The 57,671-nt window shown below is 47.2% G+C and carries 53 protein-coding genes (2 of these 53 cut by a window edge); 27 read left to right on the top strand and 26 right to left on the bottom strand.

Annotated features, from left to right (window positions below):
* Positions 1-256, top strand: partial view of a hypothetical protein gene (locus AC1DE7_RS23290; RefSeq protein ID WP_133120453.1) — the final stretch only. Its footprint begins 377 nt before the window's first position; the window shows 256 of its 633 coding nt (coding positions 378-633); its start codon lies off the left edge, out of view; it ends in the stop codon at positions 254-256.
* Between the two features lie 78 nt (positions 257-334).
* Here AC1DE7_RS23290 and AC1DE7_RS23295 read toward each other — a convergent pair whose 3' ends face one another.
* Positions 335-613 carry a hypothetical protein gene (locus tag AC1DE7_RS23295; RefSeq protein WP_036612914.1) on the bottom strand — a complete coding sequence of 93 codons (279 nt, stop codon included), beginning with the start codon at positions 611-613 and terminating at the stop codon, positions 335-337.
* Between the two features lie 65 nt (positions 614-678).
* The gene (locus tag AC1DE7_RS23300; RefSeq protein WP_477535279.1) at positions 679-1,422 is read right to left on the bottom strand and encodes an MBL fold metallo-hydrolase; all 744 of its coding nucleotides are present in this window, start codon (positions 1,420-1,422) and stop codon (positions 679-681) included.
* Between the two features lie 203 nt (positions 1,423-1,625).
* On the opposite strand from AC1DE7_RS23300, the gene uxaC reads away from it, so the two are divergent.
* The 4 genes from uxaC (at position 1,626) to AC1DE7_RS23320 (ending at position 7,609) form a co-directional block, all read left to right on the top strand.
* Entirely contained in the window at positions 1,626-3,068 is a 1,443-nt protein-coding gene (gene uxaC, locus AC1DE7_RS23305; protein WP_477535280.1) for a glucuronate isomerase, read from the top strand.
* Positions 3,069-3,468: 400 nt separating this feature from the next.
* Positions 3,469-4,011 (top strand): MarR family winged helix-turn-helix transcriptional regulator, encoded by a 543-nt coding sequence (locus AC1DE7_RS23310; protein ID WP_253503941.1) that lies wholly within the window; start codon positions 3,469-3,471, stop codon positions 4,009-4,011.
* Entirely contained in the window at positions 4,008-5,735 is a 1,728-nt protein-coding gene (locus AC1DE7_RS23315) for an ABC transporter ATP-binding protein (protein ID WP_477535281.1), read from the top strand. Before AC1DE7_RS23310 ends, AC1DE7_RS23315 begins: the two co-directional genes overlap by 4 nt.
* Complete coding sequence (locus tag AC1DE7_RS23320) at positions 5,732-7,609, top strand: ABC transporter ATP-binding protein (RefSeq protein ID WP_036612899.1); 1,878 nt, start codon at positions 5,732-5,734, stop codon at positions 7,607-7,609. Before AC1DE7_RS23315 ends, AC1DE7_RS23320 begins: the two co-directional genes overlap by 4 nt.
* Positions 7,610-8,265: 656 nt before the next feature.
* Here AC1DE7_RS23320 and AC1DE7_RS23325 read toward each other — a convergent pair.
* Positions 8,266-8,859 carry a hypothetical protein gene (locus AC1DE7_RS23325; protein WP_036612896.1) on the bottom strand — a complete coding sequence of 198 codons (594 nt, stop codon included), beginning with the start codon at positions 8,857-8,859 and terminating at the stop codon, positions 8,266-8,268.
* Positions 8,860-9,174: 315 nt separating this feature from the next.
* On the opposite strand from AC1DE7_RS23325, the gene AC1DE7_RS23330 reads away from it, so the two are divergent.
* Positions 9,175-10,071, top strand: coding sequence for a diacylglycerol/lipid kinase family protein (locus tag AC1DE7_RS23330; protein WP_339190841.1), 897 nt, complete (start codon positions 9,175-9,177; stop codon positions 10,069-10,071).
* Between the two features lie 40 nt (positions 10,072-10,111).
* Here AC1DE7_RS23330 and AC1DE7_RS23335 read toward each other — a convergent pair whose 3' ends face one another.
* Complete coding sequence (locus AC1DE7_RS23335; protein WP_036612892.1) at positions 10,112-10,702, bottom strand: GNAT family N-acetyltransferase; 591 nt, start codon at positions 10,700-10,702, stop codon at positions 10,112-10,114.
* A gap of 157 nt (positions 10,703-10,859) precedes the next feature.
* Here AC1DE7_RS23335 and pdxR point away from each other — a divergent pair, with 157 nt between their 5' ends.
* On the top strand, positions 10,860-12,326 hold the full coding sequence (gene pdxR / locus AC1DE7_RS23340; protein WP_477535282.1) for a MocR-like pyridoxine biosynthesis transcription factor PdxR: 1,467 nt from the start codon (positions 10,860-10,862) through the stop codon (positions 12,324-12,326).
* Positions 12,327-12,328: 2 nt separating this feature from the next.
* On the opposite strand, the gene AC1DE7_RS23345 is transcribed toward pdxR, so the two are convergent.
* Entirely contained in the window at positions 12,329-12,955 is a 627-nt protein-coding gene (locus tag AC1DE7_RS23345) for a TetR/AcrR family transcriptional regulator (protein WP_477535283.1), read from the bottom strand.
* 178 nt (positions 12,956-13,133) lie between these two features.
* Here AC1DE7_RS23345 and AC1DE7_RS23350 point away from each other — a divergent pair, with 178 nt between their 5' ends.
* Together AC1DE7_RS23350 and AC1DE7_RS23355 are read left to right on the top strand one after the other, a co-directional pair.
* Positions 13,134-15,365, top strand: a complete 2,232-nt coding sequence (locus tag AC1DE7_RS23350) for an MMPL family transporter (RefSeq protein WP_477535284.1) — start codon at positions 13,134-13,136, stop codon at positions 15,363-15,365.
* A 269-nt stretch (positions 15,366-15,634) separates the two neighbouring features.
* Complete coding sequence (locus AC1DE7_RS23355; protein ID WP_017691781.1) at positions 15,635-16,588, top strand: nucleoside hydrolase; 954 nt, start codon at positions 15,635-15,637, stop codon at positions 16,586-16,588.
* Positions 16,589-16,738: 150 nt separating this feature from the next.
* On the opposite strand, the gene AC1DE7_RS23360 is transcribed toward AC1DE7_RS23355, so the two are convergent.
* The 3 genes from AC1DE7_RS23360 to AC1DE7_RS23370 all read right to left on the bottom strand — a co-directional run bounded on the left by AC1DE7_RS23360 (position 16,739) and on the right by AC1DE7_RS23370 (position 20,847).
* Positions 16,739-18,457 (bottom strand): methyl-accepting chemotaxis protein, encoded by a 1,719-nt coding sequence (locus tag AC1DE7_RS23360; protein WP_477535285.1) that lies wholly within the window; start codon positions 18,455-18,457, stop codon positions 16,739-16,741.
* Positions 18,458-18,730: 273 nt separating this feature from the next.
* On the bottom strand, positions 18,731-19,462 hold the full coding sequence (locus tag AC1DE7_RS23365) for a DUF3105 domain-containing protein (protein ID WP_477535286.1): 732 nt from the start codon (positions 19,460-19,462) through the stop codon (positions 18,731-18,733).
* Between the two features lie 470 nt (positions 19,463-19,932).
* Positions 19,933-20,847 carry a hypothetical protein gene (locus AC1DE7_RS23370; protein ID WP_477535287.1) on the bottom strand — a complete coding sequence of 305 codons (915 nt, stop codon included), beginning with the start codon at positions 20,845-20,847 and terminating at the stop codon, positions 19,933-19,935.
* Positions 20,848-21,221: 374 nt separating this feature from the next.
* Between AC1DE7_RS23370 and AC1DE7_RS23375 the strand changes: the two genes are divergently transcribed.
* The 7 genes from AC1DE7_RS23375 (at position 21,222) to AC1DE7_RS23405 (ending at position 29,015) form a co-directional block, all read left to right on the top strand.
* Positions 21,222-21,566, top strand: coding sequence for a Na-translocating system protein MpsC family protein (locus AC1DE7_RS23375; protein WP_315371442.1), 345 nt, complete (start codon positions 21,222-21,224; stop codon positions 21,564-21,566).
* A gap of 449 nt (positions 21,567-22,015) precedes the next feature.
* Positions 22,016-23,086, top strand: a complete 1,071-nt coding sequence (locus AC1DE7_RS23380; protein WP_127549099.1) for an ABC transporter substrate-binding protein — start codon at positions 22,016-22,018, stop codon at positions 23,084-23,086.
* A 99-nt stretch (positions 23,087-23,185) separates the two neighbouring features.
* Entirely contained in the window at positions 23,186-24,124 is a 939-nt protein-coding gene (locus tag AC1DE7_RS23385) for a nucleoside hydrolase (protein ID WP_477535288.1), read from the top strand.
* A 279-nt stretch (positions 24,125-24,403) separates the two neighbouring features.
* Entirely contained in the window at positions 24,404-25,225 is an 822-nt protein-coding gene (locus tag AC1DE7_RS23390; RefSeq protein WP_036612869.1) for an ABC transporter permease, read from the top strand.
* A gap of 4 nt (positions 25,226-25,229) precedes the next feature.
* Positions 25,230-26,021 (top strand): ABC transporter permease, encoded by a 792-nt coding sequence (locus AC1DE7_RS23395; RefSeq protein WP_017691790.1) that lies wholly within the window; start codon positions 25,230-25,232, stop codon positions 26,019-26,021.
* A gap of 18 nt (positions 26,022-26,039) precedes the next feature.
* The gene (locus AC1DE7_RS23400; RefSeq protein ID WP_477535289.1) at positions 26,040-27,098 is read left to right on the top strand and encodes an ABC transporter ATP-binding protein; all 1,059 of its coding nucleotides are present in this window, start codon (positions 26,040-26,042) and stop codon (positions 27,096-27,098) included.
* A gap of 177 nt (positions 27,099-27,275) precedes the next feature.
* A complete protein-coding gene (locus AC1DE7_RS23405) occupies positions 27,276-29,015 on the top strand; it encodes an adenine deaminase (RefSeq protein WP_477535290.1) in 1,740 nt (579 codons plus the stop codon).
* An 82-nt stretch (positions 29,016-29,097) separates the two neighbouring features.
* Here the strand turns inward: AC1DE7_RS23405 and AC1DE7_RS23410 are convergent, their stop codons facing one another.
* From AC1DE7_RS23410 to AC1DE7_RS23420, 3 genes are all read right to left on the bottom strand, one after another.
* Positions 29,098-29,286, bottom strand: coding sequence for a hypothetical protein (locus AC1DE7_RS23410; protein ID WP_036612861.1), 189 nt, complete (start codon positions 29,284-29,286; stop codon positions 29,098-29,100).
* Positions 29,287-29,403: 117 nt separating this feature from the next.
* Positions 29,404-29,835 (bottom strand): SMI1/KNR4 family protein, encoded by a 432-nt coding sequence (locus tag AC1DE7_RS23415; protein ID WP_036612858.1) that lies wholly within the window; start codon positions 29,833-29,835, stop codon positions 29,404-29,406.
* A 151-nt stretch (positions 29,836-29,986) separates the two neighbouring features.
* A complete protein-coding gene (locus AC1DE7_RS23420) occupies positions 29,987-30,250 on the bottom strand; it encodes a hypothetical protein (protein ID WP_051447285.1) in 264 nt (87 codons plus the stop codon).
* A gap of 288 nt (positions 30,251-30,538) precedes the next feature.
* Between AC1DE7_RS23420 and AC1DE7_RS23425 the strand changes: the two genes are divergently transcribed.
* Positions 30,539-31,276, top strand: a complete 738-nt coding sequence (locus AC1DE7_RS23425; protein WP_477535291.1) for an HAD family hydrolase — start codon at positions 30,539-30,541, stop codon at positions 31,274-31,276.
* A 72-nt stretch (positions 31,277-31,348) separates the two neighbouring features.
* On the opposite strand, the gene AC1DE7_RS23430 is transcribed toward AC1DE7_RS23425, so the two are convergent.
* Positions 31,349-31,699 carry a cupin gene (locus AC1DE7_RS23430; protein ID WP_477535292.1) on the bottom strand — a complete coding sequence of 117 codons (351 nt, stop codon included), beginning with the start codon at positions 31,697-31,699 and terminating at the stop codon, positions 31,349-31,351.
* A 359-nt stretch (positions 31,700-32,058) separates the two neighbouring features.
* Between AC1DE7_RS23430 and AC1DE7_RS23435 the strand changes: the two genes are divergently transcribed.
* Together AC1DE7_RS23435 and AC1DE7_RS23440 are read left to right on the top strand one after the other, a co-directional pair.
* Positions 32,059-32,538, top strand: a complete 480-nt coding sequence (locus tag AC1DE7_RS23435; protein WP_477535293.1) for a Dps family protein — start codon at positions 32,059-32,061, stop codon at positions 32,536-32,538.
* A gap of 127 nt (positions 32,539-32,665) precedes the next feature.
* Complete coding sequence (locus AC1DE7_RS23440; RefSeq protein WP_477535294.1) at positions 32,666-33,877, top strand: nitric oxide synthase oxygenase; 1,212 nt, start codon at positions 32,666-32,668, stop codon at positions 33,875-33,877.
* Positions 33,878-33,926: 49 nt separating this feature from the next.
* Here the strand turns inward: AC1DE7_RS23440 and AC1DE7_RS23445 are convergent, their stop codons facing one another.
* On the bottom strand, positions 33,927-35,288 hold the full coding sequence (locus AC1DE7_RS23445) for an MFS transporter (RefSeq protein ID WP_477535295.1): 1,362 nt from the start codon (positions 35,286-35,288) through the stop codon (positions 33,927-33,929).
* A 255-nt stretch (positions 35,289-35,543) separates the two neighbouring features.
* Between AC1DE7_RS23445 and AC1DE7_RS23450 the strand changes: the two genes are divergently transcribed.
* The 4 genes from AC1DE7_RS23450 to AC1DE7_RS23465 are packed head-to-tail and all read left to right on the top strand — an operon-like array spanning position 35,544 to position 39,330.
* Positions 35,544-36,653, top strand: a complete 1,110-nt coding sequence (locus tag AC1DE7_RS23450) for an ABC transporter ATP-binding protein (RefSeq protein WP_036612848.1) — start codon at positions 35,544-35,546, stop codon at positions 36,651-36,653.
* Positions 36,643-37,476, top strand: a complete 834-nt coding sequence (locus AC1DE7_RS23455) for an ABC transporter permease (RefSeq protein WP_017691799.1) — start codon at positions 36,643-36,645, stop codon at positions 37,474-37,476. The genes AC1DE7_RS23450 and AC1DE7_RS23455 overlap by 11 nt, the downstream gene beginning before the upstream one ends.
* The gene (locus tag AC1DE7_RS23460; RefSeq protein WP_036612847.1) at positions 37,451-38,260 is read left to right on the top strand and encodes an ABC transporter permease; all 810 of its coding nucleotides are present in this window, start codon (positions 37,451-37,453) and stop codon (positions 38,258-38,260) included. The genes AC1DE7_RS23455 and AC1DE7_RS23460 overlap by 26 nt, the downstream gene beginning before the upstream one ends.
* A complete protein-coding gene (locus AC1DE7_RS23465; RefSeq protein ID WP_477535296.1) occupies positions 38,257-39,330 on the top strand; it encodes an ABC transporter substrate-binding protein in 1,074 nt (357 codons plus the stop codon). Before AC1DE7_RS23460 ends, AC1DE7_RS23465 begins: the two co-directional genes overlap by 4 nt.
* Before the next feature lie 330 nt (positions 39,331-39,660).
* Here the strand turns inward: AC1DE7_RS23465 and AC1DE7_RS23470 are convergent, their stop codons facing one another.
* The 5 genes from AC1DE7_RS23470 to AC1DE7_RS23490 form a co-directional block, all read right to left on the bottom strand.
* Positions 39,661-40,161 (bottom strand): hypothetical protein, encoded by a 501-nt coding sequence (locus tag AC1DE7_RS23470; protein WP_036667859.1) that lies wholly within the window; start codon positions 40,159-40,161, stop codon positions 39,661-39,663.
* A gap of 254 nt (positions 40,162-40,415) precedes the next feature.
* The gene (locus AC1DE7_RS23475) at positions 40,416-41,417 is read right to left on the bottom strand and encodes a cation diffusion facilitator family transporter (protein ID WP_127548877.1); all 1,002 of its coding nucleotides are present in this window, start codon (positions 41,415-41,417) and stop codon (positions 40,416-40,418) included.
* Positions 41,418-41,561: 144 nt separating this feature from the next.
* A complete protein-coding gene (locus tag AC1DE7_RS23480) occupies positions 41,562-42,158 on the bottom strand; it encodes an SMI1/KNR4 family protein (protein WP_477535297.1) in 597 nt (198 codons plus the stop codon).
* A gap of 257 nt (positions 42,159-42,415) precedes the next feature.
* A complete protein-coding gene (locus AC1DE7_RS23485) occupies positions 42,416-43,186 on the bottom strand; it encodes a DODA-type extradiol aromatic ring-opening family dioxygenase (protein WP_127548879.1) in 771 nt (256 codons plus the stop codon).
* Positions 43,186-43,860, bottom strand: coding sequence for an alpha/beta hydrolase (locus AC1DE7_RS23490; protein WP_076253695.1), 675 nt, complete (start codon positions 43,858-43,860; stop codon positions 43,186-43,188). Before AC1DE7_RS23490 ends, AC1DE7_RS23485 begins: the two co-directional genes overlap by 1 nt.
* Before the next feature lie 228 nt (positions 43,861-44,088).
* Here AC1DE7_RS23490 and AC1DE7_RS23495 point away from each other — a divergent pair, with 228 nt between their 5' ends.
* On the top strand, positions 44,089-44,454 hold the full coding sequence (locus AC1DE7_RS23495) for a glyoxalase superfamily protein (RefSeq protein ID WP_127548881.1): 366 nt from the start codon (positions 44,089-44,091) through the stop codon (positions 44,452-44,454).
* Between the two features lie 67 nt (positions 44,455-44,521).
* Positions 44,522-45,061 carry a helix-turn-helix domain-containing protein gene (locus AC1DE7_RS23500; protein WP_127548883.1) on the top strand — a complete coding sequence of 180 codons (540 nt, stop codon included), beginning with the start codon at positions 44,522-44,524 and terminating at the stop codon, positions 45,059-45,061.
* Positions 45,062-45,353: 292 nt separating this feature from the next.
* Here the strand turns inward: AC1DE7_RS23500 and AC1DE7_RS23505 are convergent, their stop codons facing one another.
* The 5 genes from AC1DE7_RS23505 to AC1DE7_RS23525 form a co-directional block, all read right to left on the bottom strand.
* Complete coding sequence (locus AC1DE7_RS23505; RefSeq protein WP_036612827.1) at positions 45,354-46,073, bottom strand: 3-ketoacyl-ACP reductase; 720 nt, start codon at positions 46,071-46,073, stop codon at positions 45,354-45,356.
* Between the two features lie 78 nt (positions 46,074-46,151).
* Positions 46,152-47,051: a DUF4097 family beta strand repeat-containing protein gene (locus AC1DE7_RS23510; protein ID WP_127548885.1), complete on the bottom strand. Its 900-nt coding sequence runs from the start codon at positions 47,049-47,051 to the stop codon at positions 46,152-46,154.
* Positions 47,048-47,641 (bottom strand): HAAS signaling domain-containing protein, encoded by a 594-nt coding sequence (locus AC1DE7_RS23515; RefSeq protein WP_127548887.1) that lies wholly within the window; start codon positions 47,639-47,641, stop codon positions 47,048-47,050. Before AC1DE7_RS23515 ends, AC1DE7_RS23510 begins: the two co-directional genes overlap by 4 nt.
* Entirely contained in the window at positions 47,634-47,963 is a 330-nt protein-coding gene (locus AC1DE7_RS23520) for a PadR family transcriptional regulator (RefSeq protein ID WP_076253692.1), read from the bottom strand. The genes AC1DE7_RS23515 and AC1DE7_RS23520 overlap by 8 nt, the downstream gene beginning before the upstream one ends.
* 295 nt (positions 47,964-48,258) lie before the next feature.
* Entirely contained in the window at positions 48,259-49,803 is a 1,545-nt protein-coding gene (locus tag AC1DE7_RS23525) for an FAD-dependent oxidoreductase (protein WP_339190891.1), read from the bottom strand.
* Between the two features lie 368 nt (positions 49,804-50,171).
* On the opposite strand from AC1DE7_RS23525, the gene AC1DE7_RS23530 reads away from it, so the two are divergent.
* The gene (locus AC1DE7_RS23530) at positions 50,172-52,994 is read left to right on the top strand and encodes a glycoside hydrolase family 3 C-terminal domain-containing protein (protein WP_477535298.1); all 2,823 of its coding nucleotides are present in this window, start codon (positions 50,172-50,174) and stop codon (positions 52,992-52,994) included.
* Positions 52,995-53,146: 152 nt separating this feature from the next.
* On the opposite strand, the gene AC1DE7_RS23535 is transcribed toward AC1DE7_RS23530, so the two are convergent.
* The 3 genes from AC1DE7_RS23535 to AC1DE7_RS23545 form a co-directional block, all read right to left on the bottom strand.
* The gene (locus AC1DE7_RS23535; protein WP_036612816.1) at positions 53,147-53,986 is read right to left on the bottom strand and encodes a methyl-accepting chemotaxis protein; all 840 of its coding nucleotides are present in this window, start codon (positions 53,984-53,986) and stop codon (positions 53,147-53,149) included.
* 216 nt (positions 53,987-54,202) lie between these two features.
* On the bottom strand, positions 54,203-54,712 hold the full coding sequence (nrdG, locus tag AC1DE7_RS23540; RefSeq protein ID WP_477535299.1) for an anaerobic ribonucleoside-triphosphate reductase activating protein: 510 nt from the start codon (positions 54,710-54,712) through the stop codon (positions 54,203-54,205).
* Positions 54,709-56,670, bottom strand: coding sequence for an anaerobic ribonucleoside triphosphate reductase (locus AC1DE7_RS23545; RefSeq protein WP_477535300.1), 1,962 nt, complete (start codon positions 56,668-56,670; stop codon positions 54,709-54,711). The genes nrdG and AC1DE7_RS23545 overlap by 4 nt, the downstream gene beginning before the upstream one ends.
* A gap of 481 nt (positions 56,671-57,151) precedes the next feature.
* Here AC1DE7_RS23545 and AC1DE7_RS23550 point away from each other — a divergent pair, with 481 nt between their 5' ends.
* A protein-coding gene (locus AC1DE7_RS23550; protein ID WP_477535301.1) for a hybrid sensor histidine kinase/response regulator crosses the window boundary here: on the top strand, positions 57,152-57,671 show its 5' end (the start). It continues 1,118 nt past the right edge of the window; only the first 520 of its 1,638 coding nucleotides appear in the window; its start codon is at positions 57,152-57,154; its stop codon lies off the right edge, out of view.

Raw genomic sequence — 57,671 nt, forward strand, 5'->3', positions numbered from 1 at the left:
TCATTCCAATGTGAGCAATACACACGAGATTAGTTTAGAGTCTGACAAGGAACCGCTTGGATTGAGTTTGAGCAGAAGTTACGTCTTGAAGCCCAAGGCGGAGATCGACAGCAATATCCTCCAGCGTTATGCAGATATGTATATCAAAATTTCCTATGGCCCAAATGATCAGCGAACGGAAGATTATTTTCACATCCATGCCGAGCCCTCTCCGAGGACAATTGAGCATATGAAGTCATGGGAGAAAGAAAAATAGGAAAAAGCAACGCCCACCAGTTCCGTATGAGGAATCTGAGTAGACGCTGCCGGTTATCTATTTGAGATAGTAAGGTTATTACTTTTCAAAATACTGATTCATCGTATCCCACATTCGATTGAACTCACTTCGTTCCATTGAAAATGCTCCAGGCTTCTCAGGTTTATGATGAGAAGTTGGCTCAAAGTTTAAGTATTCATGGTGTGTAGTACACTCATAGTTTTTGCTGTTAATGAGGAATTCAATTCTGTCCTTAAAGGGTCTTTCCAGTAATTTAACCACCATGATGTCTCCACTACTGGTGCTTCTTGCAGGAGAATATATCAGAAAGTAACCTTGTTCAATTCGATATTCCATAGCAATGACCTCCATTAGAATATAGGTCCAAATACGATAATATCCGATGCCCTCTCTCCGTTTACCTACTCCAGTTCAAATGATTCCAACGTGCCAACCATCCGCAGATCATACTCGCGGTTGAACTGATCCCGTCTGTCCGCATCCGCGTACTCATCATGATAATGCATCAGTACGGTTTTCTGTCTCACTTCCGCGGGTAACTGCTCCAGATCTTTCAATGAAGTATGGGATTTGATGACCAGATCGTGCATATGGCATTCATGGAAAATCAGCTGCACATCAGCGGCAACTTGCTCCACACGTTCCTGGTCGAGTGTACTGTCAGCACTGTAATAGAAGTAAGGCTTGGCGAGTAGCCCATTGCTGACCATACCGGGAACATGCTGTGTCCGAAACGTCTCAAACGTCACGCCGCCCAGTTCGAATGTGCCTCCATCTGGCAGGGGAACGACATCGTAGTAATCGCTCATGGTACGTTCACCATCCGTTGTGTAGCGCATGCCGGGGGATAGAATGTTCCAGAGCGGATCTACCAATTGTTCGTGTATGAACAGACGGGGTTTGCGGTCGCCTACGATCTGTGCGTAATAACCCAGCATCTGTACACCATTAATATGATCTTCATGTAGATGCGTAATGAACACGTTGTGGATATCGGTCATGGCGAATTCATATTCCTTGAGTGCTTTAGCATTTGATTCTGGAAAATCAATGACAAGATGCGTGTCTCCGAATTCAGCCAACATACTATTGTGGTGCTGCTCCACGCTGAACATATCTCCAGTGCCGAGAAAAGTGATTTTCAATTCATTTCATCTCCTTGTGTGATCTTCAGATCAGCATCCTTGCGTTAAATCCAGTATACCTTGTTCCCGAATATATGCCTAAATCAACCTTTTTTGATAACGCTATCATTTTATATTGAACTTTGATGATAAACAGTGTAGCGTAAAGATGGGAAGTGAACCCATATGAACGTAAACTCACCTAAAGGGAGCGTGCGAGGCGAATGAAATCTTTTCTGGATGAACAATTTTTGCTACACAATGAAACGGCGATCAAGTTATATGAGGATTATGCCAAAGACATGCCCATTATTGATTATCATTGCCACCTCAGTCCTCAGGAGATCTACGAGAACAAAACCTTTGGCAATCTTACAGAGGCTTGGTTATACGGTGATCACTATAAGTGGCGGCTCATGCGCGCAAACGGAATTGAAGAGCAATATGTGACCGGCGGCGAGGGAGTAATCGATTACGATCGTTTCATGGCTTATGCCAAAACGGTACCGATGATGATTGGTAATCCGCTGTACGCCTGGTCTCATCTGGAATTACAGCGATATTTCGGCGTCTACGAAGTATTGAATGAGACAAGCGCACCGGCCATCTGGGAAAAAGTAAATGCCAAACTGAACAGTGACGGATTCGGTGCACGCGATCTGATTACCAAATCCAATGTCACTGTTGTGTGCACAACCGATGATCCAACGGATTCTCTGGAGTATCATCTGAAAATTCAGGAAATCGAAGGCTTTGATACGGCGGTATTACCTTCTTTCCGCCCGGATAAAGGCTTGGAATTGAACCGGGATACCTTCGTGGAATGGGTGGGCAAGCTGTCGCAGGCATCTGGCACTGCCATTTCAGATTATGAATCCTTCCTTGCTGCGCTGGAGTCACGTGTGGAATTTTTCCATTCCGTCGGCGGCAGAGTCTCTGACCATGCACTTGATTATGTTCCTTACGGCGTGGCTACACGCGAAGAAGCAGCTGCCATCTTTGCAAAGGTACTTGCGGGTCAGAAGGTAACTCGTGAGGAAGAGGACAAGTACAAGACGGTAACGCTGACGTTCCTTGGCAAACTGTATGCAGATCGGGGCTGGGTGATGCAGTTCCACATTAATGCAGCCCGTAACAACAACACACGGATGTTTGCCAAACTTGGGCCGGATACTGGTTACGATGCCGTGAATGATACGCCGCTTTCCGCAGCGATGATTGGATTGCTCGACGCTTTGGAGCAACAACAAGCACTGCCCAAAACGATTCTGTATTCTCTGAATCCAAGGGACAACGAAGTGCTCGCGGCGATCATCGGCAGCTTCCAGGGCGGGGGTATTCCGGGCAAAATCCAGCTTGGTGCAGCCTGGTGGTTTAACGATACGAAGGATGGCATGTTAGCCCAGATGAAAGCCCTGGCGAATGTAGGTCTGCTCAGCCGATTTGTCGGCATGCTAACCGATTCACGCAGCTTCCTGTCCTACACCCGGCATGAGTATTTCCGTCGTCTCGTCTGCAACCTCATCGGTGAATGGGCCGAACAAGGGGAGGCACCGCAGGATATGGAGTTGCTCGGTCAGATCGTACAGGGTATTGCCTACAACAATGCAAAAGAGTATTTCCCGTTTGCCTCAGTGCCTAAAACAGTCTCTGCTTCACAGTCCTGATGAGTAACAAACGCACCTAATCATGCAATTTATGCAATAAGAAGATTCTTTTGTGTCTACTTTTCAATCGTAATAAAATGCTCCCCTTCCTTACCTCCGGGCCATCATCCACCGGAGTAATGAACGGGAGTTTCTTTATAAGTTGAATTCATGGAATTGTACATAATAACTATAGTGGGCTCCAATGGAGGCCATATGACAAAACCCATAATCAAGCGCGTGTATGCTCTTGGTTATGGGTTTATGTTGGTTATTTTTAGATGTTTGACAATGGCTTCTTGCGATAATATACTTAGTACACCTAATTAATTGTGCATCTATTTAATTGTATTACTATTTAATAGATGTCCTATGATGTTGGATGTCTATGGAATGATAAAGAAAGAAGGAGGGACCCATTATGACTGGTATAGATCCGGTCGCTCAGAAGCTTTTGTACTCCATTATGCAGTTTAATAAAGGCAAATGGAGGCAACATAAACCTCATGGGCGCAATCACAATGAAATTATGGTGCTGGGTTGTTTACTCCACGGGATGCATCCGGGAGAACAATTGAACTGGCAGGACAATCCGCCTGATTTCAATGACACGATCGAATCCAACCATCCCGGGATGAAAGTCTCGGAAATCAGCGCATTGCTACGAGTGAAGTCACCGACCATTACACCTGTTATTCGTGGCCTTGAAGATGAGGGGCTGGTCAAACGGACGATGGACCCGGAGGATCGCCGTGCTGTCCGCATCACGATTACTGAAGCAGGTCGTGAAATTATTCGGGCTGCTCACCAAGAACGCATGGAAATATTCAATAAGTTAGTTGAGCATTTGGGTGAGCAAGACAGTACTCAGCTAGCTGAGTTGTTGACAAAGGTATACACCTTTTTTGATACATTAACTTCCTTGCACAAGGATGATTCGACAAGAGGAGATGATAAGCCATGATGAAACTGTTTCGCATGCTGAAGCCATACCAAATTCCGATTATTTTTATTCTGGTGTTGGTACTGTTTCAGTCGCTTGCTGAATTGTACCTGCCTACGTTAATGGCAGATATTGTGAATGACGGCATCATTAAAGGGGATATCCCGTATATCTGGCAGATTGGTGGATGGATGTTGGTCATCGCGATTGGCGGAACAGCGTGTTCGGTGATTGCCAGTTATCTCTCATCTCGAACAGCGGGTGGATTTGCCAAACAACTGCGTAGCAGAGTATTCCGCCATGTGGAGAACTTCTCTCTCCAAGAGTTCGATAAGATGGGTACTGCTTCGCTGATTACGCGTACGACGAATGACATCACACAGGTACAGAATGTACTTACAATGATGCTGCGCATGATGATTATGGCTCCGCTCATGTGTATCGGGGGTATCTTCATGGCGGTATCTCAGGACGCCAAATTATCTACGATTTTCCTGGTCGTGCTTCCGGTACTCGGTGGAGCTATTGCGCTGATTGGTGCCAAGGGTTTACCTTTGTTCAAAACCATTCAGAAAAAGCTGGACCGACTCAACCTGGTGCTGCGTGAGCAGTTAACAGGGATTCGGGTTGTTCGTTCCTTTAACCGTGGGGAGCATGAGAAAGTGCGCTTTAACGGGGCCAATACAGAACTGAGAGATTCATCGATCAAAGTTAATGTACTCATGGCGACCATCATGCCTGTGATGATGCTGGTTATGAACTTTTCGATGATTGCCATCCTTTATTTTGGTGGAATGCGGATCGACACTGGTAATATGAACATCGGTGCATTGATTGCCTTCATCCAGTATGCAATGCAAATCATGTTCTCACTGATTATGGTTTCCATGATCTTTGTCATGATTCCAAGAGCTTCAGCATCGGCAGAACGGATTAACGAAGTGCTTGATATGCAGCCGGATCTTAGCAATCCCGAGCAGCCTAGTGGTATGAAATCCATGCAGGGTATGATTGAGTTTGACAATGTAACTTTCCGTTATCCGGGCGCAGAGAATCCAGCTTTGTCCGATATCTCCTTCACAGCTCGCTCAGGTGAGACAACAGCCATTATCGGTGGTACGGGTTCTGGGAAATCGACATTGCTCAGTCTTATTCCACGATTTTATGATGTGACCGAAGGCAGTGTTCGGGTAAATGGTACGGATGTGCGTGAAATTCGGCAGGAAGATCTGCGTGCCAAAATTGGATTTGTACCACAAAAGGCAGTCCTCTTTACGGGTACGATTACGGAGAATATTCGTCACGGGAAAGACGATGCCACAATGGATGAAATTGTTCATGCGGCCCGTACAGCTCAGGCGGAGAACTTCATTACCGAGATGAAAGAGGGATATGACAGCCTTATCGCTCAAGGTGGTAACAACGTATCTGGTGGACAAAAGCAACGTCTGTCCATCGCTCGCGCACTTGTTCGCCGTCCGGAAGTTTATATCTTTGATGACAGTTTCTCTGCTCTCGATTTCAAAACGGATGCTAAACTTCGTGCTGCGCTGAAGTCCGAAACGACAGAAGCGGCTGTGCTGATTGTTGCGCAACGCGTAAGTACAGTAATGGATGCCGATCGCATTTTAGTTATGGATGAGGGCCGAATTGTCGGTTCAGGAACACATAAAGAGCTGCTGGAGCACAATGAAGTGTATCGCGAGATTGTATCCTCCCAGCTGACAGAGGAGGAGATCGCATGAGTGAACGTACAGAACGTAAGTCGCCTCGTCCCCATGGTGGGCCGGGTCCAGGTCCCGGAATGGGCATGCGACCTCCCGCTGAGAAAGCAAAAGATTTCAAAGGCACACTGCGTCGCTTGATTCGTTATCTCCAGCCCCATAGTTCTCGTCTGCTAGGTGTGCTGGTTGCAGCCATTTTGAGTACCGTATTCAGCATCATCAGTCCAAAAGTTATGGCCGAAGGAACGGATATTCTCAGTAAAGGCGCCATTGCCATCCTTCAGGGTGTACAGGGAGCCGGGATTGATTTTCCTGCATTGATGAAAGTGTTATACCTGCTTGGCGGACTCTATCTGTTCAGTGCTGCATTTATGTATGTTCAGCAATACCTGATGGCCGGTGTGGCCCAACGTGTTGTGTATGACATGCGTGAGCAGATCAGTGCGAAGGTTGGACGTCTTCCTTTGAAATATTTTGACTCCCGCACAACTGGGGAGACACTTAGCCGTGCCACGAATGACGTGGACAATATCAGTAATACACTTCAGCAAAGTTTGGCACAGTTCATTACGTCCATCGTCACAATTGTCGGCGTAATTATCATGATGCTGACGATTAGTCCATGGATGACGCTGATCACGATTTTGACGTTGCCACTCAGTGTAGTTGTTGTCATGCTGGTTGCATCTCGTTCGCAAAAACACTTTGCGGGTCAACAGAAATCCCTTGGGGAACTGAATGGTCATGTCGAAGAGATGTACACCGGACACAAGGTTGTCAAAGCATTTGGACGTGAAGAACAATCCGTACAGCAATTTGAGAAGGTCAATGAAGAACTGTATGAATCTGGCTGGAAAGCCCAGTTTATCTCGGGTATTATTATGCCGCTCATGAGTTTTGTGGGTAACTTGGGTTATGTACTGATCTGTGTGGTCGGTGGGATCTTCGTTACACGTGGTTCTATCTCCATCGGGGATATTCTGGCCTTTACACAATATTCCCGTCAATTTACACAACCGATTAACCAGATTGCAAATATCTCCAATATTATTCAATCAACGATTGCTTCGGCAGAACGGGTATTCGAGTTGCTGGATGAAGAGGAAGAAGTTCCAGAGTCCAAACAACCCGTGCAACTACAGCAGCCTAAAGGTGCGGTTGCATTCCAAGGTGTTAATTTTGGATATAAAGAAAATGAACTGCTCATTCATAACATGAATATTGATGTAAAACCGGGACAGACGGTAGCCATTGTTGGACCAACGGGAGCCGGTAAAACCACTCTGATCAACCTGTTAATGCGTTTCTACGAAATTCAGGATGGTCGGATTACGATTGACGGTGCAGACATTAAGGACATGGAGCGTGGTAAGCTGCGCAGTCTGTTCGGCATGGTGCTTCAGGATACCTGGTTGTTCAACGGAACGATTCGGGACAACATCGCCTATGGTCGAGAAGGTTCTACGGAAGAGGATGTAATCAAGGCAGCCGTTGCGGCACATGCGGATCACTTTATCCGTACACTGCCTGATGGTTATGATACGGTGCTGAATGAAGAGGCGTCGAACATCTCTCAAGGGCAGAAACAGTTGCTGACCATTGCAAGAGCGATTCTGGCGAACCCGGCCATCCTCATTCTGGATGAAGCGACGAGTAGCGTGGATACACGGACCGAAGTATTTATCCAGAAAGCAATGAATGATCTGATGAAGGATCGCACAAGCTTTGTCATTGCACACCGTTTGTCTACCATTCGCGGCGCCGATCTGATCCTGGTTATGGATCATGGTAACGTGATTGAACAGGGTAATCATGATGAATTGATGGCAAGTCAGGGCTTCTACGCCGATCTGTACAATAGTCAGTTTGCGGAGCAACAACCGCAGGCGATCTGATTACACTGTAACTAACTAGAATAGCCGGGAGCACTCTTAGCGGTGCTCCCGGCTATTTGTCGTGTATCCAGAGGAGTCGATTCTAATGTGGAGCAGATTGGATTCGTTTGGATACGATGGATCTATAAGATATGAAGGAACGTTGGAATGGTAACTGGGTTGAGGTGCTCGTCAGCCTTTCAGTTGTTTGCGTGAGGTGCAGACAGGATGAGGGTTCATCCTTCGTCCATGCTAACGAATCGTAGACACCTTATATGGAGGATTATCAAGCACTCCCAATTCTAACGAACTTGAGACATGTTATTTCTCGGATAAGTAACACAAAGCGGTAAAAGAAACTGCAGAATGAGGAAATAAAGTGTCTACGATTCGTTAGAACGCCGGAATTGTGGAATTGGGCCTATTAGAGTGTGCTGAGTTCGTTAAAATATTCTAATAAACCGTAGTCATAATTGTCATACATATGCCATGCGTGCAAAAATAAAAACGGGACGAAGCGGTGTAACTACACTGCTTTGTCCCGTTTATTTATATTTTGAATTCATTGTACATCAATCTAGATACAAGCATACGAGCATAAGCTCACCGAGTGGGACATCCAGATTAGTCATGAGATACTTTGTATGCCTCTGTTTGAACAGGGCATGACCCGCATTTTACTGATCCTTAGAATCGTTCGCAGGTTCATCAGTGTCATTGCTAGAGACCGACCTTACTTCTGCCTTCACGTCGTCGCTGTTGGCTTCCTCCAGCGCAGACGGAGCGGGTTCACCCGGGATTAATTCGCGCTGCTCAATCATGCGTTTCACAACCTCATAACAGTCATCCACATGTTTGTTACCCACATAGCGCATGGCTGTGAAGCTGAGTGCGGCAGCCAATCCCTGTCCTGCAAAGGGGACAAATTTGGCGACGGATTTGGTGGCTACGCGTACGCCGACTCTTTTCAGAACCTGGACAACCAATTCCTTGGTGATCATACGACCGATGACTTTGCTTCCGATGGACATCACGAATCCATAGATCATGGATTTGGTCTCAGGGTCCATGCCGTCCAACTGTTTTTGTGATAATCCGAATTTATTGTTAATGGCAGGCAACAGCTGCATCAGCATCCCCACATCAGCCAGTACGTCTGTACCGGGCAGCGGAACGAGTGTTGTACCGGCAGAAGCGGTAGCTCTTTTGCGAACCATGGTACGGCATTCCTTGCGAACTTGCTCCAATTGTTCCAACGTTGCCGGAATCATAGGGAATCCCTCCATTCGTATATGGTATAGATATAACCGTTTTGACTCAATTTGAATGGGTTCTCACCAGCAAAATTTGCAGCCTTATGACATTAAGGTGCGGAGAAACCCTTTTTCTCATGCATACATCTGGTTAAAAAAGGTAATGGTTTATGGATAAACGGGCCATCTAGCTATTACGAATGAATGAGGATTAGGATGCATACCTGATTGGGAAACCTATTTGGAATCATGATGTGTACTTAGCGAAGGGCTTGTTTACGGCTTCAACCTTTGTGGGTAAAGGTTTACAAGCATTGGAATGGAGGAAGAGGGATGGAGTTTAACAAAGCGTTGTTAATTCATCATCATCATTCGGGCAAGGCCAATCGTGAGAATACAGTGGGCCTTGTGGCTGGTGTGCTGGCTCCTGCTGTTCATGAACTCGTCATTGTACGCACGGATGAACCGGGTGAGGGAGAGATGCTGTGTCGTGAACGCGGGGAGCAATTCGATGTGGTCTTCATCCTGGGTGGGGATGGCACGGTGCATGAATGCGTGAATGGACTGGCCGATCTGAAACATCCTCCGTTGATTGGTATATTGCCTGGAGGCACCTGTAATGACTTTGCCCGTTCGCTCGGTATTTCACCGGATGCAGAGATTGCGGCACAAGAAATGCTGGCAGGTCGGGTGGTATCTATTGATGTTGGACGAGCTAATGATCGGGTGTTCACGAACTTTTTTGGCATTGGCTTGATCAGTGATGCATCGCAGAATATTAACGAGAATCTGAAAGGCGCGCTGGGGAAGCTCAGTTATTTTATCAGCACTTTACAGACAATTAGTCATACAGAGCCGTTTCGTTACCAACTGGAGGCGGATGGGAAAGAGATGGAAGGCGAAGCGGTGATGATCTATGCAGCCAATGGCCGTTTTCTGGGAACAAATGCATTGCCCTTTGCACCGGATGCGTTGCAGGATGGCGAATTGGACGTGCTCATTATTCATGAGACAGGCATTCCGCTGCTGCGAGAGATTCTGTCGCACAAGCCAGAGGGAGAATGGCAACCTCAGAGTGAGAGTATTTCATACTTCAAGGCATCTACGTTAAAAGTGAAGACGGATGCGCCGATGTCAGCTGACACGGACGGCGAATTGTATATGGAGACACCCGCCGAGCTGTCGGTGCTGACGGGTCATCTGAAGTTTCTAACCGGGGAGGTTTATTAGATCCCCCGGTTTTTTAGTTTGATTTTAGTTGATCGAAAACTTAAACATTCCCTGGCTGATCTCTCATATCACGTTGCCTGAACTCATCCTCAAGCATGCTCATCTGAATGGCATCATGGTATTGATGATTGTAGAACAAGACATCCCGCTTCACACCCTCGCGCTGGAATCCAAGCTTCTCATACGTGCGAATGGCTCGCTCGTTGAAGGCGTACACCTCAAGCTCGATTCGATGCAGGTTACAGATTCCGAAGCCGTAGTCCAGCATAAGTAGCAACGCCTCGCTACCGTAACCTTTTCCTTGATGTTCCGACTGATCGATGGCAACCCGGATATGTGCACTGCGATTCTTGGCATGCATGTCCATCAGGACGACATCTCCGATGATCTGGTCATTTTCCTGTAAAGCAATAAGTAGCATTAGTCTGGTGTCATCTTGTGCAGCGCTCTCAACATAACGTTCGACCTGAGCGCGTGTGAAACTGTTCTGTGTTCCCGTCAGCCTACGCATCTCGGCGTCAAACAGACCGGGGAAGTATGCATCCACATCTGTAATCTCGAAGGGACGCAGATATATGCGCGACGTTTCTAGCAGACGTGGGATACGTGGGGAAGGTTTTGAATGTGACATTAGTTGTTCCTCCTATAGGTTCAAGGCGGGACTGATCGAGATGGCCCTGCCTCTTAAAGTTGGCGTTACACATTGATGATGACATGAGTATATCCCAATACTGTATACTTCCAAATATACAGTTTTAATTAATTTTGCAGGACAGATGAGGTGCATCATGATGATTACATTACCGAAGCTAGACGAGAACGATAGTGCGCCAATCTATGTACAGCTCTCGGATCATATCAAAAGGGAAATCATTCACGGGGATTGGGCTGAACATAGCCGATTGCCTTCGGTGCGAAAACTTGCCGAGATGCTTGGAATAAGCACTACCCCGGTGGAATGGGCCTATCAGCAATTGATCGCCGAAGGATATATATACAGTCAGCCACGTCGTGGCTATCATGTTCGTGCCATGGTGGACAGCGATCATGCCATGCAGATTGGGCAAACAGATAAACAGACAGCCGGACAAGCTCCCGTGGCCCAAAAGACGTGGTCAGACCATCAGGCAATACGCCCTGCCCGAGCAGTTCAATATGATTTTCATATGTCACGCAATGATTTCAGCCTGTTTCCAATTGCCAAGTGGCACCAATATGTTAATCGAATCTGGCGGGAAGAAGCGAAGGAGTTGTTGTTCTATGGAGACCCTCAGGGAGAATGGGGACTACGATGTGAGATTGCTGTCTATCTTGCGCAGTTCAGGGGAGTCAGCTGTTCTCCAGAGCAGATTGTTGTGGGTGCTGAACAGCATCTGCTAATGTCTCTATTAGCACAGACCCTTCTTCACAAAGGAGAATCAACGCATTCCATCGGTGTAGAGAATCCTGGATACCGACTGTTACCTGGTACATTCCACAATTATGGTTATCGGGTTGTCCCGATCTCTCTGGATCCTGATGGCATAAACTTAACGGAGCTGGAACAGTCCGGGGTAAAATTGGCGGGTGTGTCACCCTCTCACCAATTTCCACTAGGTATGACCATGCCGATCACTCGCAGATTGGCGTTGCTCGAATGGGCGGAACGAACAAAGGCATACATTATCGAGGATGATTACGATGGAGAGTTCCGGTATCATGGAAGACCAATCCCATCAATGCAGGGGCTACGCGAGAGAAGTCGCGTAATCTATATGGGTGGTTTCTCGCAGGTGCTCGCACCTGCTCTTTGTATCCATTACATGGTGCTTCCGAGAGAATTAATGGATGATTTTCGCGAAATGTATAAGAATGTTCTATTCGAGCAATCAGCCTCCCGACTCCATCAGCGAACATTGGAGATGTTCATGCGTGAAGGAGAACTGGGCAAGCATATCCGTAAAATGCGTAATGTCTACAAACGAAAGCATGACCTGATCGGTCAGGCCATTCAGATGCATTTTGGAGATCGGGTTGAAATAAGGGGTCAACATTCCGGATTCCATCTGGTATTGCGAATGGTAACCAAACAGTCAGCCACAGAATTGGTAATCGCAGCGATAGAGGCAGGGATACAGATCAGTTCAACGGAATATTTGTGGGCGAACGGGAGCAGACCAGCAGACGGCAAAAGAGAGTTCATTATCGGTTTTGCCGGAATAGAGCTGGAACGCATTGACCCGGGTATTGCCGCATTGGCTAGAATCTGGAGCTAGCATCAGTTCCGTTTAACCGCTCCATCCAGAAACAGCGCCACCAGTTCCTGCGCAAGTTCCTCGATGTTGCCGCCATTCATGTTGCGTACATCTTCGCGGTTCGCGAGCATCAGCAGTGACGTAAATGCATGGGCAAGCAGCATAGGGTTCCCGACCCGCAAATAACCATTGTCCATCTCCTTCTGAAAATGGGTAGCTAGTACTTCGAATATGCGAACCTCTGCTTCCCGAATCTGAGCGAGTTGCTCCGTGTCCAGATGTTTCTCGGCTTCTCGCATCATGGTCTCCGTTTCAATATGGGAATGCTGCATCTTGGCTTCAGCAACCTTAACCAGTCGTTCTTGCAACGTACCAGGTTCATCCAGACGGAGCGAAGTCTGCTGCATGCCCATCGCCATCATGCGGGTAATGGCAACGGTGAACAGATCGGCTTTGCTGGTGAAGTGATAATAGATCGATGCTTTGGTTACATTGCATAAAGAAGCAATCTGCTGGAGAGAGACGGGCTCATACCCGTATTCCATAAACAATCGTGAAGCTGTCATCAATATGTTGGATTGCACAGATGCTTGATCCACAGTTGTTTTGGGTCTACCCGGTGAACGGGGAATGTTTGTTTTTTTGCTCATAAGTACATACCTCTTTACGTATTTAATTGCTTGTTAGAAGTGTTCACAAAATTAGGCATTGCAAAATTAACCTTCCGGTATATATAATTAACTCGATTATACTATGACCCGTGGTTCATTACTACACCATCATATATATTAGGGCTTCATAGAAACAGAATAGGGAGATGAAGAGACAATGCAGGAAGATTCGGGTTACGGCCGCTGGGTTGCCGGCAAACGAAGCAAATGGATTACGCTGTTGGTATGGATCATTATCGCCGTTGTGCTTGGCATGGTATGGCCTGCTGTAGGTGATCGTGAAACCAATAACGCACAGGATCTGAGTGAATCCAAACCATCGGTTCAGGCAGCTGCACTTGCTGAGAAGGAATTCCCTGGTGGTGAGGGATTGCCCGCACTGATCGTATGGCGTCAAGCCGGCGGTCTGACGGATGAGCAGATTCAGAACATTCAGGCATTAACGGAGCGACTGGATCAAGATCCGGTAGAACAACAACAGTCCGTGGTGCCACTCTATCAATTACCACCACAGGCATTGAAAGGCCAGCTTTCGGAAGACGGAAGTACTTTGGTTATGCCACTTTTCTTCAATGAAGGTGCCGATTCAGAACAATTGAAGGAAGCTATTGAAGCACTTGAGCAAAAAACACAAGACATCTTCGGGGCAAACCCGTTTGATGTAGCCATAGATGATGCCAATACACTGATTGCCCGTGTGACAGGGCCAGTAGGGATATCCATTGATGCGAGCGGGCTATTCTCCTCCGCCGATGTATCCTTGCTGATCGCTACGGTTGTACTGGTATTAGTACTGTTGCTGTTGATCTACCGCTCGCCTGTACTGGCAATTATCCCGATCATTGCGGTTGGATTCGCGTATATGGTGACAAGCCCCATTCTCGGATTCATGGCAGATCAGGGCTGGATTACGGTGGACGCACAGTCGATCTCAATCATGACCGTGTTGTTATTTGGAGCAGGAACGGATTACTGTCTGTTCATGATCTCCAGATACCGCCAAATTCTCTATCATGAGCCGGACAAAAAGAAAGCCATTTTCCAGGCAATTACCGGATCATCTGGCGCCATTGCCATGAGTGGATTTACGGTCGTTGCAGCACTACTCGTGTTGTTGCTGGCTGAATACGGTGCATATCATCGCTTTGCCGTACCATTCAGTCTGTCCATCTTTATCATGTTTATTGCAAGTCTGACACTGGTTCCGGCGCTTCTGGCGATCTTCGGTCGGGGTTCATTCTATCCGTTCGTACCACGTACACATGAGATGGAAGTGGATCGTGCGAAGAAAAAAGGCAAACCGGCTCCTGCCCCGCGCAAAGTGAAGGAAAGCTGGATTGGCCGTGTTGTAGTAACAAAGCCATGGACCGTTCTTGCAATTACGTTGGTATTGCTGGGAGGACTGGCGGCATTCTCTACTCAGGTTAAATTCACGTATGATCTGTTGTCTTCCTTCCCGGAGGATGTGCCTTCCCGCGAAGGTTTCACCGTCATCGGTGAACAATTCTCCCAAGGTGAGCTGGCTCCAGTCAAAGTGATCGTTGATGCCGAAGGCAAAGAAACTGATCTGAAGCAGCGGCTCGAATCGCTGGATTACATTAGCAAAGTAGGCGATGCTCAGCAGGGTGCCGAGAATGCCAACATTACCGCCTTTGATGTGGAATTTAATCTGAATCCATATTCCATGGAGGCAATGCAGCATATTCCAGATCTGCGAGCTACTGCGGAACAGGCGCTTCAAGACGCTGGTGTAGCTAATGTGGACAGTCAGGTCTGGATCGATGGTCAGACGGCTGAACAGTATGACATTGAAGTAACCGGAGAACGGGATGCCAAGATCATTATTCCCGTGGTCATCGGCATGATTACTTTGTTATTACTATTATACCTGCGTTCAGTTGTAGCTACGGCGTATCTGATTGCAACGGTTGTTCTGTCGTATTTCTCTGCACTGGGTCTGGGTTGGATCATCATTCACTACGGACTTGGCGCAGATGCCATACAGGGAGCGATTCCGCTGTATTCCTTCGTATTCCTCGTGGCACTGGGTGAAGACTACAACATCTTCATGATCTCTAGCATCTGGCAGAAACGCAAAACGATGCCGCTTCGTCAAGCGATCAGAGAAGGTGTTGGCGAGACAAGCTCTGTTATTACATCTGCAGGTCTGATCTTGGCAGGAACGTTTGCGGTACTTGCTACATTGCCAATTCAGGTGTTGGTGCAGTTTGGTATAATCACAGCCGTTGGTGTGATGTTGGATACCTTCCTGGTTCGTCCGTTCATGGTACCGGCCATCACCGCATTGCTGGGTAAATGGGCCTTCTGGCCAGGAAAGTATGTGCCGATTGCAGAGAAGAATGAAGAGAAACAGAACCAGTCCATGTAATGCATGGAATGGGTGAGATGGACGGCGGGGCTTCAAGCCTGCTGTCCATTTCTTTGTTTTCCGAACGCTGATGACCTATACCAGTTGTCCTCCTGAGATGGAATGGTGGAACTGTAAAATATCCGCAGGATGAGGCGTGATCCTTGTTTTCTTTGCATGGGGAAGGTTTACGTAACCAAGGTTTATGGGACATAATAGAGAGAGCGTCGGCCTTGGGCAGACGGATGATCAACATCAATGGGACAACCAGGGGAAGGATGAAAGCAAGCATGACGAACCAACTTAATGTGTATTTTAACCATGACGGCGGCGTGGATGACCTCGTATCGCTGTTCATGCTTCTGCAAATGGACAATGTACATGTAACCGGCGTATCGGTTATTCCGGCAGACGGATATCTGGAGCCAGCAACAGATGCCAGCCGTAAAATTATCGATCGTTTCGGTACATATTCCGTAGAGGTATCCAAATCCAACTCCAGAGGGAAAAATCCATTTCCTGCGGCGTGGAGACTGCATTCCTTCTATGTAGATGCACTTCCTGTACTGAACGAGTCCGGCAAAATGGAAGCACCACTTTCTGCCGTTCCTGCACACCAGCATCTAATCGAGAAAGTGCGCAATACCGAAGGCAAAACGTTGCTCCTGTTCACAGGCCCACTGACAGACCTTGCGCGTGCACTGGACGAAGCACCAGACATTGAAGAGAAAATCGACAAGCTGGTATGGATGGGCGGTACATTTGAGCGTGGTAACGTAGAAGAACCTGAGCATGATGGCACAGCAGAGTGGAACGTATTCTGGGACCCGGAAGCGGCTTACCGCGTGTGGCAGAGCGGTATCCAGATCGATCTGGTTGCACTGGAAAGCACGAACAAAGTACCTCTGACTCCAGCCGTTCGTAACCGCTGGGCAGCAGAGCGTCGCTTCGAAGGCGTTGACTTCCTGGGTAACTGTTACGCAGGTTGTCCGCCACTGGTGTACAGTGAGACAAATTCCACATACTATCTGTGGGATGTGCTGACAACGGCTTCCGTTGGACGCGAGGACATCGTGAAGAAAAAAACCGTAAACTGTATTGTCATCCCGGATGGTCCTAGCCAGGGCCGCACGGTGGAGCAAGCAGACGGACGTCCAGTACAACTGGTGTATGATACCGATCCGGAAGCGTTCTTTACGTACATGACGGATTTGGGTAAAAAAGCTGCTCCGCAGCGCTATTAATTCAGGCAGCCTCAGGGCTTGCCAACATTAAAGGTACAACAAAAATAAAGCCGCAGGCAGTGGTCTGGATATGGGGTTGAACCCCATGATCCCTTCCCTGCCGTGCGGCTTTTTGTTTTGGGCTGATTTATATAGTAATCTAGCTGCCCGCTATATTTTAAATCGACCAATCAATCCGTTCAGCTCACTGGACAATACCCGCAGGGATTCGGCGGATGCACTCATCTCATCCATGGATTGCAACTGGCTACCGGTAGCTTGCGATACCTTCTGGATACTTGAAGAGGATTCGCGTGAGATATGTTCCATATCCTCGACGGAAGCGGACACTTCTTCTGCACTGGCAGACAGCTGCTCAGATGCTGCGGATACTTCGTGCAGACGTTCATTCATCGTCTCAATCCCGGTATGAATGGATGTGAATGAACGGCCTGCCTCCTGAACAACAGCGAGACCGGATTGGACTGCTGATGTGCTGGCAGACATATGTTCTGACAACAGGGCAGTCTGGCGTGTCATCTCGGCGATCAGTTCGGTTACATGCTGGGACGATTGCTCTGATTCCCCCGCAAGCTTGCGAACCTCTGAGGCAACCACCGCAAACCCGCTGCCATACTCTCCTGCACGAGCCGCTTCAATACTTGCATTAAGTGCGAGCAGATTGGTCTGTGAAGCGATGCCTTTCATCAGATGTGCTACCGACTCAATTTTACCTGAGTACTGCTCCAGCTGAGAGGTGGAGGCCACCATCTGCACATTTGCTTGATGAATTTTGTCCATGCTGTCAATCGCCGTGTTGATGTTGGCTTGACCTTGCACCGCGTTATTGGTCGTTTCCTGTGATACATCCGCGACTATAGAAGAAGAATTCGCAATGTGCTGCATGCTGCGTGTGATCTCTTCCATGGCTACCGTAACTTCGCCCGCACGAGCCACCTGTTCGGCAGCTCCACTGGCCGTATGATTCGTATGCTCGGCAATACGCTGACTGGCTTCTGCAGTCGCCTGTGAATGTTTCGATACTCCTTCTGCAGCCTGTAGCAGAGAGTCGGAGCTTTGACGGATGCCCGTCATGACATCACGGGTACCTGTAACCAGATGTTTGAACTCGGAAGCGAGCTGTCCCACCTCGTCCTTGCGACTAAGTTCAACGTTGACGGTCAGATCGCCTTTTCCTACCTGTGTAATTAACTTCTTCAACTTCACCAATGGTCGGGTCAAGTAATGGGCGAATCCATACACCAGCAAGACACTCAGCAGAACAATAGCCAAGGCTGTCCAGATCATGGTCATACGGTTGCGGGACATCAGTTCATAGACTGCAGTAGAGTCCAGATCCGCACCGACCAATCCAAGTACTTTCCCGTCAGCCCCATGGATCGGCACATATGCTGTAATGGTAGCGCCATATTCATCCTGTGTGAGTTCGCCCCGAATAGGCTCATTCTGTTCAAAAGCTTGCAGCATTCCTTCATAATGGGTCTCTTCTGCGGAACCGTAAGGGGAGAAGTCATCCTCTGCCACATCGGTAGCAGCCCCATCCACAACGTAGAAATATGTATTTGTTCCATTTTCTTCGCGTGTACCAAGGGTATACAGATACTTGAGTCCATTGGCCTCGCGCAGCTGACTGAGCTGCTCACGCAATGTGCCGTAATACGCAGTCTCGGCCTGTCCGGTACTGAGTGGTGCATACAGAGAGGTGTCAATTAATGCAGCTGCCCGTTCACCCACAGCCTGTGCCTGCATCCCCATGGATTGCTCGACCAGTTGGGCCGATGAACGGTACATGGTAATGCCAAGAACCGCACCCGCGGCCAGCATCAGACAGGAAAAAAATAAAAAGATCCTCATAAACAAACTGTTCATTGGTAAAAGTGTTCCCCCTTGATCTGTTAAATCAATCGTCTCTTTGTCTCTTTACTTGGTGTTTGTCGTTCTTCTTTAGTTCGTATGTATTGTATATCAAATATACAGTTTTCTACTTGAAATATCGGCATCCGGTCCATAAAGAATTAGCTCCCGAGTCAATTTGATCCGGGAGCTGGTTTTGTTTCAATCCTATATTGACCATGCTCATCATTGGAACACACCTCATTGTCACTACATAGAGGGGCTTCACATGACTGGGTGATTACGTTATTACATCGTTCCGCCGCCCTGGCGAACAGAGGCAGGAATCTTTTCAGGTCCCTGATTAATATATTTATTGATAAAAGTACCTACTTTGGCATCGTCGAATTGGTCGAGCTTCATCGTTTTGGTCCATGCGGTCACCACGACTTCACTGCCTGCGGGAATATCCTTGTTGGGTACAGCCAGAATACCTGCTCCGGCTTCGCGGAATTTAGCGAGGTATTTCAGATGCTCCTTCAAATCCTCGCTGGCGTTCTCACGATAATAGATGATGATATCCCCGTGCTCCAGATTGTGTACCAGGTAATTATAGCCCGGGAAGTCGGTGTAAAATCCAAACTTGATATCATGCGGATTATGCGGCCCCGATGTTGGAATTGTCATCTCATATTGAATGGGGTCCTCCGTATGGTCAGCCCCATAATATTTATCGTCCGTTACGTCGATTGTCGCGTTGGACTCCAGATCGGCTACATTATATGTTTTACCTGCTCCTTGCATGAAGAACAGGCCAAACGTAATAATCGACACAGCCATTATTACATGTGCAGCCAGCCGAAGGGATCGACTTTTTTTCTGGATGTCCGCCCGCTCTTTCTTTTTCATGTGGCCCAGAATTTTGCCCTGTGTGCGTGATGCCCAGATATAGGCGGCGATGGAGAACAGCAATGCAATTACACCTACGATGAGCCACAGGTAGGATGTACCTGTCTCGTGCTCCATTTGCATATGATTCATATGAGTCATGTCCATAGAGAGTTCCTCTGCTTTCTTTGTAAGATGAGTGATTAATACACTACACAATGTAGTGTTGGTGGCAGTGGTGAATCCACTCATTACGTAACGGGAGTTGCTAGTTCCGTGTTTGTTACGTAAATAAGAACATACCTGTTGCACTACACATTATAGTGTATGATACATGCTCGGCGCAACGCTGCCATAGAAAACCTAAAAAAGGCCTTCCCGGCATGAGCAAGGAAGGCCTTAATATAAATCCAAAGAGTCAGTAAGATTTATATTTATTGAAATAACCATTTACACGAAACGTAGAGGACAGAAAGAACCTGAAGAAGCGGAAGCGTTCGCCTTTATCTCCAGATTTTCACCTTTGTAAAAGTGAATAAAAAAATCTGGAGATAACAGCGATCGGAAGGTTGTTCTGTCATCGAAGTAACGAGTGTAAACAGCTTTATTCCAACTGATATAGTTTACAGACGTCCAAAAGGCGAAAGCATCAAGCGGATCAGCCCAATGATAATCTCCCCCAACAATCGATACAGAATAAAGAATACGACCACATTGGCGATCAGCACGCTGTACATGCTGTCGATGGCTGCTTGGGTACGATTCAGTGGATATTGGAACAGCACCGCGTTCAGCGCAACAAAGATAATAATATACGAGACAGCAAGTAATGAGATCGCGATGGAATACGAGATGATAATAAACAGATTCGCCAGAACAAGGGATACGACAGCAGGAACAAGCAATGTACCAAACTGGGCAACCAGTGTTTTGGGACGGAAGGTTATTTTTTCAATCTTCAGAATAGCGTACATCAGTGCAATAGAGGCAATCAGGATAATGACGGTGAACAACAACGGTCTTAAAAATCCACCAATGAACAAGCCGTCCATGCCTATGCGACTAAAGGTAATTAAGAAGTATGTAGAAGATAGAACTGCAATTAGCGCCATCGTTAGCCATCCGTTTAGGGAATGCTGGTCACCAACGGTTTTCATCGTCTGATAAGGACGGGCCAATACACTGAGGAAATAGGATAGATACTGTTTGCTTACTTCTTTGGCTTGCTGAACTTTCTCATTCTGCACAATATTATTCCACTGATTGGAGCTATTGTCTCCTGCAGAAGCATGGTCATTGGTACCTGTTGATTCTCTCGCCTGTTCCTTGTGAATGGAGACGGATGGTGTGTTGGATGGAACGGATGCCTGGGAAGAGGTAGCCTGCGTGCTGGACCAACGGGTATATTCGGGTTCGGAAGCAGCAGATTCCGAGTTCGGTACAGGAGTTGGTGATGAGGTTGTTTGCGTTAGATTAGAGCCGCACCTCTCGCAAAAATGGGCATCTCCATTTTCGTGATTACATACTGGACATTTCATGGTATAAGCCTCCAATTTCTAGAAAATAAAAACATGTCAACATTGTGTCTCATTTTAACGGTTAATGACGAAGTTTGTCTATGTTTCGCAGGAATTAGTACCCATTTAGGGAAAGTTGAAACAAAGCCTCGAATCCTGTGTATGAAAACGAAGTATAGAAGCAACAATAGTATAGGAATGACATGCAGGCATATTAATGTAAATTCACTGTGGTTTAAGACGAATTGTTTTTGGCTGTTAATGTCTCATCGTTCGCTTTTATGTGTTATTCTCATGTTAACTATATCTTTTGGGTTGCCTATGATCGTATATTTATGTATAATCAATCGTGTTAACACGTCGAATGTACGGTAGTAAGAGATGTGGGTGAGTTCATGGAACTACTGGACAGCAATGAGAGCAAGAAGAAGATGTGCCAGTATTATAACGAAATCTCGAAGGAACTGTTCGGATTTGGCACCACTCTCCTGAGAGTGACCATTGACCAGAATATTGTGACCTTCTACGCGAAGCACCGACGTTCACCGCGCTCTGACGCCCTGGAAGGGGAGGCCCCCGGCTTAAAGCTGGAAGTGGACTTCCGCATGTCTGTCTTATATAAGAAGAAATTCCGGGAGAAGCTCGAGCAACACATGGGTTTGCCAATTGAAGCTATATTACGGGATTATGATGCGTCCACTCAGTGGGCAATCACAAATGTGATTCTGGAACAGACCTAAGGATGGATCGGCAGGATTAATTCTTGTTGATGTATGCAGAGGTTATGGCCCGGATTCATGATCAGGTTCCGTACAATTTCATATGATGGCGTCTGTCTTTGGATTGATTCTGAAGCAGAAACCGATGATGTACCGGCAGCGGGTGTCGCTTTCCTTTGTTTACGAAGAAAAGTGTTCTTGTTTATACAAGAGCACTTTTCTTTTTGTTTTTTAAGTCGAACTAACCCTGTATAACACATCATATTCTTCGAAAATCAGGAAGACCCTTCGATCGCTGTTATCCCCAGATTTCTTTTATTTCCTTTAAATAAGGGAGAAATCTTGTGATAAAGGCGAACACTTCGTTTCTCCAGGTTCTTTCTGTTTTCTACGTAAGATGTGTTATCAATTTAGTTCAACTTAATGGTTGGGTTGTTAAAACACATATATCAGGGGGAATCAGGATCATGATGAAAAAGTGGATTAGCGGTTTGGCAGCAGTGGCAATGACATCATTATTACTTGCAGGTTGTGGCAGCAGCACGGATGATGCAACAGGCGGATCAGGCAGTGGGGGAACCGCAGCGAACAAATTGGTTATCTCCACTTGGGGCTTCTCCGAAGATTTCTTCAATGAAGAAGTATTTGGTCCATTCGAAAAAGAACATAATGTAGACATCGTGCTCGAAGTAGGCAATAATGCTGAACGTCTGAATAAAATTCGTCAAGGAACATCAAATGTCGATGTTATCTACCTGTCTGATTACTATGCACAACAAGGTATCGATGAAGGTCTGTTTGAGAAAATTGACCGCTCCAAAATTCCAAATGTAAATGACATTTATGATATTGCCAAAGCACCACTTGGTGAAGATTATGGCCCAGCCTACACGGTTGGACAGCTCGGTATCGCTTATAACCCGGATCTCGTATCCAAAGAAGTGACTTCATGGAGTGACCTGTGGGACCCGGCGTTCGAAGGTAACCTGACCATCCCGAATATTACGGCAACAGCAGGCCCAATGGTTGTGGATGCAGCTTCCCGTGTAGCCGGTAACGATACGTTTAATGAAGATGCGGCATTTGCTGAACTGAAAAAACTGAGCGGGAATGTGGTGAAATTCTACAGTCAAACATCCGAATTCGTGAACATGTTCTCCCAAGAAGAGATTGCAGGCGGACCGATCATGGAAATGTATTTCAAAGATCTGAAAGCAGCCGTGCCTAATGCAAAGTTTGTTACACCTAGTGAAGGTGCATATGCCGTGATGAACACAATCAATGTCGTCAAGGGCAGCAAAAACAAAGAACTCGCTGAAGAGTTCATCAACTGGCAGCTTAGCCAGGATGTACAAGCGAAATCTGCTAAAGCCAAAGTCGATTCCCCGGTTAACACAAAGGTTGAACTGACTGCTGAAGAAGCAGAAGGCGTAACATATGGCGCTGAAGTTGTTGAGAAGCTGAACAAGCTGGATATGGAATTCGTGAATCAACAGGTTAAAGGCTGGACAGATCGCTGGAACCGCGAGATTGCACAATAAACAAGTAACCGACTGACTTAAAAGTTATCTTTGGTCAACATGTTTAACTTATATCATTTGCAGCAAGCAACCATATCACCGCATAGGAGTTGAGAACGGATGAGTGAAGCGCAAAATCGCATCATTCTGGACGTGGACACGGGGATTGACGATGCACTGGCGATTTTGCTGGCAGTTAAAAGCCGGAAGCTGGACATCCTCGGCATCACCACAGTCTGTGGGAACGTATCACTCCAGCAGGCAACAGAGAATACATGCAAAATTCTTGAACTCGCGGGTGCACCTGAAATTCCAGTCATTGCCGGAGCAGTTGGACCCCTCACTCGCAAGTCGCATTATGAACACCGGGTACATGGACAGGACGGATTGGGCGGTGCGCTGCCTGATCCGGCCGTGTCTAAGAAAGCCGAAGAAGGTTTTGCGCCAGACTTTATCGTGGAGCAAGCCAAGCGATATCCAGGTGAACTGACATTAATCATGACCGCACCCTTAACGAACTTGGCCCTCGCGCTGATGAAGTGTCCTGAATTACCTTCTTTATTGAAGGAAGTCATCTTCATGGGTGGCGTAGTTCGTGGACATGGCAACATTACACCAACCGCCGAGTACAACACATACGCTGATCCAGAGGCCGCACGCATCGTACTGCATGCAGGCATCGAGAAGCTTACCCAAGTCGGATTGGATGTGACGCGTCAAACATTGCTGAATGAAGCAACGATTGAGCGTCTTACTGATCCTGCACTGCGCGCATACGTTGCTCAAAGCACGGAGATTTACATCAACCGTTACGAACAAATGAACGGCGTCCGCGCTTGCGCTTTACATGATCCACTAGCCGTGGGCGTAGCCCTTGCCCCGGAACTGGTAGGACGTAAATCGTATTATGTCGATGTCGAAACCGCCAGCCGCCTGTGCGATGGCCAGATGGTATGTGACTTCCAAAACCGTTTGGGCGAGCAGCCCAACACCCTCGTCTGCGAAACTGTAGATGCGGAAGCATTCCTTGAACTGTTTATCAACGCATTAAACGCGTAGTTATGAACTTCACGGCATTGGAGTTCAGTCTAAAATCAACCCACCTAATTCGCTGGTAGTGTAGGGGACGAAATCGATTTTGAAGAAGCGAAGCGTTCGCCTTTATCCTTGGATTTTTCCTTCTACTAAGAAGGAGATCAAGAAAATCCAAGGATAACAGCGATCGTAAGAACGATTCGTAACCGGAACGGCTGGTGCAATAAACATGGACGTTTATTTTTGAAATGTGCGCCAGTAAAACGTGTGAATAAAACCATTTTACAAGTCAGGAGTATCGCGATGAAGAAATCAGTAATCTACTGGCTATTGCTGCCGGGATTCGTGTTTTTGGCGGCATTTATGATCATTCCGATTGTCCTGACGATCGGGTCGACGTTTTTCCAAGAAAACTCCTTCACGTTTGAAGGATACATGCATTTTTTCAGAGACCCATACTTTTTGAAAATATTGCTTACGACGCTGCAAGTCAGCGTGGTCACCACCATCGTCTGTGTGGTGCTCGGATTCCCGACAGCTTATTATATCTCGCAGAAAGCGCCGCGCCGCAAAGGCATTTTGCTAGCACTGGCGATCTTCCCACTGCTGACGAGCCCGGTCGTGCGCTCGTTTAGCTGGATGATCATTCTTGGACGCAAAGGGTTGATCAATAACACCCTTGTTGGTCTGGGTATCGTGGACAAGCCGCTGGATATTCTGTATACACCAGCAGCGATGATGATTGGTCTGACGCACCTGTTCCTGCCACTGATGATTATCTCTCTGGTCGGTGTACTTGAGAACATTGACGGTGACCTGCTCAAAGCAGCACAAAGTCTGGGCGCCTCGCGTATTACGGCATTCCGCCGGGTCGTGTTCCCACTGGCTGTGCCAGGACTTGTGATCGGAGCTGTGCTTGTTTTTGTCGGAAGCCTGACGGCGTATACCACACCTGCCCTCCTTGGAGGCAAGCAACGCGTGATTGCTACGTTCCTGTATCAGAACGCCATGACCCTCAACGACTGGTATCTGGCCTCGGTTGTTGCCGCGATTATGATTGTAATTACATTTGTCGTGGTTGGTGTCATGAACAAAATGGCTAAAACTTTAAATCCGAAGGGGTAGACATATGCGGGAGAAACATATCGGGCTGGGCCTGTTCAGTCTGCTGGTCTTTATCTTTCTGCTGGGCCCGCTTCTGATCATATCGGTCACTTCGTTTGAACCGGGAACGGTACTCAAATTTCCGCCGGAAGGGTTCTCCTTCCGCTGGTATGAGAATATTTTCAACACAGGCGGTTTCCTCCGCACATTCCAGACGTCCATCATCATTTCCTTACTGGGAAACTTGTTGGCACTGGTGCTCGGAGTTCCGGCTGCGTATGCACTTAGTCGTTACGATTTCAAAGGCAAGTCCGTGCTGAACGCACTGTTCCTGTCCCCGGTACTGATCCCGGGAATCGTGCTTGGTTTTACATTGATGAAATACCTGATCGTAATCTACCATCTGCCGATGTATCTCGGATTGTTGATTGGTCATACGATTATCATGCTTCCATTTATCATTCGGGTTATCGCGTCGAGTCTGTCGAGCTTTGACTTTGCAGTGGAAGAAGCTGCGCTGAGTCTTGGTGCGGGACGGGTAAGAACGTTCTTCACGATCGTGCTTCCCAACATCCGCTCAGGAATTATCGCTGCGGTGCTGATTGCCTTCTTGGAGTCCTTCAACAACGTGGACATCTCGGTGTTCATGACCGGACCAGGGGTAAGCACATTACCGATCCAGATGCTGACGTATGTGGAGAATTATTTTGACCCAACGATTGCAGCGATTTCCGTGCTGTTGATGGTACTGACCGGACTATTAATGTTCGTGATCGAACGGATCATGGGCGGATTTTCATACTTTACTAAACGTTAATTGGAGGCGCAGAACGCTATGGCATTGCTGACATTAGACCACGTATCCGTGGCATACGATAAGCAGACAATCCTGAAGGATTTTCAGTTAGAGCTGGAAAAAGGTAAACTGCTCTCCCTGCTCGGACCGAGCGGTTGCGGCAAAACAACTACGCTGCGCCTCATCGCCGGATTTCTGGAAGCATCACAGGGCAAGTTTATGTTCGGCGGCAAGGATTATACGAAGGTTCCGGCGAACAAGCGGAACTTCGGATTTGTATTTCAGAGTTATGCGTTATTCCCGCATCTATCTGTCTATGACAACGTGGCCTTTGGCCTGCGGATGCGTAAGGTGAAAGACAAGGATATTTCTTCCCGTGTGATGAGAATCCTGGAAGTCGTTAACCTGAATGGATTTGAGAAACGTTTTCCACAAGAACTGTCCGGTGGACAGCGTCAGCGTGTAGCCATTGCTCGTGCGTTGGTCATTGAACCTGACCTGCTCTTGTTCGACGAACCGCTCAGTAACCTGGATGCCAACCTGCGCCTCAACATGCGGGTGGAGATTCGCCGCATTCAGCAAGAGCTGGGCATCACAACGCTGTATGTCTCTCATGACCAGGAAGAGTGCTTCTCGATCTCGGATCAGGTAGCGATTATGAACAAAGGCGTGGTTGAGCAGCTCGACCGCCCGGAAACCATTTTCAAATATCCGGCAACGGAGTTTGTAGCACGATTCATCGGGTTCCATAATTTCATTGAATTCGCGGAGCGCAGTGATGCAGGTGAATTAATCACACTGAGCGCAGGTGGACGCACATTTACAGCAACTGCGCATCCCGGAACAGCACGTTCCGGTGCTCGTAAAGGCGCAATTCGTCCGGATGATCTGATCGTTAGTGGAGATACCTCTGCGAATGTGATGAACGCCTTGCCGGGCATTATCAAAGTTAGCACCTATCTGGGACGTAGTTATCAGTATGTAATTGAGACGGAACTGGGTGACTTTACAGCAAATCAGGAGATGGAAACACCATACCTTAGCGGGCAGCGTGTTAGCCTGATCTTCCCACAGGACAAGCTTGTGCTGGTGGAGTAGTCGTGAATGTAGGGAGTAGCATTAAGAAATAAGAGCAACAAAGAAGGCATTTCATGCGATGATTCCCGGACGAGGCAGTGGTACGCAATCAAGTGCATTGCATTAGATTAAAGTGCAGGTTCATTGTGCCCAGTCCGGATCGCGGTGAAACGTTTGTGAAGAAGGAGATTATGCCCCATGCGTGCAGATCAACTGATTGTAAATGTACATGTGTATAACAGTTATTATAAACGGTTTGAAATGAACAACGTCGCTGTGTTGGGCGGCAGATTCCTTTATGTTGGACCCGGTGGACCTGAGTTGATTCAGGCAGATGAAGTCATTGATGCGCGGGGAAGATACATGATTCCTGGCTTGATCGATATCCATCTGCATATCGAAAGTACGATGGTGACACCGGAAACCTTTTCTCATGGTCTGATTGGCTGCGGGGTAACATCGATTGTCGCAGAACCGCATGAGATGGCAAATGTGTTCGGGCTGGAAGGTGTGCAGGAGATGATGGCTGTGAGTCGGGACACCACCGTGGATATGTTCTATGCGATCCCAAGTTCCGTTCCGGCAACCCCGATGGAGACAACAGGTGGTTCGATTGAAATTGAAGATATGGACGTGTTGCTCGCGACTGGAGAGATCATCTGTCTGGGCGAGATCATGAACTATGTCGATGTCATTCGTGATCCGGAGTGCAAGACAAACCAGATTTTACAGCATATTCGCAAAAACTATCCCGATCTGGTGATCGAAGGTCACACACCGAAACTGCTTGGACTTGATCTGCATCGACTGATCTACGCAGGTATCGATTCCGATCATACTCATCAGAGCATTGAGGGATTACAGGCTCGGATTGCGGCAGGTATGTTTATTGAAATTCAAGAGAAATCAATGACCCCAGAAGTCATGGAGTACCTGATTCAACATGATGTGGCGCAGCATTTCTGCTTCGTAACGGATGATGTGATGCCGGATTCACTGGTGGAGCATGGTCATCTGGATCATATCGTACGCAAGGCAATTCAGATGGGGATGCGTCCGGAAGACGCGATTTATGCAGCAACATCAACCCCTGCTTCCCGGATGAAAATGACCGATCGTGGCAGCGTTGCCCCAGGCAAAGTAGCCGATTATGTGTTGGTATCCAACTTGAATGATCTCTCTATTGATCAGGTGTACAAAAACGGCCGCAAAGCTTATGACGATTACGAACCGTATAAGCAGGAACGGATAACCGGGCAGTTCCCACCTCACTTCTATAAGAGTGTGCAGTTAGAGAAGCTGGATACAGCAGATTTTGCAATTCGTTTATCAGACCCAAAAGTCAGTGGATCAGGTGTTGATCTCGCTGGTGAAGGTGAGCACCAGTGCCGTGTCATGATGGTGAAGGATGGTTCTACCTTTGTGGAAGAGCATATTGCACCGGTTCAGTCCTCGGATGGTGAATTACGCTGGGAAGAAAGCGGATATGCGCAGATCGCGACCTTTGAACGTTATGGTGTGAACGGCAATCGTGCACATGGTCTGATCGGTGGAGACACTATCAAACGTGGTGCTATTGCAACGACATATTCACACGACAATCACAACCTGCTGGTTGTAGGACGTAATCGTGAAGATATGATATTGGCAGCTAACACGGTAATTTCGAGCCAAGGTGGTTTCTGTGTGGTGGAAGATGGTAAGGTGCTGTCCCATCTGGAACTTCCCGTAGGTGGCATTTTGACGGAAGAACCACTCGCAGTAGTGTCCCATCAAGTGAAGGAACTGAGAGCAGCGATGTTGTCTCTTGGGTACGTGCATTACAATCCGATCATGTCGATTAGCACGCACTCCCTTGCGGTAAGTCCCTCGCTGAAGATTACGGACTATGGCCTGATTGATGTGAATGCAGGTAAGGTTGTATCGTTGATTGTATAGTTTGAAGACACATATGTCGTGAAAAAACACCCTATATCACAATTGTGAGCTAGGGTGTTTTTGTCTGTGCTTGTTGGAATTATTATTTTAGCAACTTCTCTGGGTTCTTCACTTTAATGGAAACAACTTCGCCGCAATCCAGACAAACCGTGTACATTTTTTCCACACCGAGAGTCATTTTCTTATCCAATGGACGAAGGTTGATGTAATCCGATGCTTCTACGAAAGATGTTCCTCCGCAATCATGACATTTCTTTTCTGATATACTCATAAGTTCATTCCACCTTTTATTCATTTGTAATGTGTCCATTAATATAATATTCATTAAATGGAAATACAAAATTATCTAATTATTCATCGTAGATTAGGGTCCGTTAGTCCGTGTAACCTAAATTTTTATTTTGCCTTCTAAAGTCCACTCCAAATATTTGGACACTGAAGGTGCGACCCATTTTCGGCTGTCATTTTCATGATTCCACACAAACACGTCATCTCTACACGTTCCATCCCCTGTCACAGGAAAAGCAAATAAATCCCCAATCCCACTTTCCCCGAAGAAGAGCAGGTGATCAAAGGGCATGTAGTAATCTTGGGAGTGGTCATCCCGATAATGTCTGTTTTCATTCTTAATTCGATCTTCTGACCAGATAAGTCCCAAATCGTAAATAGCTCTGACTCCATTGGTTTCGAGCAATATTTCTTTTAATTCACGAGGGAGCGTAACCTGTAAGGAGTCTTCCACCTTTGCAATGTCATCACCAGATGCAGGGGGACTGAACGTATACTCCTTCGAAATGCTATGAAGATGCTCTTTCCACATGAATAAAGGCCTCCTGGATATATTCTAACTGTCAGTAACGAATGAAACGATATGTAATTGATTGAAAAAAGAAGTCCTTCTTAACTAAAAAGGCTACTGATTTTGATGTAGCGCAGTAATGTTATGTAAGGACTACTCTTCTAACTCCAGTTTACCAAGTTAGCCAACCGCTCGTTCGTTTATAGTTGTGCAGAAGATCGTATTGCTCGTGGTGCATGAGACGCTTCATTTTGGTTCTATACAGACGATAATCATGTTTACGATCGGGTTTACTTTCTTTGTTGTAATGCGTGCTCTTGATTCCTTTACGGTGATCTTTCAGCTTTTCTTTTCTTGGATCAATGAACTTCTTGTTGTGTCTCTGTGCAAAAGCTGTTTCATTTTCCCATGATTGAATCTCTTCCTGTGTGAACATCTTCATCCCCGTTGTACCGGGCTAGATTTTGGCTTGAGTAGCCAGTGCCTTGAGCACAACTAATAGAAGAAGAATTTTGGGTTGAACATCGTCATCACCTCAGATTTAATCATCCTTATTTTAACATATAAAGCCGTCCGATCAATTCTGGTCTAAGCGTTATTATGGGCACTGTTCTGGAGTAGAGATGATCACGCAACAAATCCCTTTTGGACGAGGCATAGGAATACATATATAGTAGTAAGAAAAGAGTGTTTGGACGCAAAAGCAGGAGGATAGACAACCATTATGAGTGAAATAAATAATGCTAAAACGATATTTTTCGATGTGGATGATACGTTATATGATCACTTGCAGCCGCTTCGTGGCGCGTTGCAGGACGTTCTCGGCCTGCCCAATGAGTTCCCTTATGCTGAGGCCTATCATCGTTTTCGTTATTATAGTGACTGGCTGTCTGCACAAGAAGATCTGTCCGCTGTACCAGAAGCGGATGCAGTAGAGCGAATGCGCCGTCGGAGGTTTGAGTTGACGATGGAGGAGTTTGGACTTCCCCTACAATCGGGACAGGCTGAAGAACTGCAAGCTCAGTATCTGAGCAGACAGTTCGAGATTGTACCTTTTCAAGGAGCATATGAGCTGATTAGAAGGCTTCAGGCAGAAGGTCATACCGTTGGTCTAATCACTAATGGAGAAGGAGAGCATCAGCGGCGCAAGCTTGAAGCACTGGATGTGCTCAGTCTCGTGGACGAGCATCTGGTCTTCATCTCCGGTATGACTGGTTATGCCAAGCCAGATCGCAGGTTGTTTGAATATGTGAGTAAGCAGTCCGGGACAGATGCCCGTTGCAGCTATTACATTGGAGACTCGTGGCGTAATGATGTGGTAGGTGCAGTGGATGCAGGCTGGACAGTTATCTGGTTCAACCATCGGAAGGCGCTGCCGGAGTCCGATCATCAGCCACATTTTGTAGCATCGAGTTATGAAGAGATCAGTCGTATTCTGACTTTTGAATATGTTCGAGTTTAAGGAGATTTATGTTTAAAGGAGCAGTCCTGTTACCGTTTTTAGGTGCAGGTCTGCTTTTTTTAATTGTACTTTCTATAAAGGCATCAATAATGAGGCGTCTAACTCCTCGCTTTCAATTACAATTGCCATGAGTCCAGCTTCTGTTTTGGTTTCGTGCCATTCATGTTTATCCCAGAGTACGGCTTCGCCACAATGCACTTTGATGTATTCATTTGCTTCCCCTCTAACCCAACCCTCTCCACTTACGATTAAAAGGAGTTGAGGAACTACAGCTTGGTGATAACCTACTACTCCACCTTCAGCTAAATGCATACATCCGATATGAGCTGCTTTGTTGGTCTGCGTTATACGTGACATTACGAAATTAGAATCGAATTTGGTAATCTTCTTCCCTGACTCTTGTTTAAATTGAAATATCCTCATGTTTACCTCCGCAATAGTGACTAAGTTAATTTCCTACAATGGAAACTATCCTTATGATGGGTATCAACCTATTCAATAAAATTTATGTGAACCCAATCAGATGAGTTTATCATAGCTCCAATAGGGTGGGGAGAGTTTGCTTAAAATCATTTTTTTTAATTAGCCTGTGCCGATGTTTCTATGAAGCTGTGCTTCATGAAATCTTCATTTGAAAGAGTAGTTCTGAGCCTTCCCAAACCGTATATGCGGTGTTATAATTAAAACAAGATTTAGATTAAGTCTAAATTAAAAGAAGCGAATCAAAGCAATCCATTATAAAATTCAAATTCTATTTTTATATTCGAGAGGGGATAAATTCCATGAGCACAATCCAAACTAGAAACAACACTTTTGCTAACAATGCCACAGCACTTCAAGAGGTCCTGAACCGTCAGATCGCAGGTTGGTCCGTACTATACACGAAACTGCATAACTTCCACTGGTATGTCCAAGGACCTCATTTCTTCACACTGCATGCCAAATTCGAAGAACTGTACAACTTGGCTACGGCAAATATGGACGAAGTTGCAGAACGTTTGCTTGCTATTGGTGGACGTCCGGTGGCTACAATGGCTGAACAGCTACGTCTGTCTCCAATTGAAGAGGCACAAGGACAGTTGTCTGCTGAGCGAATGGTAGAATCGGTAGTTGCTGATCTGCGCACAATGGTGGAAGTGATTCGTCAAGGCATTCACGAAGCAGGAGAAGCGGAAGATAACGCAACGGAAGATATGCTGATTGGATTCACCGCTGCCCTGGATAAAGAGGTCTGGATGTTAACCGCATTTCTGGGCAAATAAGCAAAGTCACCCTACATCCTGACAACGATATGTAGAGTCCGTGAACAAAGTGTCCGTTCGCTTACAAATCCGGTGCGCTTGCCGTATAATGGTGGCATTCAAGATGTACAGAATGGTGGAATGAACGATGCGGTCAGACCTGGAACAATTGCAGGAAGAAGCTGAACGGTTTATATATACATGTTATGAAGAGCTGGGCCATTCGCGTGAAGACGCAGAGGCCCGGCTTGTTGCCGTTATGGGAGAGATCGAAGTAACTGGTACTTATGTGCATACCACTGAGGAATTGGAGCAGGGTTGTAAAATGGCATGGCGGAACAGCAACCGCTGTATCGGGCGGCTGTTCTGGGATAAATTGCGGATCGTGGACGCCCGTCACGCCGATACGGCAGGAACGGCAGCGGAAGCTGTTCTGAACCATATCCATGTGGCATCCAACGGTGGCAAAGTAATCCCGATGATTACCATCCTTCCAGCGGATGGGCCGAATGGAACTCCGGTACGCCTCTGGAATCATCAGCTTATTCGTTATGCGGGATATGAGACAGAGCAAGGTATTATCGGAGATCCTGCTTCGGTGGAGCTGACCAAGGCGGCGATGTCACTTGGCTGGCAAGGGGCAGGTAGCCCCTATGATGTGTTACCGCTCATTATTCAGGCACAAGGACAAGCCCCAGAGTGGTATGTTGTGCCAGAAGAAGAGATTGTGGAAGTTCTTATCGAACACCCGGAGCGTGAAGAGATTGCGGAGCTTGGCATGCGCTGGTACGGTGTGCCGATGATTGCCGATATGCGACTGGAGATTGGCGGTATATCCTACCCGGCAGCGCCGTTTAATGGTTGGTATATGGGTACCGAGATCGGCGCCCGTAATCTGGCGGACACGTTTCGATATAACAAGCTGCCTGCGGTGGCGGCAGCGTTTGGATTGAATACGTCAAGTGAAACGACATTGTGGAAGGACCGTGCGTTGGTGGAGCTGAATGTGGCTGTGCTGCATTCGTTCAAAAAAGCAGGTGTGAGCATTGTGGATCACCACACGGCGGCAACGCAGTTCGATTTATTTGAACAGCGGGAAGAGAAGGCTGGGCGTGAACTGACCGGAGATTGGGTGTGGCTGATTCCGCCAGTATCCCCGGCGACAACACATATTTTCCACAGCTCCTATCGTAATGAGATCGTGAAGCCGAACTTTTTCCGTCAGGATCAGGCGTATACCCTGAAAGATGGCGTGGCATCTGCCGCAGAACTGCGAAGCAGTGAGCAGCAGAATGCACAGGTAGAGAATCACCAGCCGCAGGCCGGAGATGCACCAATGAAATGCCCGTTTGCACACTAAATTGTGCAGACGGGTTATTTTTTGTGATCCTTTTTTATCAAACGAAGAACTACCCCTCTTTCAATCGATATCGACTGCGCATCACAGCCTGAACTACAATGGCAACAGCAATCAGCACCAGATTAAACACAAACACGGAGTACAGCGAGCCAACTTCCATAAGTAGCGCTGCAACCAGTGGAGACACGATGGAGCCGATCTCGGCAGCAGAGACAATTTTGCCTATGACAGAACTTCGACTCTCGTCCGGGGTATGATCACCAATATGAGCAAAGAACGAATCCATGTAACATGCACCGCCAACCCCGCCAATCAACATGCCAACGTAGACCCATAGATGGGAGGACGTGCTTAGAAATACAACAACTTCGATTCCAATCAGGAACATGCCGAGCATGCAGAGCAGCAGACGATCGCCCATCCGGTCAGAGAGATAACCAACAAAGGGAGCAGCGGCAAGCGTAGAAATCCCGGAGACGGTGAAGGCGAGACTGGTGGCAAACGGGTCCCAATGCATGATGTGAGCTGCATACAGTGCAAAATAGGTGAGAAATACGGCATAGGCGCTCATCTCCAGAAAATGTACCGTACCGTAGCCAACAAGCTGTTGCCGCCTGGTGAACCCTGTGTATGGGCCAGTTGTTGTTGATTCGGGAGCTTGGTTGGATTGGGAGGTTAAGGAGGTATCCGCAGCTTGCGTATGCAGTGCATCAGATGTTGTTGAAGGTAAAGGAGGGGTGTCATCCGTGTGGAGCACCGGGTGTGCTGAGTTGACCAGAGGTTCCTGCTTAACAACACCCGAAGGCTCTTCCATCAGAGGATCACTTAGCGTATCCCCAGACTCATGATTAGCTCTAGCTTGTGCCGTTGTCTTCATCCCCATCGCAGCGACCACGGCCATCAGACAACATACGGTAACGAGTAAAAAAGGCACCGACAATGGCCAGTGCAGCGCGAGCCAGCCACTTATGACCGGACCGAGCACCATGCCGCCGCCCTCACTACTGCTGATATATCCATTGTACAGGCCGCGGTTGTCTACATTACCCTCATCTCCGATGATGGAACGTACGACCACGGTAAGGCCCGTGGAAGCGAGCCCCTGTAGAAGTCGGAGCAGGCCGAATAACACCGCAGCAGTAGACAGCGCGAAGCCGCCCATACAGCCAGCCAGCAGGATCAGCATCAGGATGAGAGCCTTTTTACCACCTAGTTTCTTATAAATTGCCGCTGCTGGAACGCCACCAATTACTTTCCCCACATAAAAGAGTGCAAAAATAACCCCCATCATCCAGCCGGACAGGCCGAATTCCTCAATAAACAAAGGAAATAGGGGCAGGATCATGAATCCGCCCATCTGACTTAAGAAACAAATGGTCATCAGCAAAGGCAGGTTACGACGAATATCCAAGAGCCAAGACTCCTCTCACACATAAAATGGAATCCTAAAATCCTTCATTTACTCCATATGGGTACGTATTATCGACATTACCCGTAATGTATGCAGAATTTTTGAAAATAAGAAGAAATGACACGCGGCGTTTACATCAAAACCATTGCGGATATACCTGAATCATATATAATAGATGGGTTATCTATAAGGATGCATGAACGAAAAGTGTACAGACTTAAGAGGTACCTCAAGTATAAGGGGGCGATGTGAAGCATGTCAGAACAACAACCGATTATCCGCTTCGAAGCGGTGACTCAGCAATACGACCAGGATGAAGCCGTATTGAAGGCGGTCAGCTTTGAGATTGAGCGGGGTAAATTTTATACGCTTCTTGGCCCATCGGGCTGCGGGAAAACAACGATATTGCGGCTGATTGCCGGTTTTGCGGAGCCGACACAGGGCAGTATTTATTTTAACGGTGCGCTCATCAACCGAGTGCCTGCCCACCAGCGGCAGGTGAATACCGTATTTCAGGATTATGCGTTATTTCCACATTTGAATGTATTTGAGAACGTAGCCTTTGGTTTGCGAATCAAAAAGATGAAAACGGCTGAAATTCGCAGCAAAGTGTTGGAAGCCCTCAAATTCGTCAATCTATCCGGGTATGAAAACCGGGAAATTGGCGAAATGTCCGGCGGACAACGACAACGTGTCGCGATTGCACGCGCGATTGTGAACGAACCTGAAATTCTGCTACTGGACGAGCCGCTTTCGGCACTTGATCTGAAATTACGGACCGAAATGCAGTACGAGCTACGGGAGCTGCAACAGCGACTGGGCATCACGTTTATCTTTGTTACGCATGATCAGGAAGAAGCCTTGGCGATGTCCGACGAGATTTTTGTCCTGAATGGCGGCGTGATTCAACAGAGCGGTACACCGAATGATATCTATGATGAGCCGATTAACCGCTTTGTAGCAGACTTTATCGGTGAATCGAACATTGTATCGGGCAAAATGAAGCAGGACTTTGTGGTGGAATTCGCTGGCGCACAGCACGAGTGTGTTGATCAGGGTCTCCAGCGGGACGAGCCGGTAGAGATTGTCATTCGCCCAGAGGATCTGGAGATTACAACCGAAGACCAAGGCAAACTCAAGGTCAATGTGGATTCCCAGTTATTCCGCGGGGTGCATTACGAGATATCCACGTACGATGATGCGGGCAATGAGTGGCTTGTTCATTCAACCAAGAAAGCCGTTGTCGGCGCACGGATTGGACTGTATTTTGACCCGGAAGCAGTACACGTCATGCGCTTTAACGAGACCGAAGAAGAGTTCGACAAACGACTCGAAGCCTACCAAGAGGCCGCTCATGCAGACTAAGGCCAGCACACGCAATGCGTATCTGATTCCATATGTATTATGGATGGTGTTGTTTGTTGTGGCGCCGGTTCTGCTGGTCATCTATTATTCGTTCTTCGATGTGGAGGGTAACTTCACGTTTGGCAACTACGCCAGATTCTTCACACCGGTGTACTTGCAGATGACGCTCAGTTCGTTCTGGTATGCATTTCTGATTACGGCGTTCTCACTGCTGATCTCGTATCCAACGGCGTATATGCTGACCCGGACGAAGCACAAGCAGCTATGGTTGCTGCTGATCATTCTGCCAAGCTGGATCAATCTTTTGCTAAAAGCGTACGCCTTCATCGGTCTGTTCGGAACGTACGGTCTGACCAACTCCCTGCTTGAAGTGGTGGGTATTGGTACACAGCAGATTTTGTTCACCGATTTCAGCTTTATTTTTGTCTCGGTGTACATCTTCATTCCATTCATGATCCTGCCGATCTTCAATGCGCTGGAAGAGATGAATCCATCGTTGATCTATGCGGCGCGTGATCTGGGAGCCTCATCGTGGCTGACATTCCGCCGGGTTATCTTTCCACTGACGATTAGTGGAGTGAAATCAGGCTGTCAGGCTGTATTTATTCCTGCGCTGTCTCTGTTCATGATTACCCGCCTCATTGCGGGGAACCGTGTAATTACGCTGGGAACAGCGATCGAACAGCATTTTCTCGTCACCCAGGACTGGGGGATGGGTTCAACGATTGCCGTCTTTTTGATTATTGCGATGGCGATTATTATGTTCCTGACTGGATCAGGCAAGAAGGAGGTGCGTAATGGGAAGAAACGGAAAGCTGTCTAACGTCTATCTAGCCGTTGTATTCGCCATATTGTACGCACCGATTGCGTATCTGATCTTCTATTCCTTCAATAGTGGCGGCCACATGCGCAGCTTCGAAGGATTCACGCTTGAATGGTACAAAGAGGTGTTCGCTGATACTCGGCTGCTCATCATTGTGCTGAATACATTTATCATTGCGCTCCTGTCATCAGCGATCTCGACGATCCTTGGTGTAGCAGGAGCACTGGCGATCTACCATGTGCGTCGCAAACGGACCAAGAACACGCTACTGTCACTCAATAACGTGCTCATCGTTAGTCCGGATGTCATCATTGGTGCATCGTTCCTGATTCTGTTCACCATGATTGGTATCAAACTGGGCTTCACTTCGGTTCTGCTGTCTCATATTGCATTCAGCGTACCAATTGTCGTGATCATGGTACTGCCGAAGCTGCAGGAGATGAGTCCAACTCTGATGGACGCGGCACGCGATCTGGGTGCTGGCTCATGGCAGATTCTGACGCGTGTGGTGTTGCCATACGTGAAACCGGGTATTTTTGCCGGATTCTTCATGGCATTGACGTACTCGCTCGATGATTTTGCAGTAACATTCTTCGTCACGGGTAATGGATACTCCACACTCTCTGTAGAGATATACTCCAGAGCAAGGCAGGGCGTTTCGTTGTCCATCAACGCTTTGTCCACCCTATTGTTCCTGCTCACGGTGTTGCTGGTGGTTGGATATTACTTCATTAACCGCCGTGCAACACGGATACCACCCGGAGGAAAGGGGCTGCGTCCATGAAGCAACTGGTACGGACATTTGCGATTGTTTTTGTGGCCGCCTTTGCCCTGATGATCCTGGCTTCGTATCTGAATAAGAGTCAGGGGTATTCTGGCGGCAACACGCTGACCATCTATAACTGGGGCGATTATATCGACCCTGATCTGCTCAAGGAGTTTGAGGACGAGACAGGCATTAAGGTTATCTATCAGACGTTTGACTCCAATGAAGCGATGCTGACCAAGATTGAGCAGGGCGGAACCACGTTTGATGTGGCGATTCCTTCTGAATATGCGATTAGCAAAATGAAAGAGGAAGACCTGCTCGTTCCACTCGATCATAGCAAATTGACCCACCTGGATAACATTGATCCGCGGTTCATGGACTTGTCCTTTGATGAAGGCAACAAGTACTCCATCCCTTATTTCTGGGGAACGGTGGGGGTTGTGTACAATCCCGAACTGGTGGATGGATTAACGTTTGATAGCTGGAATGACCTGTGGGACCCGCGCTTGAAAAATCAAATCCTGCTCCTTGACGGTGCACGCGAAGTCATTGGTATGGGATTGAACAGTCTCGGGTATTCTCTGAACGATACCAACGAATATCATCTGCAAGAAGCGCTGAAGAAGCTGTCTACATTGACACCTAACGTGAGAGCGATTGTCGGTGACGAGATCAAAATGTTACTCGCGAATGAGGAAGCAGCAGTTGGACTTGTATGGTCCGGGGATGCGTCCGAGATTATGGATGAGAACGACAAGCTGGATTACATGGTGCCTGAAGAAGGCTCGAACCTCTGGTTCGATAACATGGTTATTCCAAAAACAGCGAGTAATATTGAAGGGGCACACCAGTTTATCAACTTTATGCTGGACCCGGATCATGCCGCTCGTAATGCGGAGTATGTTGGTTACTCCACTCCGAACGCTGAGGCACTTAAGCTGCTGCCAGAGGACATCTCGGAGGATGAACGCTTCTATCCAGACGAGACACTGACAGGCAAGCTGGAGGTCTACGATAATCTGGGTAAAAAAATGCTCTCGCATTATAACGACCTGTTCCTGGAGTTTAAAATGCACAGTAAATAACCGCCAATAACGTGTGCACATTTCGTTAGATTATGAAAAAAACAAAAAGGGTTGCTGCTCGTCATTTCATTTGAATGACAAGCAGCAACCCTTTTTTATTACCTGCTTCAAAGCAAAAGCGCTTGAAGTGCCATATAAGATGAACATTTAAGATCAAACGTTAACGGAGGGGACAGAACAAACGAAGGAAGCGAAGCGGTCGCCTTTATCAACGGATTTTCCCATTGCTAGATGGGATTCAAAAAAATCCGGGGATAACAGCGATCCGAAGTTGTGCTGTCACCGCAGTGACTCAGTTAATCGCACCCCATTCATCTTATATAATTGCCACTACATGCGTTTTTTGCGACCCACCATGATCCATGCCCCACCCATAATCAACACAATCGCCACGAACGGTTGAATAAAACTCAAGCTGCTCAGCATCGTGCCAATCGACATCACAGCGAAGAATAGCAACGATATCACCGTTAGAATGTTGATGGGAATCAGCAACCATTTGTTCCGACCACCGAACCAATACAATTCGAACAAACCAACAGCAACAGCCAGAATGAAGCCCGGCCACATTGTACTCCAATTGTTGAACAGCATGGCGATCTGACAGACGATACCGACGGTGAGCAGCAGTCCACCAGGAACCAGCAGTCCAACCCCTCTGCCAATCATGGAGAAGTACAGCCAGTGGAAGAACAGCCCGAGTGGAATCACGAACAACGTGGGCCAGAATGTAGCGAAGATTGTACCTGGACCGAGTGAACCTCCCTGGTTCAGAATCAGGTACACGCCCAGCAAAATGAGAACAGGCGCAAGGATCGTACGTTTAGCCATAATATCTCTCCTTCTTAATACAAGATCAATTTTCCGAACGGTTGTATGTAGAGCAATTACTTTCGTTATTCACAGCATACCATGAACTGGAAAACTCTATCCTCCGTCTTTGGAGTTAAAATGAACCTAGACCAAAGTCTAGGTAAGCATTTTGGGCAACTACCTCTCCCTAGATGAGGGTGTAGTTGAACATACTAAAAACCCACTCTGTTGAAGAGTGGGTTCTGTCATTTTTTTATACAAAACGAAGCTTGTTATTTCACCACATCCGAATGTTTCTTGCCCCAGCTGTTCACACCGTCATCCTCAATAATGGAGATGGCAGCGTCGGCGATGTCGGGGTTTGTCATCAGTTTCTCCTGAATACGGAACTTGATGTCATCCGCATCGGCAAGACTGAGTCCTTTGGTCAACTCAATCAGACCTTCGACATGATAATAACGGCCTTCCTGAATGATACGCATCATCTGAATGTCAGCAACGTGTGTGTCTGCGAGAATAGTCTGGGACACTTTGTCCTCAATATCCTGTGGAGCCGCAACACCGATCAATCCGATCATATTATCGTAACCGACACGGAAGGCTACAGCGATCATCAAGCAACCAATAATCGTTGTCACAATGCCATCGAGCAATGCAAAGTTGGTCAAGGCAATCACCACGACGGAAATCAGCGCAAGCAGGGCACCGAGTACTGCGACAACATCTTCGTAGAACACGAGACGGGTTGGCGGTGCAGCACGGCCTACATTTTTAATGGCAGCAGGGACCAAGGCAAATCCGGCGACTTTGGGTGCGCGTGCTTCTTTTAGAATTTCCTTCATGGCTTTGATCAGAATGGCCCCGTCAATGACAATGTTCAGAACAAGCACTCCGATGTTAATCCATAGACCGCCGGTATGACCAACAGGATGCTGCAACAGATGGATGCCCTCATGGATCGTCTCATAGGCCATAATTGTCACGACAATAACGGCGATCATGCAGAAAATGTTGATGACCCGTCCGAATCCGGTCGGGAAGCGGCGTGTAGGTTTTTTCTCGGACAACACACTTCCGACAAAGACAAACCCTTGGTTAATGGCATCGGCCAATGAATGCATCGCCGAAGCGAACATGGCACCACTGCCACTGAATAGGAAGGCTCCCCCTTTGCATACAGCAAGAACAGCATTACCTGCCATCGCTACGGCGGAGGATGTGTTTCCTTTTTTGATGAGAGACATAAAGCTCTCAGACTTCGGTTGTTCAGCCACTTCGTATGTTCCTCCCAGATCAATGTATTAGGTGTAGAAAAGGCAGTCTTATCTATACAGCATGTGCATTTCCACTAAATGTTATTATAACCGCTTTGACATATCCCAGCATTATGCAAAAAAGTTCATATCATCATGTGCATCTCAGTACTCAATGGCCTCCAAGGCACGTAAATTCCGATTGGATTGTTCCAATAGTTCCGTAAACGTCCCAGCGACATAATATACAAAATCCGGGTCATGCACGTACATAATAATCTGTCCAACCGTTCCTTGCTCTGTCGGATCAAAGTCGAACATCAGATACAGCGAACCACCTCCAAGCATGCCAAACGTGATCCATTTCTTTTGAAAAAGGTAGGGTTTGATTCGGGGATCAAGCTCACTGATCTCTTCTTCGGTAAAATAATCATCCATGCGGTTCTCCACCAGCGTGGACTGCTCCTTTTGAATTTTTTCCAGGGATAACAGGTAAAATGGCTCGGATTCCCGTCCTTCCTCAAGGCTTGGGTACAAGACGTGAAAGCCATAACCACTCCCATTTTTACGTTTATAAAACGCACGAAAATCAGCAGGTAATCGAATACCTTGTTCACGCTCGAATGCGTCGAGCTGCTCATCCGTCACGCCTTCAAACTCGCGATATGCCTCCAAGAGCTCCCGGTTTTCCTCATCCTGTACCTTCTCCTCCAGCAACATATCCAGTTCTTCCATCAATTCATATATACGCTGTTCTGGCATCCAATTCCCTCCGTATGAGCTATTCAGATAATATGGTGAGTGATATGCGAGCAAACTGTGCCTAATTTCACCTCATATTATAGTTATAATCCGGAAAAGCACACAAGAAACCGAAGTCCTTGCTTACGTACTACAATGGTCTCATTATTCAAGGGCGGTAACAACAAATAAGCGTGGGTTACAGGGGTAATCCCTGTAACCCACGCTACATTTTTTATCTACTATATAAGTGAAACTAACCTTTTATATAGTCCTCTTTAATCAAACTTCCAACAGGACAAGCTCAGGTTGCCATACTGATAGGCTTTAAACAGGAGCGATGCACGTTTGTTCTGATCTCCCGCACCCATGGCGAGTAACAGCGGTACAAAATGCTCCGGCGTAGGCACGGCGGCTTGAGCTGAAGGTGCCAGTTTATCATAGGAGAAGAGAGACTCCGTATCCCAGCTCACCAGCTTGTCATGCAGCCAGTTGTCGAACTCTGATGCCCACGGGTCAACGCCGTTACTTTCCCAGTTCAATCGACGTAGATTGTGGACGGTTCCTCCGCTACCAATGACAAGAATGTCTTGCTCACGCAAGGAAGCGAGCGCTTGTCCGACCTGATATTGCTGCTCACCTGTCAGATAGCGATTCACGGACAAGGCAATTACAGGAATATCCGCATCTGGGTAGAGCAGGCGTAGAACGACCCAAGCGCCGTGATCCAGTCCACGAACGTCATCGGTCTGTACCGGAATCCCGGCTTCTGTGAATAAACGTTCCACCTCGGCTGTGGTCTCTGCCTGTCCTTGAGCCGGGTACTTGATCTGATACAGCTCGGGCTGGAAACCGCCGAAATCATAAATGGTCTCATAGTTGGCTACCGAGGATACAAGCTGAGTTGTGGATTCCCAGTGAGCAGAGAACAATACGATTGTTTTGGGTTTCGGCAGTTCCTGTCCAAGTTTTTGCAAAAATTCGGTGTACACATTCTCCTCCAGTGCCAGTGATGGGGCACCGTGAGCAATAAAAAGAGATGGCATCATTATGAATTCAGTCCTTTCGGGTCTTCGGTAGTCAGATTTGCATCCGTCCGAAGCCAGTGTTGGAATTGTTGATATAGTTCGGGGGTCACCTGGTGTCCACCGTTGTAAGGTACATATGTGACGTGATTGGTGTGTTGACGGAAGAAATTGGCGTTATCTTCGCCCAGTTGCAGCGGGAATAGATGATCCTGATCTCCATGCGAGATGAACACAGACAGCTCAGAATCGGGGTGCAGCATGTACTCGTCTTTCACAAATTGCGGGATGTACCCACTCATCGCTACAATGCCTTTAATTGCATCTCCCATCACCAGCGATAGGGTCATTGCCATAATGGCGCCCTGGCTGAATCCGGCGATATAACGCCGCGTGGGATCAATAGCATATTTGGCGGACAGATCAACAATCAACTGTTGCAGTCCCAACACGGAGGCATCATACAATTCACGGATAGGGTTGCCAATGCTTTTGATCTGAAAATAAGCATAACCACTACCCTGAACGATAGGTCCACGGATGGCGACGATAATAAAATCAGACTGCATAGGCTCCATTAAACGAAGCATATCTTGCTCATCTGATCCCATGCCATGTAAGGCGAAAATGACAGGATAACGTTGATCTGGATTGTAATGAGACGGTAATCGGACTTCATGTATATAAGGAGAATTCATTAAAAACACCACCTGAAGAGGAATGAGTTAAATATATCGTTCTGACAATAAAGTTCACCAATACGAAATAAATATTCTTATTTATGAACAAAATTTATCATGGTTTCATTGTAGGGTCAATACTTTTTTTGTATGATGAATATATGTTGTTTATAAAAAATCTTGAATGGTTCTACACTAAATGCCGCTAAGAATGGTTCATATCTTATTCCCGAGGACGTGATCAGGATGTTAAAGAGTATCGTGCCTATTTTGAGAATATTTGATGAAAATAAAGCTAGAGAGTTTTACCTTGAATACCTGGGTTTCCAATTGGATTGGGAACATCGATTTGAGCAAGAAATGCCCTTATATATGCAGGTTTCGCTCGATTCCATCGTGATTCATCTCTCCGAACATCATGGAGATTGTACACCTGGAGCTGCCTTGCGCGTGGAGACAGATAACTTGGATACATTCCAGGGTATACTTCGTCAGAAAAAGTACAAAAATGCGAGACCCGGTATAGAGGAGACCCCTTGGCAATCAAGAGAAATGACCGTGACAGATCCGTTTGGCAATCGAATTATATTTGTTGAGGCAAGCACCGAATAGATAACCTGAAGTAGCTAAGCTTACGTCTGGTGTCTTAAATAGATCAATAGAAGGGGAGGGACGCAATATGGATATTGGCTTGGCTATTCGTACGATCCGCAAACAGAAACAGATTACGATCATGCAGATATGCGAGGGAACCGGTTTGTCCAAAGGTTTTATCAGCAACGTGGAAAACAACAAAACGTCACCTTCCATTGCTACGCTTGAAAGTATTGCGGATTATCTGGAGGTGCCACTTCCCTATTTGCTGTTGACACCGGAGCAACGGATGAATGTGGTACGTAAGAACGAGCGCAAGGAGACGACAGCCGGAAGCGGACAGATCAAAGTGCAGCATCTTACAGCCAAAGGTGCGATGCGTATGTCCATTGTGGAGTTACCGCCAGGTGCATCGACCGGGGTTAGCAAACATGCCGGGGAGGAAAGCCATCTGGTGTTGCAGGGCAAGATTCGTGCGGAGCAATGCGAAGATGTGGAAGTTCTTGAAGTGGGTGATTCGTTTACCTGGAATGCGATCGTGCCCCATGAAGTGACCAATATCGGAGAGGAGCCTGCGGTGGTGCTCATTGCAGTGTCCAAAGAATTGGGTCTGGATCATCTGTAAAATACAAAAAGGACGGCTCCCAAGTCATGAACATGCGAACCTGCATACATGTACAATGGGAAACGTCCTTTTATATTTCTAACGAACTGAGCGAACCCTATTAGATGAGTTTAAGCAGATCTCGAGATGTAACGAATCTCAGGCGCTTTATTTCACTGCTGTGTGTGTAATTTGGCTACATTCCACAGAATTCTGGCGAGATAACCTCGCAGTGATTCGTTACGTTTCTCATTTCCTGCAAAAGAGTACAATAAGGTGCGAGAGATTCCTTAGAAAGGTCAGAAGCACCTGTCTATTGTGGATTAGTTGTCCAGATGCCTGCTGTTTTAACGAAGACACGGTCGGACAGCTTGAGCGTTGCGAGTGCAAGTTCAGCTACATCTTCCGCTTGCATCATGCGATCTTCGTCGCCAATTTTCAGTCCGGCATTGGTCGCAAGCTCCGTATTAACGGTGCTTGGAGTCAGTGCCGTTACACGAATGTTGGACTTGCGCACTTCCTGCATCAGAGATTCGGTCATGCCAAGCAATGCAAACTTGGACGCGCAGTATGCCGAACCTGTAGCGAATCCGCGCTCACCTGCAGTGGAAGCAATATTGATAATGCTGCCGCTACTTTCCTTGATCATGCTCGGAAGGACAGCGCGTGTAACGTAATATGTACCCATAACGTTAACATGCAGGATGCGCTCCCACTCTTCCGGCTCCATCTCCATGAACGTTCCGAACTTTCCGATCCCCGCATTATTGATAAGGATATCCACCGCACCGAGTTCCATCTCGATGGCTGCTACAGCGGCTTCGGCCTGCGTGCGATCCGAGATATCTGCTACTGCACTGGTTACTTTCACACCGTATTCTTGACTCAGAGACTGTTGCAGAGCCTGAAGATCGGAAGCGGTACGTGCAATAAGGCCGAGGTGCACTCCTTCTTTGGCAAGAGCTTCAGCGATCGCACGGCCGATACCTTTTCCGGCACCTGTGATGATCGCTGTTTTATTTTTAAGTTCCATGTGGGTAATTCCTCCTTAGAAATGGACTAGCATTCAATTATACTATTATTACCCACAGTTCAGAAATTGGCTTCATCACTATTTGGTAATCTCGATGCTGCCAGAAGAAGTACGGGCCTTGATCACTTCCCGGCTCACCATTGGCGATTCAGGTACATCGACACTTCCTGAAGTAGCCTTAGCGTCGTAGATTCCGTCAAAATCAGGTGCAACTTGAATGAAAATATCTCCTGATGTTCCAGACGCATTAATCGGGGCGGAATGGGACTGTTCAATATGAATGCTACCCGAAGTGAATTGAACATCAGCTGCGCCGTTTAATTCAGTAATCTCAATATCTCCTGATTTAATCTTACTGTTTACATGACCGGCAATCTGATCTGCCGTAAAACTTCCGGATGTCTGTTTCACGGTCATGTCTCCATCAATCATGGAAGCGTTAATGTCACCAGAAGTTAGAACCAATTCAATATTGGGCGCCTTAATATTTTCCAGACGTATGGAACCTGAGGTATTGTTCAGCTCAAGCTGATTGGCATTCAGACCTGTCAGATCCCAGTCACTTGAAGAGGAGTCCAGCTTAACCTCATTTAATTGGTGTCCTTCAGGCAGAGCAACCGTTATTGTGGAGTCTTGATCATTCCAATACAGGGTGAAAAATTGCAATCGTTCACGTGCTGTCTGAGACAGTTGGAATGTGCCTTTGGATAAAGTGGCTTGTTCGAAGCTTTTGACTACGGTAGGGTCCCATTTACCATCCACTTCGATATAACCATTCGAATCGGGGCTTATGACAAATTCAATATCTGCACTGAAATTAGCATTCATGATGATGTTCTGCAATTCATCTGCTTTGAAATCCCATCGTTTAGAATAATGCTCCCGTTCATCCCCGAACTGAACGCCATAGATGGATGTCCCGAGCAAACCTATTCCGATACATATCACGGCAAGCGCAAGCCATTTTTTGGTACTCATGCGGAAACATCTCCTTTCATCATATTTTTATTCCATTGAATGTATTGAAGAGTAGTGTTTTTGAAGGCTCTAAAAACATACTTCGATGCGATGGCAAACAAAATGCCGACACCGAAAGCGCCAATCGCAACGAAAATTTCCGGTTTATCGAGTTGGCCCAGGAATACAAAGTCCACAACTGCTGCTACAGGAGCCACTACCAGCAAGGAAAGGCTGGCAATAACAAGCCATACCGACCACATCATGAGACAAAGAGGAATGCCAAGGATCAGATTCAAGAATAACAGGCCGATGGCTGTGAAAAATTTGCGAGTGGCGCTGGTGTTGTTTCTGGGTGACCGCATCTCGCGATACGTCGGTGCATAGAACGCGTCTGAACCCGGCGTATGCATGTCATAACGATCACCGAGTGCTTCCTTGGCGATTTCTTCCGGCTGTCCGAGTTCCCGAGCGATCTCTTCTTCCAGCCTGCCTTCTCGTAGTCCGAGCTCGAAATGTTGATCATAGTCGGCGAGCAACTCAGCCCGTTCGAATGGGTCCATCGGCCGTAGATGAATTTCCATGGCTTTCATAAATTGTTGTCTATTCATTGGGGATTCCTTCCTCAATCAGATTTGCGACATTGCGCACAAAATCATTCCACTCTGTCGTCAGTGCCGTCATGTAGTCGCGACCTGTATCGGACAGTCGGTAATACTTGCGCGGCGGTCCTTCGCTTGATTCTTGCAGATAGGTGGTGCAGTAACCGTCATTTACAAGCCGGCGAAGCAAGGGATACAGTGCACCTTCAGCAACTTCGATATGTTTGGAGACCGCCTGAGCCAGTTCGTAGCCATACCGATCCTGGCGGTTAATTAATACCAGGACGCACAGCTCCAATACTCCTTTTTTGAACTGGATGTTCACATTCACACAGGTTCCTCCTTAGTAGCTTCATTATATAGCTAGTGTATATTATTCAGTAGTGGTGAATTCATCATAGCATCCAGTACTGTTTAATGCAAGGTAGTGACTTTAAAATAGTTCCGTATCACGATTGATCGATAATAAGTTCGTTTAATACTGATGATCAGCTGAAGCTGTTTGTTTAGCTATATTCAGCATACGCAAAAACCGGATCGGTTACTTCCGTCTGGAGGCGGATTCCGATCCGGTCTGTGAGATGAACTTTTGTTTCTTTGGTTACAGGTTAATCGCTAAATGTCGGTTATTCTTGTGCATCCAGGACTTTAAGGTCTTCCACAGCAGGGCCCTCAATGACATGGCCTGCATAATCAAAGCGGGAACCATGGCATGGGCAATCCCACGAACGTTCGCCCTCGTTCCATTCGACTTCGCAACCCAGATGGGTGCAGGTAGTATCCACCAGAAACAGCTTGCCACTGGTGTCCTTGTAGGCGCCAGCACGTTTGCCATTATGACGAACGACGGCTCCTTCGTCTTCACCAATATCGCTAACCTTTTTATGCACAATGCCTACTTTACCGGAGATTAATTCCTTTGCTACATTCACATTTTCCACAATAAAGTGTTTCATACCAGGATCGGCCTTGAATCTTGCCGGATCGAATATGGCAGCATGAGGGTTGTCACGTCCAGTGATGCGATCTGCAAGAAGGTGTCCTGCCATCGTGCCAGTTGTCATTCCCCATTTGGCAAACCCGGTCGCCACATAGACTCGTTCATGTCTTCCGGTAATCGGTCCGATGTAAGGCACCTTGTCGATGGAGATCAGATCCTGGGCTGACCAGCGAAAAGGAATGTTGCGAATGCCAAATGTCTCCGCTGCGAACTGCTCTAGGCGTTCATAATGACCAAAGGTACAGATGCCTTGTCCAGTTTTATGATTTTCACCGCCAAAGAGGATAAGTTCCTTACCATCATGTAAGACGGTACGCAAGGAGCGGTACGGTGTATCGTCCGAGATGTACATGCCACCCGCATAGGCTTTCTCCGGTTCGACTAATACAGCGTAGGATCGTTCGGCGTGTAATCGTGTGAAATAAAATCCGGGATCATAGACGGGAAAATGAGAAGCCACAACAATATGTTCCGCTGTTACGGATGGGCCATCTCCATAAGTTCTGACATGCAGGGAAGCATCCTCCTCCACATCGGTTACGGTGGTATGCTCATAGATACGAACCCCTTGTTTCACAGCGGAATCGAGCAAGTAGTGCAGGTAGGCCAACGGATCAAACCGTGCCTGACCCGGCATGCGAATACCTGCCCTTGCGGGAACTGGAATAGGGAGTGGGTCTACCCACTCACCAGGGATATTGAGTTTGCCATAGGCGGTCAGCTCGATTTCCAGTTTTTTGATGTTTTCTTCCGATTGAATGTAGACGTAGGCATCTTCCTCTGCCCACTGGCAATCAATCTGTTTTTCCTTCACGAGATTACGCATCCACTTCGCGGCATCGGCATTGCCTTCATAGTACATCCGAGCCTGTTCTTGTCCGAAGTGATGCATAATTTCATCAAATATGACGCCGTGCTGTGCAGATACCTTGGCAGTGGTATGACCGGTCGTGCCATCCAATACTTTTCCAGCTTCTAGCACGACTACACGCATACCCGTCTGCGCCAGCAAATAGGCTGTAGTAATGCCGGCAATACCGGCACCAATAATCGCTACATCCGCGGTGATATCTTCGGTCAGTTTTGGATAGGCATCGAATTGATGCGTAGCACGCCACAGCGATTCGGGGACCGGGGGCAGACCCGTCTTGGGCTGCTGATTGTCGCTCATTTTTTTTCCTCCTTGATTATCTTCAATCTATCGTATGGGGTGTTGTTCAGCGCACATCGTTGTACTCTTATTCATGATTGCCAGACTATGCCAGGAAAAAACGGTGTTGTTCAGATTTTGCAGAGGGGATGTTCACAATTTCCTGCGCAGAACCTCTGTTTTTTTTGTTAAACATGCTATATGATAAGATTACCGAAATCGTTTTAGGTTTTGAAAAGGAGATCAGGTTTCACACCTATAAACGTTGATTATAAAAGGATTAATCTATTCATCGGAAGAAAGATTTCATCCGAATTAACCCCGTTTTTTCTTAATATATGTATTCGCTATCATTTTAATTAACTACCGATAACCAAAGGAGATTCTATATGACGACCAACCAAACGAAATATCCGTTTCAAGATACAGCACTAGAGTTAGACACCCGTGTGAAGGACCTTGTATCCCGCTTGACGGAAGATGAAAAAATTGAATCCATGCTGCAATATCAGCCGGCAGTAGACCGCCTGGGTGTGCCTGCATACAAACATGGTACAGAAGCGGCCCACGGCTTGGCCTGGCTTGGAGAAGCAACATCTTTCCCACAACCGGTGGGGCTTGCATGCACATGGGATGCGGATCTGATGAAGGAGATTGGCTCCGTACTTGGAGACGAGGCGCGTGTATTTTATAAACGCAATCCTGCAGTGAACGGTCTTACGCTGTGGGCACCTACAGTGGATATGGAACGTGACCCGCGCTGGGGACGGAATGAAGAGGCGTATGGTGAAGACCCGGAACTGACAGCCGAGCTGACGACAGCATTGGTCAAAGGAATTCAGGGTGACCATCCAAAGTATTACAAAGCGGTCGCTACCTTGAAGCATTTCCTCGCCAATAATAACGAAGTGGATCGCGGAAGTGGTTCGTCCAGCATTGATCCGCGCAACATGCGTGAATATTATCTAAAGGCGTTTGAGAAGCCATTTAAGGAAGGCGGCGCACAGTCCATGATGACGGCGTACAACTCCATTAATGGTACGCCAGCGTTGTTGCATCCTTTTGTGAACGAGATTGTCAAAGGCGAATGGGGCATGGATGGTTTCATTGTCAGTGATGCAGGCGACGTAATGGGCATCAAGAATGATCATAAATACTATGATTCCCACACACCAGGTACCGTAGAATCCGTGAAGGCCGGAATTGATAGCATCACCGATGATGCTGAGCTGTCCAAACAGGCACTGCGTGAAGGATTGGAACAAGGTACACTCACGATGGATGACATCGATAAGGCGTTGTTCAATACGTTCCGTGTGCGTTTCCGTCTAGGCGAGTTCGATCCGGAAGAAGACAACCCGTACGCTGCTATTGGTGAAGAGTCCATGATGACGGAGAAAGCAAAAGAACTGTCGCTCAGAGCCGCAAGAGAACAAGTGGTATTGCTCAAAAACGACAAAGGCACGCTCCCGCTGGACAAAACAAAAGCTGGTAAAGTGGCTGTGATTGGTCAATTGGGCGGAACCGTCTATCGTGACTGGTATGCAGGCACCATGCCGTATAACGTATCCCCACTTGAGGCGATCCGTGGCAAAGTAGGCAGCGACAAAGTATCGTTCAAGGATGGTAATGACCGTATTACGTTAACTTCCGTAGCCAATGGGAAGAAAATTGGACTGGCAGAAGGTGAGAAATCACCTGTGATTGCTTCGGGAGAAGCGGAGACGTTTATGGTTTCCGACTGGGGCTTCGGAAGTTATACCTTGCAGGCGGAAAGCAACGGCAAATATCTGACCACAGATGAAGAGACCGTAACGGCTTCCGCTGATGAAGTGTACGGCTGGTTCGTGAAGGAAGTATTCCACCTGTTGCCACAACAGGACGGCAGTGTAGGTCTGACCACTTGGAATGGCAAAACGGTGACTGCACCTAATGGTGGAAACGATGCATTAGTAGTGTCCGAAGAACTGAAAACCTTTGGTGCCACAGAGACGTTCAAGCAGGATGTGATTGTGAACGGACTTGAAGAAGCGGTAGCAGCGGCTAAGGCTGCGGAAACGGCGATTGTCTTTGTTGGTAATAATCCGCTTGTAAATGGTAAAGAAGAGATTGACCGTCCAAGTCTGGATCTCGCCGAATCCCAGCAACGTCTGGTTGAGGCGGTCTATGCCGCGAACCCGAACACGGTAGTTGTCATCGTGGGTAGTTATCCGTTCACATCCAACTGGGTTCAGGAGAACATCCCGGCGGTATTGTATACTTCACACGCAGGACAGGAACTGGGTAACGCAGTAGCAGACGTACTCTATGGCGACTATGCGCCAGCAGGCCGTTTGAACATGACATGGGTACAATCAGCAGATCAACTGACCGACATCAAGGATTACGATATCATTCAATCCGGTCGTACGTATCAATATTTTGAAGGTAATGTATTGTATCCGTTTGGACATGGTCTGACGTATGCAACGTTTAAATACAGCAATTTGGAACTTAGCCCAGCTCAAGTGGGTACAGAGGGCAGCGTTACGGTAACTGTAGATGTAACCAATACGGGTTCAATTGCCAGTGACGAGGTTGTTCAGTTGTACGTTCGTGCAGGCAAATCCCGGGTGAAACGTCCACTCAAAACGTTAAAAGGATTTCGTCGTCTTCATATCGAAGCGGGAGCTACAGCGAAGGTCAGCTTTACTTTGCCTGTTCAGGAACTGGCAATCTGGGATGTAACTCGTGATCGGTATGTCGTGGAAGGTGGAACTTACTCTATTATGGTTGCCAAGTCATCCTCCGATGTTCAGCTGGTTGCAGACCTGACGGTAGAAGGAGAGACGATCCCTGCCCGTAATCTGGGTGTGGCTACTCGTGCCGAGAATTATGATGCATACTTGGGTGTTGATCTGGATGAGAGCAAAGAGGGCGGAAGTGCTGTCCGTGTAGTTGGTGAGCAAGGATGGATTGCCTTTAAGGATGCCGATCTGGGTAGTGGGGCAGCAGCAATTGAAGCTCGTGTATCCGCGGAACAAGCAGGCGCTGTGTTGGAAGTTCGACTCGGTTCACCAGACGGTACGCTCGCAGGACGTGTGGAACTGGCACAAGGTGAAGCCCAGCAGTGGTCTACCGTGAAGGCGGAACTCACAGGTGCATCAGGTGCGCAGGATGTATACATTGTGTTGTCTGCGGGTGTGCGCATCAGTCACTTTGAGATTCGTTAAGTCAAATAACTCATGAAAAAGCCTCCGAACTTATTCGGAGGCTTAGTTTGTTGTTTAATGACCATTTTGCATAAATCCCCTGAGCGGTAGGAAACGAATTATACAAATTTCTATGATATGAACCGTGCTTGTATTGTCCATTAAACGTATTTTTATTTTCCGTCAAACGTAATCATTTTTTGCACAAATTGCTTCAATTGTTTGTTGGTTTCATTCAGTTGCTCAATTGTGCTCATGAAATTGTTTACGAGTTCAGCCTGCTCTTGGGAGCTTGCAGTGATCTCACCAAGTTCATTCTCCATGCCTTGAATGGATTGCCGAACCGAGAGAAGAGAATCTTCAATACGGGCCGTTGCTTCTTTGGTATCCACAGACAGTTTGCGAATTTCTTTGGCAACAACGCCAAAACCTGCACCAGCTTCCCCTACACGAGCAGCTTCAATGGCAGCATTCAAGCCGAGCAGATTGGTTTGTTCGGAGATTTCACGAATGAAACTGGCGACCTGAGTGACATTGCCTGATTTCTGTACGGCTTGTTTGGAATTGTTCCGGATCTCTTCGGTTGTGGCACTGAGTTCCTCGGAGTGTGCAGCTACATGCTGTACACTGTCAATTAACTGGTTAGTCAGATTTTCGGTAGCATCCATGAGCTGTTGCAACTGGTCTTGGTCATCCATACTGTAGAGCAGATTAAACAGGGCGATGACTTCACCTTTTTCATTTTTAATGGGGATAAAAGCTACGTCAAAAGGAACACCGAATAAATCTTTAGGGTAGTGATCGAATCGTTTGACTGTACCGCCGTTGAGATCAGCAAAATTTCGATTTCCATCCAATAGAGGGTCGCCGGGTTGATAATTCAGTTGTTTTAACGATTCCCCTGCTGAGAAATATAGGAATTTCTCATGATCAATCACGGAGAGGGTTACATCCTGACGAATCGTATCTCGAAAGAAAGGCATACATGTAATTAATGCTTGAACAATATCCATATAAAAGATGATTCCTCCCTGGTTACCTTATGTAAACGGTTAAATTTTAAATGCTAACTTAATAACTACCTATATTATATATCGTCATGCAATAGAGAAGAAAATAGAGAGAATGGATAAAACCTATTTCTTAAAGAAGACCGCTATACGCCAACAAGACACGAGTCCGCTGGGGACCCGTGCCTTGTTAGTTGGTGAGGGGAATAAAACCAATGTTTACAGCATACTGAGCTGCATTGTAACGATGGTTCGAGTGGCAAGTGTTGCACTGACATCAATCAAACGCTGATTCCGGCTGCCGCGGAAGGGAAGGGAAACATCACGCTCCGCTTCAACGTATCGACCGTCAATAATCACATCGCACAACCGGGCAAGCTCCGCTCTTGCAGGGTCGGTAATCAGTTCTTCATATTCGAATCCCGTGTAGGCCCATACCGTCAGATCAGGACGTGCAGCGCGGAGCTGATGGACCCAAGACGTACATTCTGCTGCCGAGAAAAAGGGATCACCACCACACAACGTAACGCCATCCAGCAATGGATGGGTCGTCACTTCATGCAGAATCTGCTGCTGCCGCTCCTCTGTAAAGGGCTCCCCCGCTCGAAAGCTCCATGAATCCGGACTGAAGCAGCCCGGACAGGCGTGACGGCATCCGCTGATGAACAACACGGCACGCAGGCCGGTCCCTTCATTTACCGATTCCGGGATGTAACCATATAGATTCACCGGTGTTTCACCCGATCCCGCACTTCGGCCTGCTTTGCAGCATTGAAGCGTACTTTGTAATCTCCGGTCAGATAGCCAGTTACGCGGCGTAACCGCTGGAAGTGTACATGGTTCTCGTGGGCTCCACAGTTTGGGCATACATCCCCAATGACGCCTTCATAACCACATGCAGGGCAGCGATCAATTGGATGATTAATGGAGAAATAACCGATATCCTGCGCCAGTGCATACTGTACAATTCGCAGGAAAGCTGCGGTGTTGGCCCGAACGTTTCCGTCAAGCTCCACATAGGAGATCGCACCCGCGTTACATAAAGTGTGGAATGGGGCCTCCAGTTCAATCTTCCGATATGCTGGAAGCGTGTGGTAGACCGGGATATGGAATGAATTCGTATAATACTCCCGATCATTCACTCCGGGAATAATGCCATAACGCTCTCTGTCGATCTTCGTGAATTTGCCGGACAACCCTTCAGCAGGTGTGGCAAACAGGGTGATATTCAAGTTATGCTGCTCGCTCATCCGGTCACAGAACTCTCTCATGGTCCGAATAATGTTGAGCGCTTCGCGATGTACATGAGGGTCCTGCCCATGATGGCGCCCATAGAGAGCTGTCATACATTCCGCGAGACCGATAAAACCAAGAGATAATGTTCCATGCTTTAACAGCTCGGCAACCGGCTCGTTCGGGCCAAGCTGTTCTCCACCTTCCCATACACCCTCCCGCATCATGAAGTCCGATGCCTTGGCAGGCTGCAATGTCTGAATTCGGTAGCGGTGCAACAGGCCGGAAGCGGCATTATGCATAACTGACTCCAAAGCAGTATAGAATCCGGCTCGGTCAGCGACAGCTCTTGCACCTTGGCAGATGCCAAACCGGATGCCGAGCTTCACGAGGTTAATGGTGTTGAAGGACAGATTACCTTTACCACTTTGACGATTGCGACCAAACCGGTCAGCCAGTGTACGTGTGCGGCATCCCATAGTTGCAATGATCGTATCCGGATCTTCCGGATGATAGAAAGGCAGATTGAAAGAGGCATCCACATTGACAAAGTTAGGATACATCCGCCGGGATGAACAGGTGACTGCGAGCCGGAACAGATCATAGTTCGGCTCTCCTTGAGCCTGATTGATCCCCTGTTTACATTGGAAAATATGTTGAGGGAACACGGGAGTCTCCCCGTTGCCCAGGCCACGAATGGTTGCTTCCAGCAACGAGCGTGATACCAACCGTCCTTCCGCAGAAGTACATAATCCATAGTTCAGTGAAGTAAATGGAATCTGACCACCCGCCCGGCTGCTCATCGTATTCAGGTTATGAATCAGTGATTCAGCAGCTTGTCCTGTCTCCAATTCAGTCTCTTCATAGGCGAAGGCATATGCCCGCGGACATTGATTCTTCGCTTCGATGCTATCCAGATGAAGCTGTTCATCCCCGATCAGAACATTTTCACCAAAGAGCCGTTGCCCTTTGCGGTAGTGTTTGCGGAACGATCGCTGTACATAAGGGGCCAGATCCCAGTCAATTTTATTGGCCGATACACCGCCATATTGACTGTTCTGCTGGGATTGGAAGATGATCGCAACCAGAGCCATGGCAGACATGATCGTCTGAGGTGTGCGAACCGATCCGTTACCTGTGTTGAAACCCGCAGCAAGGAGACGGTCAAACGGGATAAAGATACAGTTGGTCGTTCCAAGTGCATACTGATCCAGATCGTGTACATACAGATCCCCATTCTCCACAGCTTGGGCAAGCTCTTCCGGCAACACATGACGCAGAGCATGCCACTTGGCGGTCTCCGAACCGAGCCTGCTCATCTTACCACTGAAGGAATCCCCGTTCAGATTCGCATTTTCCCTCAGCGTATCGGCGTCTTCTGCGCCAATAATTCGTCTTCCCAGGTCGGATAATAGATCGGATGCCGGTGGGGTGGCATACTCAAGCATGTTCATGTAAGGTTCCTCCTAAAATGATTTTGGTTATCATTCAATTCACGTTAAATACTATATGTAGATTCGTCTTATCCATTTATAAACTATATGTGGTTTTTTGGGTGTGATAATGATCACACAGCTTACTGAACAAAGTGGACTTTCCTTTAATTGCTGCGGATAAAGGTTCCCAAAGTCTGAGCGGAAGCGTATAATTTCTAGTTATTCTGCAAGTATAATATCCGAAGTCGGACAAGATGGACTTTAATCAAGCTGAAAAAGCGAGTTGCAATGAATTCGCGGTCGTTAAACCATCCGTTTAAGACCTGCTTTTGTTCACAAATGGGCAATAGGCAGGGAGTATGATTCTCTTATACTTCTACGGTGTTAATCATATAAGTATAGATTGTGACAGCTATTCGGATTTTTGATGACCCCTGTACGTGATTAAACATTCTGAAATACAGATTTGAAAGTGCAGCTAAGATAAGAGGGGTGAATCATGGGGACGGCAGAAGGCATTACAAGAGGCTTCTATGAAGATATAAAGGAAGCTGCGGCCCATATCGTTGACGTATTAAGTGGTATATTGAAGGTCAATACCATCTTTGTTGCCACGAATGACGGGGTGACCAATGTCATTTTGGAGGCCTTTAATCGTACGGAAGAGTTAGTTGTTAAAGGCAGTGCACTTCCATTTACGGATTCATATTGCAGCCTGGTATTAAGAGACAACGGTAACGTGCTTACGATCCCGGATACATGTGAACATCCGATGACACGATCCATGGGCGTTACGAGCGGACTTGGCAATCGCTTCTTCGTGGGCGTGCCTATTATGAGAAGATCGGGCGAAACATTTGGCACCATCTGTCTGATGGATGATCCTGGTTATGTGATCAGCGAAACCGATATGAAGACACTGAAGGCGATGGCTGTATTCCTGGGTTATGTTGTTGATCTGGAAAGCACGTTGCATGTTCAGGAGCAGAAATTGAGTGATTCGGAACAAATGCAAGAAC

Source organism: Paenibacillus sp. 10L310, from assembly GCF_056395745.1.

Coding starts and splice junctions, on each gene's coding strand:
- AC1DE7_RS23345 (WP_477535283.1), bottom strand. CDS start 12,955: ATGAGCAAAAAAACAAACATTCCCCGTTCACCGGGTAGACCCAAAACA.
- AC1DE7_RS23380 (WP_127549099.1), top strand. CDS start 22,016: ATGAAAAAGTGGATTAGCGGTTTGGCAGCAGTGGCAATGACATCATTA.
- AC1DE7_RS23450 (WP_036612848.1), top strand. CDS start 35,544: ATGTCAGAACAACAACCGATTATCCGCTTCGAAGCGGTGACTCAGCAA.
- AC1DE7_RS23375 (WP_315371442.1), top strand. CDS start 21,222: ATGGAACTACTGGACAGCAATGAGAGCAAGAAGAAGATGTGCCAGTAT.
- AC1DE7_RS23335 (WP_036612892.1), bottom strand. CDS start 10,702: ATGTCACATTCAAAACCTTCCCCACGTATCCCACGTCTGCTAGAAACG.
- AC1DE7_RS23410 (WP_036612861.1), bottom strand. CDS start 29,286: ATGAGTATATCAGAAAAGAAATGTCATGATTGCGGAGGAACATCTTTC.
- AC1DE7_RS23440 (WP_477535294.1), top strand. CDS start 32,666: ATGCGGTCAGACCTGGAACAATTGCAGGAAGAAGCTGAACGGTTTATA.
- AC1DE7_RS23415 (WP_036612858.1), bottom strand. CDS start 29,835: ATGTGGAAAGAGCATCTTCATAGCATTTCGAAGGAGTATACGTTCAGT.
- AC1DE7_RS23325 (WP_036612896.1), bottom strand. CDS start 8,859: ATGATTCCGGCAACGTTGGAACAATTGGAGCAAGTTCGCAAGGAATGC.
- AC1DE7_RS23310 (WP_253503941.1), top strand. CDS start 3,469: ATGACTGGTATAGATCCGGTCGCTCAGAAGCTTTTGTACTCCATTATG.
- AC1DE7_RS23545 (WP_477535300.1), bottom strand. CDS start 56,670: ATGAACATGCTTGAGTATGCCACCCCACCGGCATCCGATCTATTATCC.
- AC1DE7_RS23315 (WP_477535281.1), top strand. CDS start 4,008: ATGATGAAACTGTTTCGCATGCTGAAGCCATACCAAATTCCGATTATT.
- AC1DE7_RS23320 (WP_036612899.1), top strand. CDS start 5,732: ATGAGTGAACGTACAGAACGTAAGTCGCCTCGTCCCCATGGTGGGCCG.
- AC1DE7_RS23455 (WP_017691799.1), top strand. CDS start 36,643: ATGCAGACTAAGGCCAGCACACGCAATGCGTATCTGATTCCATATGTA.
- AC1DE7_RS23370 (WP_477535287.1), bottom strand. CDS start 20,847: ATGAAATGTCCAGTATGTAATCACGAAAATGGAGATGCCCATTTTTGC.
- AC1DE7_RS23465 (WP_477535296.1), top strand. CDS start 38,257: ATGAAGCAACTGGTACGGACATTTGCGATTGTTTTTGTGGCCGCCTTT.
- AC1DE7_RS23510 (WP_127548885.1), bottom strand. CDS start 47,051: ATGAGTACCAAAAAATGGCTTGCGCTTGCCGTGATATGTATCGGAATA.
- AC1DE7_RS23525 (WP_339190891.1), bottom strand. CDS start 49,803: ATGAGCGACAATCAGCAGCCCAAGACGGGTCTGCCCCCGGTCCCCGAA.
- AC1DE7_RS23485 (WP_127548879.1), bottom strand. CDS start 43,186: ATGATGCCATCTCTTTTTATTGCTCACGGTGCCCCATCACTGGCACTG.
- AC1DE7_RS23330 (WP_339190841.1), top strand. CDS start 9,175: ATGGAGTTTAACAAAGCGTTGTTAATTCATCATCATCATTCGGGCAAG.
- AC1DE7_RS23460 (WP_036612847.1), top strand. CDS start 37,451: ATGGGAAGAAACGGAAAGCTGTCTAACGTCTATCTAGCCGTTGTATTC.
- uxaC (WP_477535280.1), top strand. CDS start 1,626: ATGAAATCTTTTCTGGATGAACAATTTTTGCTACACAATGAAACGGCG.
- AC1DE7_RS23355 (WP_017691781.1), top strand. CDS start 15,635: ATGACGAACCAACTTAATGTGTATTTTAACCATGACGGCGGCGTGGAT.
- AC1DE7_RS23495 (WP_127548881.1), top strand. CDS start 44,089: ATGTTAAAGAGTATCGTGCCTATTTTGAGAATATTTGATGAAAATAAA.
- AC1DE7_RS23425 (WP_477535291.1), top strand. CDS start 30,539: ATGAGTGAAATAAATAATGCTAAAACGATATTTTTCGATGTGGATGAT.
- AC1DE7_RS23360 (WP_477535285.1), bottom strand. CDS start 18,457: ATGAACAGTTTGTTTATGAGGATCTTTTTATTTTTTTCCTGTCTGATG.
- AC1DE7_RS23470 (WP_036667859.1), bottom strand. CDS start 40,161: ATGGCTAAACGTACGATCCTTGCGCCTGTTCTCATTTTGCTGGGCGTG.
- AC1DE7_RS23390 (WP_036612869.1), top strand. CDS start 24,404: ATGAAGAAATCAGTAATCTACTGGCTATTGCTGCCGGGATTCGTGTTT.
- AC1DE7_RS23505 (WP_036612827.1), bottom strand. CDS start 46,073: ATGGAACTTAAAAATAAAACAGCGATCATCACAGGTGCCGGAAAAGGT.
- AC1DE7_RS23430 (WP_477535292.1), bottom strand. CDS start 31,699: ATGAGGATATTTCAATTTAAACAAGAGTCAGGGAAGAAGATTACCAAA.
- AC1DE7_RS23420 (WP_051447285.1), bottom strand. CDS start 30,250: ATGTTCACACAGGAAGAGATTCAATCATGGGAAAATGAAACAGCTTTT.
- AC1DE7_RS23395 (WP_017691790.1), top strand. CDS start 25,230: ATGCGGGAGAAACATATCGGGCTGGGCCTGTTCAGTCTGCTGGTCTTT.
- AC1DE7_RS23435 (WP_477535293.1), top strand. CDS start 32,059: ATGAGCACAATCCAAACTAGAAACAACACTTTTGCTAACAATGCCACA.
- AC1DE7_RS23295 (WP_036612914.1), bottom strand. CDS start 613: ATGGAATATCGAATTGAACAAGGTTACTTTCTGATATATTCTCCTGCA.
- AC1DE7_RS23500 (WP_127548883.1), top strand. CDS start 44,522: ATGGATATTGGCTTGGCTATTCGTACGATCCGCAAACAGAAACAGATT.
- AC1DE7_RS23385 (WP_477535288.1), top strand. CDS start 23,186: ATGAGTGAAGCGCAAAATCGCATCATTCTGGACGTGGACACGGGGATT.
- AC1DE7_RS23405 (WP_477535290.1), top strand. CDS start 27,276: ATGCGTGCAGATCAACTGATTGTAAATGTACATGTGTATAACAGTTAT.
- AC1DE7_RS23490 (WP_076253695.1), bottom strand. CDS start 43,860: ATGAATTCTCCTTATATACATGAAGTCCGATTACCGTCTCATTACAAT.
- AC1DE7_RS23515 (WP_127548887.1), bottom strand. CDS start 47,641: ATGAATAGACAACAATTTATGAAAGCCATGGAAATTCATCTACGGCCG.
- AC1DE7_RS23365 (WP_477535286.1), bottom strand. CDS start 19,462: ATGAATCATATGCAAATGGAGCACGAGACAGGTACATCCTACCTGTGG.
- pdxR (WP_477535282.1), top strand. CDS start 10,860: ATGATGATTACATTACCGAAGCTAGACGAGAACGATAGTGCGCCAATC.
- AC1DE7_RS23480 (WP_477535297.1), bottom strand. CDS start 42,158: ATGCCAGAACAGCGTATATATGAATTGATGGAAGAACTGGATATGTTG.
- AC1DE7_RS23530 (WP_477535298.1), top strand. CDS start 50,172: ATGACGACCAACCAAACGAAATATCCGTTTCAAGATACAGCACTAGAG.
- AC1DE7_RS23535 (WP_036612816.1), bottom strand. CDS start 53,986: ATGGATATTGTTCAAGCATTAATTACATGTATGCCTTTCTTTCGAGAT.
- AC1DE7_RS23350 (WP_477535284.1), top strand. CDS start 13,134: ATGCAGGAAGATTCGGGTTACGGCCGCTGGGTTGCCGGCAAACGAAGC.
- AC1DE7_RS23400 (WP_477535289.1), top strand. CDS start 26,040: ATGGCATTGCTGACATTAGACCACGTATCCGTGGCATACGATAAGCAG.